This window comes from Streptomyces sp. NPDC006207 (genome assembly GCF_040613835.1).
In the GTDB taxonomy this organism is placed as follows: domain Bacteria; phylum Actinomycetota; class Actinomycetes; order Streptomycetales; family Streptomycetaceae; genus Actinacidiphila.
On record NZ_JBEXSX010000061.1, the window covers coordinates 1 to 57,077 of the forward strand.

At 72.6% G+C, this 57,077-nt stretch carries 50 protein-coding genes and 1 pseudogene; 35 read left to right on the forward strand and 16 right to left on the reverse strand.

Features of this window, described 5'->3' with window-relative positions:
• The 4 genes and pseudogenes from ABZ312_RS34975 to ABZ312_RS34990 all read left to right on the forward strand — a co-directional run.
• Nucleotides 1–148 (forward strand): annotated as a pseudogene (locus ABZ312_RS34975) (flavodoxin-dependent (E)-4-hydroxy-3-methylbut-2-enyl-diphosphate synthase); the annotation flags it as partial.
• A 132-nt stretch (nt 149–280) separates the two neighbouring features.
• Nucleotides 281–1,126, forward strand: coding sequence for a GNAT family N-acetyltransferase (locus tag ABZ312_RS34980; RefSeq protein ID WP_499514304.1), 846 nt, complete (start codon nt 281–283; stop codon nt 1,124–1,126).
• Between the two features lie 14 nt (nt 1,127–1,140).
• On the forward strand, nt 1,141–1,674 hold the full coding sequence (locus ABZ312_RS34985) for a GNAT family N-acetyltransferase (protein ID WP_499514305.1): 534 nt from the start codon (nt 1,141–1,143) through the stop codon (nt 1,672–1,674).
• A 70-nt stretch (nt 1,675–1,744) separates the two neighbouring features.
• Nucleotides 1,745–3,433, forward strand: coding sequence for a proline--tRNA ligase (locus tag ABZ312_RS34990; protein ID WP_500325779.1), 1,689 nt, complete (start codon nt 1,745–1,747; stop codon nt 3,431–3,433).
• Between the two features lie 527 nt (nt 3,434–3,960).
• On the opposite strand, the gene ABZ312_RS34995 is transcribed toward ABZ312_RS34990, so the two are convergent.
• Genes ABZ312_RS34995 through ABZ312_RS35005 form a run of 3 tightly spaced genes read right to left on the reverse strand, consistent with a single transcriptional unit; the run spans nt 3,961 to nt 5,935 of the window.
• Nucleotides 3,961–4,896, reverse strand: coding sequence for an aminoglycoside phosphotransferase family protein (locus ABZ312_RS34995; protein ID WP_500325781.1), 936 nt, complete (start codon nt 4,894–4,896; stop codon nt 3,961–3,963).
• A 23-nt stretch (nt 4,897–4,919) separates the two neighbouring features.
• The gene (locus tag ABZ312_RS35000) at nt 4,920–5,366 is read right to left on the reverse strand and encodes a ferritin-like domain-containing protein (RefSeq protein ID WP_499514308.1); all 447 of its coding nucleotides are present in this window, start codon (nt 5,364–5,366) and stop codon (nt 4,920–4,922) included.
• Between the two features lie 8 nt (nt 5,367–5,374).
• Nucleotides 5,375–5,935: a hypothetical protein gene (locus ABZ312_RS35005; protein ID WP_500325783.1), complete on the reverse strand. Its 561-nt coding sequence runs from the start codon at nt 5,933–5,935 to the stop codon at nt 5,375–5,377.
• 148 nt (nt 5,936–6,083) lie between these two features.
• Between ABZ312_RS35005 and rimP the strand changes: the two genes are divergently transcribed.
• The 9 genes from rimP (at nt 6,084) to ABZ312_RS35050 (ending at nt 18,894) form a co-directional block, all read left to right on the forward strand.
• The gene (gene rimP / locus ABZ312_RS35010; RefSeq protein WP_500325785.1) at nt 6,084–6,608 is read left to right on the forward strand and encodes a ribosome maturation factor RimP; all 525 of its coding nucleotides are present in this window, start codon (nt 6,084–6,086) and stop codon (nt 6,606–6,608) included.
• Between the two features lie 2 nt (nt 6,609–6,610).
• Nucleotides 6,611–7,597 (forward strand): transcription termination factor NusA, encoded by a 987-nt coding sequence (gene nusA, locus ABZ312_RS35015; RefSeq protein ID WP_499514311.1) that lies wholly within the window; start codon nt 6,611–6,613, stop codon nt 7,595–7,597.
• Between the two features lie 78 nt (nt 7,598–7,675).
• The gene (locus ABZ312_RS35020) at nt 7,676–7,957 is read left to right on the forward strand and encodes a YlxR family protein (RefSeq protein WP_500439482.1); all 282 of its coding nucleotides are present in this window, start codon (nt 7,676–7,678) and stop codon (nt 7,955–7,957) included.
• Between the two features lie 155 nt (nt 7,958–8,112).
• Nucleotides 8,113–11,217: a translation initiation factor IF-2 gene (infB, locus tag ABZ312_RS35025; protein WP_500325789.1), complete on the forward strand. Its 3,105-nt coding sequence runs from the start codon at nt 8,113–8,115 to the stop codon at nt 11,215–11,217.
• Nucleotides 11,218–11,361: 144 nt separating this feature from the next.
• Complete coding sequence (locus ABZ312_RS35030) at nt 11,362–11,655, forward strand: DUF503 domain-containing protein (RefSeq protein WP_018562639.1); 294 nt, start codon at nt 11,362–11,364, stop codon at nt 11,653–11,655.
• Nucleotides 11,656–11,697: 42 nt separating this feature from the next.
• The gene (gene rbfA, locus ABZ312_RS35035) at nt 11,698–12,153 is read left to right on the forward strand and encodes a 30S ribosome-binding factor RbfA (protein ID WP_500325791.1); all 456 of its coding nucleotides are present in this window, start codon (nt 11,698–11,700) and stop codon (nt 12,151–12,153) included.
• Nucleotides 12,150–13,031: a tRNA pseudouridine(55) synthase TruB gene (gene truB, locus ABZ312_RS35040; protein ID WP_500439483.1), complete on the forward strand. Its 882-nt coding sequence runs from the start codon at nt 12,150–12,152 to the stop codon at nt 13,029–13,031. Before rbfA ends, truB begins: the two co-directional genes overlap by 4 nt.
• A 942-nt stretch (nt 13,032–13,973) precedes the next feature.
• The gene (locus tag ABZ312_RS35045; protein ID WP_500360701.1) at nt 13,974–17,630 is read left to right on the forward strand and encodes a serine protease; all 3,657 of its coding nucleotides are present in this window, start codon (nt 13,974–13,976) and stop codon (nt 17,628–17,630) included.
• Nucleotides 17,631–17,937: 307 nt separating this feature from the next.
• Nucleotides 17,938–18,894, forward strand: a complete 957-nt coding sequence (locus ABZ312_RS35050) for a bifunctional riboflavin kinase/FAD synthetase (protein WP_500325796.1) — start codon at nt 17,938–17,940, stop codon at nt 18,892–18,894.
• A 76-nt stretch (nt 18,895–18,970) separates the two neighbouring features.
• Here ABZ312_RS35050 and ABZ312_RS35055 read toward each other — a convergent pair whose 3' ends face one another.
• From ABZ312_RS35055 to eccE, 3 genes are all read right to left on the reverse strand, one after another.
• Entirely contained in the window at nt 18,971–21,373 is a 2,403-nt protein-coding gene (locus tag ABZ312_RS35055) for an SCO5717 family growth-regulating ATPase (protein WP_500439485.1), read from the reverse strand.
• Between the two features lie 318 nt (nt 21,374–21,691).
• Nucleotides 21,692–22,534, reverse strand: coding sequence for a hypothetical protein (locus ABZ312_RS35060; RefSeq protein WP_500439486.1), 843 nt, complete (start codon nt 22,532–22,534; stop codon nt 21,692–21,694).
• Nucleotides 22,534–23,871: a type VII secretion protein EccE gene (gene eccE / locus ABZ312_RS35065; protein WP_500439487.1), complete on the reverse strand. Its 1,338-nt coding sequence runs from the start codon at nt 23,869–23,871 to the stop codon at nt 22,534–22,536. The genes ABZ312_RS35060 and eccE overlap by 1 nt, the downstream gene beginning before the upstream one ends.
• A 278-nt stretch (nt 23,872–24,149) precedes the next feature.
• On the opposite strand from eccE, the gene eccB reads away from it, so the two are divergent.
• The 7 genes from eccB to ABZ312_RS35100 all read left to right on the forward strand — a co-directional run bounded on the left by eccB (nt 24,150) and on the right by ABZ312_RS35100 (nt 31,308).
• Nucleotides 24,150–25,682 carry a type VII secretion protein EccB gene (eccB, locus tag ABZ312_RS35070; RefSeq protein WP_500325804.1) on the forward strand — a complete coding sequence of 511 codons (1,533 nt, stop codon included), beginning with the start codon at nt 24,150–24,152 and terminating at the stop codon, nt 25,680–25,682.
• A 229-nt stretch (nt 25,683–25,911) separates the two neighbouring features.
• Nucleotides 25,912–26,238, forward strand: a complete 327-nt coding sequence (locus ABZ312_RS35075) for a WXG100 family type VII secretion target (protein ID WP_500325805.1) — start codon at nt 25,912–25,914, stop codon at nt 26,236–26,238.
• Between the two features lie 74 nt (nt 26,239–26,312).
• Nucleotides 26,313–26,603, forward strand: coding sequence for a WXG100 family type VII secretion target (locus ABZ312_RS35080; RefSeq protein WP_499514323.1), 291 nt, complete (start codon nt 26,313–26,315; stop codon nt 26,601–26,603).
• 129 nt (nt 26,604–26,732) lie between these two features.
• The gene (mycP, locus tag ABZ312_RS35085; RefSeq protein ID WP_500439488.1) at nt 26,733–27,989 is read left to right on the forward strand and encodes a type VII secretion-associated serine protease mycosin; all 1,257 of its coding nucleotides are present in this window, start codon (nt 26,733–26,735) and stop codon (nt 27,987–27,989) included.
• Between the two features lie 22 nt (nt 27,990–28,011).
• Complete coding sequence (locus tag ABZ312_RS35090) at nt 28,012–28,335, forward strand: hypothetical protein (RefSeq protein ID WP_500325809.1); 324 nt, start codon at nt 28,012–28,014, stop codon at nt 28,333–28,335.
• A 58-nt stretch (nt 28,336–28,393) separates the two neighbouring features.
• Complete coding sequence (locus ABZ312_RS35095; RefSeq protein ID WP_500325811.1) at nt 28,394–29,851, forward strand: hypothetical protein; 1,458 nt, start codon at nt 28,394–28,396, stop codon at nt 29,849–29,851.
• Nucleotides 29,852–29,940: 89 nt separating this feature from the next.
• Nucleotides 29,941–31,308 carry a S8 family serine peptidase gene (locus tag ABZ312_RS35100; RefSeq protein ID WP_500439489.1) on the forward strand — a complete coding sequence of 456 codons (1,368 nt, stop codon included), beginning with the start codon at nt 29,941–29,943 and terminating at the stop codon, nt 31,306–31,308.
• A gap of 90 nt (nt 31,309–31,398) precedes the next feature.
• On the opposite strand, the gene ABZ312_RS35105 is transcribed toward ABZ312_RS35100, so the two are convergent.
• The 3 genes from ABZ312_RS35105 to ABZ312_RS35115 all read right to left on the reverse strand — a co-directional run bounded on the left by ABZ312_RS35105 (nt 31,399) and on the right by ABZ312_RS35115 (nt 35,319).
• Entirely contained in the window at nt 31,399–32,460 is a 1,062-nt protein-coding gene (locus tag ABZ312_RS35105) for a hypothetical protein (RefSeq protein WP_500358284.1), read from the reverse strand.
• An 85-nt stretch (nt 32,461–32,545) separates the two neighbouring features.
• The gene (locus ABZ312_RS35110) at nt 32,546–34,786 is read right to left on the reverse strand and encodes a WXG100 family type VII secretion target (RefSeq protein ID WP_500439490.1); all 2,241 of its coding nucleotides are present in this window, start codon (nt 34,784–34,786) and stop codon (nt 32,546–32,548) included.
• A gap of 95 nt (nt 34,787–34,881) precedes the next feature.
• On the reverse strand, nt 34,882–35,319 hold the full coding sequence (locus ABZ312_RS35115; RefSeq protein ID WP_500325819.1) for a hypothetical protein: 438 nt from the start codon (nt 35,317–35,319) through the stop codon (nt 34,882–34,884).
• Between the two features lie 324 nt (nt 35,320–35,643).
• On the opposite strand from ABZ312_RS35115, the gene ABZ312_RS35120 reads away from it, so the two are divergent.
• The 5 genes from ABZ312_RS35120 to ABZ312_RS35140 are packed head-to-tail and all read left to right on the forward strand — an operon-like array spanning nt 35,644 to nt 39,249.
• Nucleotides 35,644–35,994 (forward strand): WXG100 family type VII secretion target, encoded by a 351-nt coding sequence (locus ABZ312_RS35120; protein ID WP_500325820.1) that lies wholly within the window; start codon nt 35,644–35,646, stop codon nt 35,992–35,994.
• A complete protein-coding gene (locus ABZ312_RS35125; RefSeq protein WP_500358286.1) occupies nt 35,991–37,424 on the forward strand; it encodes a putative T7SS-secreted protein in 1,434 nt (477 codons plus the stop codon). Before ABZ312_RS35120 ends, ABZ312_RS35125 begins: the two co-directional genes overlap by 4 nt.
• A complete protein-coding gene (locus ABZ312_RS35130) occupies nt 37,424–38,104 on the forward strand; it encodes a hypothetical protein (RefSeq protein ID WP_500358288.1) in 681 nt (226 codons plus the stop codon). The genes ABZ312_RS35125 and ABZ312_RS35130 overlap by 1 nt, the downstream gene beginning before the upstream one ends.
• Before the next feature lie 21 nt (nt 38,105–38,125).
• Nucleotides 38,126–38,752: a hypothetical protein gene (locus ABZ312_RS35135; protein ID WP_500439491.1), complete on the forward strand. Its 627-nt coding sequence runs from the start codon at nt 38,126–38,128 to the stop codon at nt 38,750–38,752.
• Complete coding sequence (locus ABZ312_RS35140) at nt 38,749–39,249, forward strand: hypothetical protein (protein WP_500325827.1); 501 nt, start codon at nt 38,749–38,751, stop codon at nt 39,247–39,249. The genes ABZ312_RS35135 and ABZ312_RS35140 overlap by 4 nt, the downstream gene beginning before the upstream one ends.
• Here the strand turns inward: ABZ312_RS35140 and ABZ312_RS35145 are convergent.
• Together ABZ312_RS35145 and ABZ312_RS35150 are read right to left on the reverse strand one after the other, a co-directional pair.
• Complete coding sequence (locus tag ABZ312_RS35145; RefSeq protein WP_500439493.1) at nt 39,234–39,929, reverse strand: alpha/beta fold hydrolase; 696 nt, start codon at nt 39,927–39,929, stop codon at nt 39,234–39,236. The genes ABZ312_RS35140 and ABZ312_RS35145 overlap by 16 nt on opposite strands.
• 17 nt (nt 39,930–39,946) lie before the next feature.
• Entirely contained in the window at nt 39,947–40,351 is a 405-nt protein-coding gene (locus ABZ312_RS35150) for an SRPBCC domain-containing protein (RefSeq protein ID WP_500439494.1), read from the reverse strand.
• 135 nt (nt 40,352–40,486) lie between these two features.
• Here ABZ312_RS35150 and ABZ312_RS35155 point away from each other — a divergent pair, with 135 nt between their 5' ends.
• Nucleotides 40,487–40,996 (forward strand): GNAT family N-acetyltransferase, encoded by a 510-nt coding sequence (locus ABZ312_RS35155; RefSeq protein ID WP_500325833.1) that lies wholly within the window; start codon nt 40,487–40,489, stop codon nt 40,994–40,996.
• Between the two features lie 134 nt (nt 40,997–41,130).
• Here ABZ312_RS35155 and ABZ312_RS35160 read toward each other — a convergent pair whose 3' ends face one another.
• Complete coding sequence (locus ABZ312_RS35160; RefSeq protein WP_500358289.1) at nt 41,131–41,448, reverse strand: hypothetical protein; 318 nt, start codon at nt 41,446–41,448, stop codon at nt 41,131–41,133.
• Between the two features lie 46 nt (nt 41,449–41,494).
• Here ABZ312_RS35160 and ABZ312_RS35165 point away from each other — a divergent pair, with 46 nt between their 5' ends.
• Nucleotides 41,495–41,875 (forward strand): VOC family protein, encoded by a 381-nt coding sequence (locus ABZ312_RS35165; RefSeq protein WP_500325836.1) that lies wholly within the window; start codon nt 41,495–41,497, stop codon nt 41,873–41,875.
• Nucleotides 41,876–41,890: 15 nt separating this feature from the next.
• On the opposite strand, the gene ABZ312_RS35170 is transcribed toward ABZ312_RS35165, so the two are convergent.
• Complete coding sequence (locus ABZ312_RS35170; RefSeq protein ID WP_500325838.1) at nt 41,891–42,400, reverse strand: cupin domain-containing protein; 510 nt, start codon at nt 42,398–42,400, stop codon at nt 41,891–41,893.
• 235 nt (nt 42,401–42,635) lie between these two features.
• On the opposite strand from ABZ312_RS35170, the gene ABZ312_RS35175 reads away from it, so the two are divergent.
• Nucleotides 42,636–43,067 carry a hypothetical protein gene (locus tag ABZ312_RS35175; RefSeq protein ID WP_500325840.1) on the forward strand — a complete coding sequence of 144 codons (432 nt, stop codon included), beginning with the start codon at nt 42,636–42,638 and terminating at the stop codon, nt 43,065–43,067.
• Nucleotides 43,068–43,144: 77 nt separating this feature from the next.
• On the opposite strand, the gene eccCa is transcribed toward ABZ312_RS35175, so the two are convergent.
• Nucleotides 43,145–47,095, reverse strand: coding sequence for a type VII secretion protein EccCa (gene eccCa, locus ABZ312_RS35180; protein WP_500325842.1), 3,951 nt, complete (start codon nt 47,093–47,095; stop codon nt 43,145–43,147).
• Nucleotides 47,096–47,391: 296 nt separating this feature from the next.
• Here eccCa and eccD point away from each other — a divergent pair, with 296 nt between their 5' ends.
• The 6 genes from eccD to ABZ312_RS35210 all read left to right on the forward strand — a co-directional run bounded on the left by eccD (nt 47,392) and on the right by ABZ312_RS35210 (nt 54,526).
• A complete protein-coding gene (gene eccD, locus ABZ312_RS35185) occupies nt 47,392–48,861 on the forward strand; it encodes a type VII secretion integral membrane protein EccD (RefSeq protein WP_500325844.1) in 1,470 nt (489 codons plus the stop codon).
• Between the two features lie 190 nt (nt 48,862–49,051).
• The gene (rpsO, locus tag ABZ312_RS35190) at nt 49,052–49,339 is read left to right on the forward strand and encodes a 30S ribosomal protein S15 (RefSeq protein WP_361804583.1); all 288 of its coding nucleotides are present in this window, start codon (nt 49,052–49,054) and stop codon (nt 49,337–49,339) included.
• 292 nt (nt 49,340–49,631) lie between these two features.
• On the forward strand, nt 49,632–51,857 hold the full coding sequence (locus ABZ312_RS35195; protein WP_499514345.1) for a polyribonucleotide nucleotidyltransferase: 2,226 nt from the start codon (nt 49,632–49,634) through the stop codon (nt 51,855–51,857).
• The gene (locus ABZ312_RS35200; RefSeq protein ID WP_500325846.1) at nt 51,854–53,230 is read left to right on the forward strand and encodes a M16 family metallopeptidase; all 1,377 of its coding nucleotides are present in this window, start codon (nt 51,854–51,856) and stop codon (nt 53,228–53,230) included. The genes ABZ312_RS35195 and ABZ312_RS35200 overlap by 4 nt, the downstream gene beginning before the upstream one ends.
• A 50-nt stretch (nt 53,231–53,280) precedes the next feature.
• Nucleotides 53,281–54,033: a 4-hydroxy-tetrahydrodipicolinate reductase gene (gene dapB / locus ABZ312_RS35205; RefSeq protein ID WP_499514347.1), complete on the forward strand. Its 753-nt coding sequence runs from the start codon at nt 53,281–53,283 to the stop codon at nt 54,031–54,033.
• 40 nt (nt 54,034–54,073) lie between these two features.
• On the forward strand, nt 54,074–54,526 hold the full coding sequence (locus tag ABZ312_RS35210; protein WP_499514348.1) for a hypothetical protein: 453 nt from the start codon (nt 54,074–54,076) through the stop codon (nt 54,524–54,526).
• 13 nt (nt 54,527–54,539) lie between these two features.
• On the opposite strand, the gene argB is transcribed toward ABZ312_RS35210, so the two are convergent.
• Both argB and ABZ312_RS35220 read right to left on the reverse strand, forming a co-directional pair.
• The gene (argB, locus tag ABZ312_RS35215) at nt 54,540–55,418 is read right to left on the reverse strand and encodes an acetylglutamate kinase (RefSeq protein WP_500325849.1); all 879 of its coding nucleotides are present in this window, start codon (nt 55,416–55,418) and stop codon (nt 54,540–54,542) included.
• Nucleotides 55,419–55,567: 149 nt separating this feature from the next.
• The gene (locus ABZ312_RS35220; RefSeq protein ID WP_499514350.1) at nt 55,568–56,116 is read right to left on the reverse strand and encodes an SCO5741 family PH domain-containing membrane protein; all 549 of its coding nucleotides are present in this window, start codon (nt 56,114–56,116) and stop codon (nt 55,568–55,570) included.
• A gap of 167 nt (nt 56,117–56,283) precedes the next feature.
• Between ABZ312_RS35220 and thyX the strand changes: the two genes are divergently transcribed.
• Complete coding sequence (gene thyX / locus ABZ312_RS35225) at nt 56,284–57,021, forward strand: FAD-dependent thymidylate synthase (RefSeq protein ID WP_500325851.1); 738 nt, start codon at nt 56,284–56,286, stop codon at nt 57,019–57,021.
• Nucleotides 57,022–57,077: the final 56 nt, after the last annotated feature.

The window sequence follows — 57,077 nt, forward strand, 5'->3', positions numbered from 1 at the left end:
GGGGCAGATCTTCGTCAAGGGCGAGGTCATCAAGACCGTGCCGGAGTCGAAGATCGTGGAGACCCTCATCGAGGAGGCCATGAAGCTCGCCGAGCAGATGGAGGCCGACGGCATCGCCTCCGGCGAGCCCTCCGTCTCCGTCAGCTGACCCACCATCCCCTCCCGCGTCCCGGGCCCCCGCGGTCCGGGATACGGGCGGGCACGGGCGGAACACACGTTCCCGAGGTAAGGTTCGGGGACTTCCCCCGACCGCTGCGGCCCGTACGGTGAGGCGCCCCACGTGTTGACGACCACGACGACCAAGGTCATGGAGCCAGGCGAACTCGACGCCGCCCTCGCGGTGCTCGACCGTGATCCGGTGTCCAACGCGTTCGTCGCCTCCCGGGTCGCCGTCGCCGGACTCGACCCCTGGCGCCTCGGCGGCGAGATGTGGGGCTGGTACTCCGGAGGCCGCGTCGAGGCGCTCTGCTACGCCGGCGCCAACCTCGTCCCGATCTGCGCCGGCCCCGAGGCCGTGCGCGCCTTCGCCGAGCGGGCGCTGCGCGCCGGACGCCGCTGCTCCTCCATCGTCGGCCCCACCGCCCCCACCTCCGCGCTGTGGTCGCTGCTCGAACCCAGCTGGGGCCCGGCCCGCGAGGTCCGCTCCCACCAGCCGCTGATGGTCACCCGCGCGCTGCCCGCGCAGGTCGAGCCCGACCCGTACGTGCGGCGGGTCCGGCGCGACGAGATGGACGTGATCATGCCGGCCTGCGTCGCCATGTTCACCGAGGAGGTCGGCGTCTCCCCGCTCGCCGGCGACGGCGGACTGCTCTACCAGGCCCGCGTCGCCGAACTCGTCGGCGCCGGCCGCGCGTTCGCCCGCATCGAGGACGGCAGGGTCGTCTTCAAGGCGGAGATCGGCGCCGTCACCCGGCACGCCTGCCAGATCCAGGGCGTCTGGGTCGCCCCCGAGTACCGCGGCCGCCGCCTGTCCGAGACCGGCATGGCCGCCGTCCTGCACTACGCGCTGCGCGACGTGGCCCCCGTGGCCAGTCTCTACGTCAACGACTTCAACGCGCCCGCCCGGGCCGCGTACCGCCGGGTGGGCTTCACCGAGGTCGGCGCCTTCATGAGCGTCCTGTTCTAGTAGTGTCGCCGCCCATGGAGGACGTGGCGGTCGAGCCGATCGACCTGGCGGCACGGGTGGACGAGGCACTGGCCGTCCAGGCGGTCGCCTTCGGGCTGGGCGCGGAGGAGGTCGCCATCCGCCGACAGATCGTGCTGCGGCACCTGTGCTTCCCCGGCGTCCGCGCGCTCGGCGCGCTCACCCCCGACGGACGGCTCGCCGGCTTCGTGTACGGCATGCCCAACAGCCGGATCCACTGGTGGTCCACGGTCGTCGAGCCCTACCTGCGGCGCACCGGCACCGACGAGTGGCTCGACGACTCCTTCACCATCACCGAGCTGCACGTCCACCCCGGCTTCCAGGGCCGCGGCATCGGGCGCGCCCTCATCACCACCATCACCGACGGCGCCGACGAGCCCCGCAGCATCCTGTCCGCCATCGACACCGAGAGCCGGGCCCGGCGGCTCTACCGCGCCCTCGGCTACACCGATCTGGCCCGGCCCGTGCACTTCCCCAGCGCGGCCAGCCCGTACGCCGTCATGGGCGCCCGCCTGCCGCTCGTGCGATAACGCGTTTCCGGGAGCGCACCACGGCTCGATATCCTCGGCGCAACGGTACGAAACCCCCTGGAGAGCCCCCATGGTCCTGCGCATGTCCCGGCTGATGCTCAAGACGCTGCGCGACGACCCGGCCGACGCCGAGACCGCGAGCCACAAGCTGCTGGTCCGGGCCGGATACGTCCGCCGCTCATCGGCGGGGGTGTGGACCTGGCTGCCGCTCGGCAAGCGGGTGCTGGAGAACGTCGCACGCGTCGTCCGCGAGGAGATGGACGCCATCGGCGGCCAGGAGGTCCTGCTGCCCGCGCTGCTCCCGCGGGAGAACTACGAGCTCACCGGGCGCGCCGGAGAATACGGCGACCTGCTCTTCCAGCTCCGCGACCGCAAGGGCGCGGAGTACGTGCTCGGGCCCACGCACGAGGAGATCTTCACCCAGGTCGTCAAGGACCAGTGCGCGTCCTACAAGGACCTGCCGGTGATCCTCTACCAGATCCAGACCAAGTACCGCGACGAGGCCCGGCCCCGGTCCGGCGTGCTGCGCGGCCGCGAGTTCCAGATGAAGGACTCCTACTCCTTCGACACCACCGACGAGGGCCTGGCCGAGGCCTACCGGCTGCACCGCGAGGCCTACATCAAGATCTTCTCGCGGCTCGGCTTCGACTTCCGCATCGTCTCGGCCGTCTCCGGCGCGATGGGGGGCTCGGCCTCCGAGGAGTTCCTCGCCCCCGCCGCGGCCGGTGAGGACACCTTCGTGGACTGCCCCGCGTGCGACTACGCGGCCAACACCGAGGCCGTCACCACCGTGGTGCCCCCGGTCGAGGGTGCGGACCACCCGGCCGTCGAGGAGGTGGACACCCCCGACACCCCCACCATCGAGACCCTCGCGGCGCACCTGGGGGTGCCGGCCTCGGCGACCCTGAAGAACCTGCTGGTCAAGGTCGACGGCGAGATCGTCGCCGTCGGCGTCCCCGGCGACCGCGAGGTCGACCTCGGCAAGCTCGCCGAGCACCTCGCCCCCGCCGAGGTCGAACTCGTCACCGCCGAGGACTTCACCGGCCGCCCCGACCTCGTCCGCGGCTACGTCGGCCCGCAGGGCCTCACCGGCGTCCGCTACCTCGCCGACCCCCGCGTCGCCCCCGGCACCGCCTGGGTCACCGGCGCCAACAAGCCCGACACGCACGCCCGCAACGTCGTTTGCGGCCGCGACTTCGAGGTCGACGAGTACCTGGACGTCGTCACCGTCGAGCCCGGCGACCCCTGCCCGCGCTGCGGCGCCGGCCTCAAGCTGGACCGGGCCATCGAGATCGGCCACATCTTCCAGCTCGGCCGCAAGTACGCCGACGCCTTCGAGCTCGACGTCCTGGGCCAGAACGGCAAGCCGGTCCGGGTCACCATGGGCTCCTACGGCATCGGCGTCTCCCGCGCCGTCGCCGCGCTCGCCGAGCAGACCGCCGACGGGCAGGGCCTGTGCTGGCCGCGCGAGGTCGCCCCGGCGGACGTCCACATCGTGGCGGCGGGCAAGGCGCTGCAGACGGAACTGGCCCTCGAGGTCGCGGAGAAGCTGCACGCGGCCGGGGTCAGGGTCATCGTCGACGACCGCGCGGGCGTCTCGCCGGGCGTGAAGTTCACCGACGCGGAGCTGCTCGGGGTGCCGACGATCCTCGTCGTGGGGCGCGGCGCGGGGGACGGGGTCGTCGAGGTCAAGGACCGCCGCACCGGGGAGCGCGAGGAGTTGTCGGTGGCGGACGCGGTCTCCCGCGTATCCGCGTAGCGGATGCGGGGGGCCCCTCGCGGCCCGTTGTCGTGTGCGGCTCGTTTGCGCCTGCGGCGGGCGTCCCCCCGCCCGCCCTCCCGATTGCCCGGCGTGGTCAGTGACCGCCTGGCGCTGCGTGCGTTGTGGGTCGGTGCTGCGCCGGGGTACGCCCCCAGCCTTCGGCCGGGGGGACCCCCACCTCCGCGCTCGCGGCGCTGGTCTACGTCATTGGGCGCCGCGTGCTCCGCTCGTCGCCTGTGGCGGGATGCGCCCATGGGGGTCCCCCCCGGCCGAAGGCTGGGGGAGACGAGCGGCGGACCCGGGTGCCGAACGATGTGGACGTAAACCGCGAGCGCTGTGGGGGTCCCCCCGGCCGAAGGCTGGGGGAGTGCGCCGGCGCGGCCCCGACCCCACCCCAACAGAGCGCAGGCCCGCACTGACCGCGCCGGGCAATCGGGCGGGAGGGCGGGGGAGAAACCCCAACCGCAACCACGACGGCGTCGCACACGACAACCGGGCCCCAGAGAACGCACCCCCGGCAAGAACTAAAGCCAGGCCGCGAACTCCAGCAGCAGTTCCCCGCCTTGACGGTCGCCCACGGAGAACGCCCACACGCCCGCCTCGACGGCCCGGAACAGGGCCCACCCGCGGACGCGGTCCCGGTCGACCTCGAGGGAGTCGGAGAGCTTGGCGACCCTCCGCCGGGCCGCGGACTGCGACCCCGGCGTGGCGACCAGCGTCTCGAGGCGGTCGCGGACGAGCCAGGCCAGGTCGTACGCGGGTTCGCCCGCGACCGGCTTGGGGTCGATGGCCAGCCACGGCACGCGGTCCGCGGCGAGCACGTTCCCGTGGTGGTAGTCGCCGTGCAGCAGCATGGCCTCGCCCGGGGCGGCCGCGCACAGTTCGTCGCGGACCGCGAGGGCCTCGTCGACCAGGGCCCGGGCCTCCTCCGGGACGTATGGCTGCTCGCGCCGCTCCCGCAGCAGTGCCGCCAGGCGCGCCGTGTGCTCGGCGACCGGCACGAAGGGGTGCCCCTCGCCCGGGGGGACCCAGAGCCGCTGCAGGGTGGCGCACGCCTCGAGCATCGCCTTCTGCTCGGGCAGCGAGCGCAGCGACACGTCGCTGTGCAGGCGTTCCAGGAGGAGCGCCCCCGCGTCGGGGTCGGCCTGCAGCAGGCGGACCGCGCCACGGCCGTCCCAGCGGGCGAGCGCGGCGTGCTCGTGCCGGGTCTCGTCGGTGACGAGGCCGACCTTGAGGGTCGCGGGGGTGTCGTCGGCCTGCCGTACGAGGACGACCATGCTGATCTGGCCGCCGGGGGAGAGCACCCGTTCCGGCGTCAGCTCCCAGCGCGCGAGGTGGTCCGCGACGCGCTCGGGGAGGCCGGCGAGCCAGGTGCGGCCCGCCTCGCCCTCCCAGGCGCTGACCGTGCGGACCAGCCGCTCGGGCGGTTCCAGGTGCTGGGGCTGTGGTGCCGAGGCCATGCGTGGGTACGTCCCTCCTGGTGCTAAACCTTCTCCGCTGCCGTCCGCGCGCGTTCGGCCAGCCCCGGGAAGGCTACGCTCCCCCCGCGCCAGCGCACGGCGCGGACCGCCGCCTCGCGCAGCGCGTCGGCCGCCCCGCGGCGCAGATCGGCGTCGGCGGCGCGCACGAGGTCCGCGTAGACCCCGGCGACCCGGTCCTCCAGTTCCGCGGCGAGACGCACGGCCGCCTTGCCGTCCGGCACGTCGAAGGGCAGGGCGTACGCGGGTTCGGCGGCGACGGGTTCGCCGCCGAGGTCGCCGACGGTGCGGCGCAGCGAGTCGCGGCGGGCGCGGTGCGCGTCGTACGCCTGCTGGGCCTGCTCGCCGAGTTCGCCGCCGACGCGGGCGCCGACGATGCCGTAGCCGTACACGGCGGCGTGCTCGGCGGAGAGTGCGGCCTGGACGGCCTTGAGCAGCGCTTGCTGTGCCATGGGTCGGGTCAGTGCTCCTTGAGCAGCAGGACGTGCCCGGCGCCGCAGGCGGCCACCGAGGCGAGCAGGCGGGCGAGTTCGGGCGGCGCGTCCAGGAGCGCGGTCGCCCGGGCGTCCGCGAGCATGCGTTCGGCCGCCGCCAGCGCGGACAACGCGGCTGCGGCCCCTGCGGGGACGGACGGCGAGGCCGACGGCGACGGGGAGGACATCGGCGAGGACGACGACGAGGGCGCGGCGGACGGTGACGCCGCCCGTGCCGACGTGCCGAACGCCTGGGCGTGGCGGGCCACTTCGGCCCGCAGCGGCTGCAGTCGCTGCGCGAGGTCCGGGTGCGCCGCGACGGTGGCGTCGTACTGCGCGAGCAGTGCCGCGCTGTCCCGGGCGGCCCGCTTGCGCAGCGCCGCGGTCGCGTCGGCGGCCGGCGAACCCTTCGCGGACGTCCCCTCGGGCCGTGTCCCGTCGGAGCAACCGCCGAGCAGTCCGGCGGCGGCCGGCAGGACGAGGGCGGCGCGTACCGCGCGCCGGCGGGGAATGTTGCTGAGCGGCACAGTGCCCCTTCCCGTGATCACCTCACGTGAGGGTACCCGCGCGACGCCCGGGGGCCGTGACGGCGCCCTCCGCTGCGCCGAATCGTCGTTCCGGGGCCTGAACCGATAGGCTTTGGCCCGACACACGACCTTCCACCACAACAGCACACGCGGCCGAGGAGTCACCCGGATGAGCACCACCCAGAGCGAGAGGCTGCGCGGGCTGCTCGAGCCGCTCGTCGTGAAGACGGGGCTCGAACTGGAAGAGGTCAAGGTGACGGCCGCTGGAAACCGGCGGCAGCTCCAGGTGATCGTGGACTCCGACGAGGGTGCGCCGCTGGACACGCTCGCGGAGCTGAGCCGGGAGATCTCGCAGGTCCTCGACGACGCCGACGCCATGGGCGGGGCGGCGTACCTGCTGGAGGTCTCCTCGCCGGGCGTGGACCGCCCGCTCACCGAGCCGCGCCACTTCCGCCGCAACGAGGGTCGGCTGGTCAAGCTGACGACGACCGCCGGTGACGAGCTGGTCGCGCGGATCCTCGCGGTCGACGAGGACGGGCTCGACCTGGAGGTCCCGGGTGTCAAGGGACGCAAGCCCAAACCCGCCCGTGCCTCCTTCGGCGAGATCGCCAAGGCACGGGTGGAGATCGAATTCAGTCGCAAGGACCCGGCCGGTGCCGATACTGACGGCGACGAGAGCATGGAGGAGGCGTAGCCGTGGACATCGACATGAGTGCCCTGCGGGGTCTGGTGCGGGAGAAGGAGATCTCCTTCGACCTGCTGGTCGAGGCGATCGAGTCGGCGCTCCTCATCGCGTACCACCGCGAGCCGGGCAGCCGCCGCAACGCGCGCGTGCAGCTCGACCGCACGAACGGGCACGTCACCGTGTGGGCCAAGGAGGACCCGTCGGAGACCCCCGAGGGCGCCGAGCCCCGGGAGTTCGACGACACGCCCAGCGGCTTCGGCCGGATCGCCGCGACCACGGCCAAGCAGGTCATCCTGCAGCGGCTGCGGGACGCGGAGGAGGAGATCACCTTCGGCGAGTACGCCGGCCGCGAGGGCGACATCGTCACCGGTGTGGTCCAGCAGGGCAAGGACCCCAAGAACGTGCTGGTCGACATCGGCAAGCTCGAGGCGATCCTGCCCGTGCAGGAGCAGGTGCCCGGTGAGGACTACAAGCACGGCACGCGCCTTCGCTCGTACGTCGTCCGGGTGGCCAAGGGTGTGCGAGGTCCGTCCGTGACGCTCTCGCGCACCCACCCCAACCTGGTGAAGAAGCTCTTCGCGCTGGAGGTCCCGGAGATCGCGGACGGTTCCGTGGAGATCTCCGCGATCGCCCGCGAGGCCGGGCACCGTACGAAGATCGCGGTCCGTTCCGGCCGCTCCGGACTGAACGCCAAGGGCGCCTGCATCGGCCCCATGGGCGCCCGGGTGCGCGCCGTGATGGCCGAGCTGAACGGCGAGAAGATCGACATCGTCGACTGGTCGGACGACCCGGCGGAGATGGTCGCCAACGCCCTGTCACCCGCCCGGGTGAGCAAGGTGGAGATCGTCGACATGGCCGCCCGCTCCGCGCGGGTGACCGTGCCGGACTACCAGCTGTCGCTGGCGATCGGCAAGGAAGGGCAGAACGCCCGCCTGGCCGCACGGCTCACCGGCTGGCGGATCGACATCCGGCCCGACACCGAGCTCGCCGAGCAGTAGCACCGGCGGGTAACCGATGAACGACCGTGCGTCGAATAACCCGGAGGGGTGAGGTCGGCGCGGGGAGGTAGACTAAGGATGTCTGGCCGGACGCATGACCCAGCACGCCCGGAGCGAACGTGCATCGGGTGCAGGGAGCGGGCGGCCAAGCGAGATCTGCTGCGTGTGGCGGTGGTCGGGGAATTCTGTGTTCCCGATCTTCGCGGTACGCTGCCCGGTCGGGGTGCGTATGTGCATCCCGACACCGTCTGTCTCGACCTGGCGGTCCGCCGCCGGGCGTTCCCGCGGGCCTTCCGGGCCCGGGGACCGCTGGACACCGCGGACCTCCGCGGCTACGTGGAGCAGACACACCGTGAGTAGGCAGGAAGACCGTACGGGCGACCGTACGGCCAGGTACCCCGCGAGTTGGAAGTAGGTCGAGATTGCGATGAGCACTCGATGAGCACGCGATGAGTACGCCCATGAAGTAGCGACGGTCCGGCGGACGACCACCCCGGACCTCATGAAGGAGCGAAGTGGCTAAGGTCCGGGTATACGAACTCGCCAAGGAGTTCGGAGTTGAGAGCAAGGTCGTCATGGCCAAGCTCCAAGAACTTGGCGAATTCGTCCGTTCGGCGTCCTCGACGATCGAGGCGCCGGTTGTTCGCAAGCTGACCGACGCACTGCAGGGTTCCGGTGGCGGTTCCGCCTCCTCGAAGCCCTCGGCTGCCAGGCCCGCGGCGCCGCGCAAGGACGCGCCCGCAAAGCCGGCCACCCCCACTCCGGGTGCGCCGGCCCGTCCCGCTGCGCCGGCTCCCAAGCCGGCCACGGGATCAGCCCCCACTACCAAGCCCGCCGGTGGCCCCGCGCCGACGCCGGGCCCGCGCCCGACCCCGGGCCCCAAGCCGGCCCCGGCCAAGCCCGCGCCGGTCACCCCGGTGCCGCAGGCGGAGTTCTCCGCCCCGCCGGCCCCGGAGCGTCCCGCCCAGGAGCGCCCGGCCCAGGAGCGTCCGGCTCAGGGCGAGCGCCCCGCTGCCGGGCGTCCCGGTGGCCCCGGCCCGCGTCCCGGTACCCGTCCCTCCGGTCCCGGCCAGCGTGACGGCGGCCGTGGCCAGGGCGGCCCCGGTGCGCGTCCCGGTGGCCAGGCGCCGCGTCCGGGTGCCCCCCGTCCGGCCGGTCCCCGCCCGGGCAACAACCCCTTCACCTCCGGCTCCACCGGTATGCCGCGCCCGCAGGCGCCGCGTCCGGGTGGTGCCCCCGGCCAGTCCGGCCCGCGCCCCGGTGGCGCTCCGGGTGGTTCCGGTCCCCGTCCGGGTGGCGCTCCGCGCCCCGGCGGCGGTGCCGCCTCCGGCGGTCCGCGTCCGACCCCGGGCGGCATGCCCCGTCCGCAGGGCGGCGGCCCCCGTCCGAACCCCGGCATGATGCCGCAGCGTCCCGCTGCCGGCGGCGCGCCGGGTCGTCCGGGCGGTCCGGGTCGTCCCGGCGGTCCCGGCGCCCGTCCCGGCGGCGGTGCCGGTCGTCCCGGTGGCGGTGGCGGCGGCTTCGCCGGTCGTCCCGGTGGCGGTGGCGGCGGTGGCCGTCCCGGTGGTGGCGGCGGCTTCGGCGGTCCGCGTCCTGCCGGCGCCGGTGGTGGCGGTGGCGGCGGCTTCGCCGGTCGCCCCGGTGGTGGCGGCTTCGGCGGTCGTCCCGGTGGTCCGGGTGGCCGCGGTGGCACGCAGGGCGCCTTCGGCCGTGGCCCCGGTGGCCGTCCGGCCCGTGGCCGCAAGTCGAAGCGGGCGAAGCGCCAGGAGTACGAGGCCATGCAGGCCCCGTCCGTGGGCGGCGTGCTGCTGCCCCGCGGCAACGGCGACACCGTGCGCCTCTCCCGTGGTGCCTCGCTGACCGACTTCGCCGAGAAGATCGGCGCCAACCCGGCGTCGCTCGTCCAGGTGATGCTGAACCTCGGCGAGATGGTCACCGCGACCCAGTCCGTCTCCGACGACACGCTGCAGCTGCTCGCCGACGAGATGAACTACACCCTCCAGATCGTCAGCCCGGAGGAGGAGGACCGCGAGCTCCTCGAGTCCTTCGACATCGAGTTCGGCGAGAACGAGGGCGGCGAGGAAGCGCTCGTCGCTCGTCCGCCGGTCGTGACCGTCATGGGTCACGTCGACCACGGCAAGACCCGCCTCCTCGACGCGATCCGCAAGACCAACGTGGTCGCGGGCGAGGCCGGCGGCATCACCCAGCACATCGGTGCCTACCAGGTGGCCACCGAGGTCAACGGCGAGCACCGGGCCATCACCTTCATCGACACCCCGGGTCACGAGGCGTTCACCGCCATGCGTGCCCGCGGTGCCAAGTCCACCGACATCGCGATCCTCGTGGTGGCGGCGAACGACGGCGTCATGCCGCAGACGATCGAGGCGCTGAACCACGCCAAGGCGGCCGACGTGCCGATCGTGGTCGCGGTCAACAAGATCGACGTCGAGGGCGCGGACCCGACGAAGGTGCGCGGTCAGCTGACCGAGTTCGGTCTGGTGGCCGAGGAGTACGGCGGCGACACCATGTTCGTCGACATCTCCGCCAAGCAGGGCCTGAACATCGACAGCCTGCTGGAGGCCGTGGTCCTGACCGCGGACGCCGCGCTCGACCTGCGGGCCAACCCGGAGCAGGACGCGCAGGGCATCGCGATCGAGGCGCACCTCGACCGCGGCCGCGGTGCCGTGGCGACCGTCCTGGTCCAGCGCGGCACCCTGCGGGTCGGCGACACCATGGTGGTCGGCGACGCGTACGGCCGTGTCCGCGCGATGCTCGACGACAGTGGCAACACCGTCGACGAGGCGGGCCCCTCGACCCCGGTCCTGGTGCTCGGTCTGACGAACGTGCCGGGTGCCGGCGACAACTTCCTGGTGGTCGACGAGGACCGTACGGCCCGTCAGATCGCCGAGAAGCGCGCCGCCCGCGAGCGCAACGCGGCCTTCGCCAAGACCCGTCGCCGGGTCAGCCTCGAGGACCTGGACAAGGTGCTCAAGGCCGGCGAGGTCCAGCAGCTCAACCTCATCATCAAGGGCGACGCGTCCGGTTCGGTCGAGGCCCTGGAGTCCTCGCTGCTCCAGCTCGACGTCGGCGAGGACGTGGACCTGCGCATCCTCCACCGGGGTGTCGGTGCGGTCACCGAGACCGACGTCACCCTGGCGGCGGGCTCCGACGCCATCATCATCGGCTTCAACGTGCGGGCCGAGGGCCGCGCCACGTCGCTGGCCGAGCGTGAGGGCGTCGACGTCCGCTACTACTCGGTGATCTACCAGGTCATCGACGAGATCGAGGCGGCGCTCAAGGGCATGCTCAAGCCCGAGTACGAGGAGGTGGAGCTCGGCACCGCCGAGATCCGCGAGGTCTTCCGCTCCTCCAAGCTCGGCAACATCGCCGGTGTGCTCATCCGCTCCGGCGAGGTCCGACGCAACGCCAAGGCGCGCCTGCTGCGTGACGGCAAGGTCGTCGCCGAGAACCTCACCATCGAGGGTCTGCGGCGCTTCAAGGACGACGTCACCGAGATTCGTGAAGGTTTCGAGGGCGGTATCAACCTCGGCAACTACAACGACATCAAGATCGACGACGTCGTGGCGACCTACGAGCTGCGCGAGAAGCCTCGCGTCTGATCGAGGGACATCTGACCGGGGCCGGTTGGCGGAGGGAAAATTCCGTCGATCGGCCCCGGCCGTTGCCTTTACTGTGGTGATTGCTGTTCACGGTGTTCGCACCGTTCACGACGAGGCCCCACAGGTCGGCTTGACCTGATGCCCATGTATGTAGGGACGCTGTCCTTCGACCTGCTTCTCGGCGACGTCCGTTCGCTGAAGGAGAAGCGGTCCGTCATCCGGCCGATCGTGGCCGAGCTCCACCGCAAGTTCGCGGTGAGCGTCGCCGAGGTCGACCACCACGACCTCTACCGCAGGGCCGAGATCGGCGTGGCGGTCGTGTCCGGGGACCCCGGGCACATCAAGGACGTCCTCGGACGCTGCGAGCGCTGGATGGCCTCGCGCCCCGAGGTGGATCTGCTGTCGGCGCGGCAGCGGGTGCACGGGGACGACGACTGACACTCACGTTCCGAAGCGTGATGAGAAGAGAGAAGAGCACGCATGACCGACACCGCGCGGGCGCGCAAGCTGGCGGACCGCATCCGGGTCGTGGTCGCGGAGACGCTCCAGCGGCGGATCAAGGACCCGCGGCTGGGCTACGTGACGATCACGGACACCCGGGTCACCGGTGACCTCCGGGAGGCGACCGTCTTCTACACGGTCTTCGGTGACGACGAGGAGCGGGCCGCCTCGGCGGCGGCGCTGGAGAGCGCCAAGGGCGTCCTCCGCTCGGAGGTCGGACGGCAGACCGGCGTGCGCTTCACGCCCACCCTGACGTTCGTCGCCGACGCGATCCCCGAGAACGCGCGCACGATCGAGGACCTGCTCGCCAAGGCCCGCGAGGCCGACGAGGAGGTCCGCAAGACCGCCACGGACGCCACCTACGCCGGCGACGCCGACCCCTACCGCAAGCCGGCGGAGGACGAGGTCGACGACGAGGAGGACGGCGACCGATGAAGGACGGGCTTGTCATCGTCGACAAGCCGGGCGGTATGACCTCGCACGACGTCGTGGCCCGGCTGCGCAGGCTGGCCGGGACACGGCGCGTGGGGCACGCGGGCACGCTCGACCCCATGGCCACCGGCGTCCTCGTCATCGGCGTCGAGAAGGCCACCCGGCTGCTCGGGCACCTCGCGCTCACGCGCAAGGAGTACGAGGCGACCATCCGGCTCGGCCAGAGCACGGTCACCGACGACGCCGAGGGCGAGGTCACGGCCTCCGTCCCCGCGGACGGGGTCACCCGCGAGGCGATCGACGCGGGCGTCGTGCCGCTGACCGGGGACATCATGCAGGTGCCGTCCAAGGTGAGCGCCATCAAGGTCAACGGCGTCAGGTCGTACGCCCGCGTGCGCGGCGGCGAGGACTTCGAGCTGGCGGCGCGGCCGGTCACGGTGTCGTCGTTCGTCGTGCGGGACGTCCGGCACGTGCGGCACGAGGGCGGTGACGTGGTCGACGTCGACGTCACGGTCGAGTGCTCCTCCGGCACGTACATCCGGGCCCTCGCCCGCGACCTGGGTGCCGGGCTCGGCGTCGGCGGCCACCTCACCGCGCTGCGGCGCACCCGCGTCGGCCCCTACGGCGCCGGGCTCGCCCGTTCGCTGGAGCAGCTCACGGAGGCGTTCGCGGTGCTGCCCATCGCGGAGGCCGCGGCGGCGGCGTTCCCCCGGTGGGACGTGGACGCCCGGCAGGCGCGACTGCTCGGCCACGGCGTGCGGCTGGACGCGCCCCCGTCCCTGGGGGCGGTGCCCACGGCGGTGTTCGGGCCGGAGGGGGAGTTTCTGGCGCTGGTCGAAGCGCGGGAGGGGCAGGCCAAGATCCTGGCCAACCTCGCCTGACGCTGCGCTTGCGGTGCCGGGTGTCTGTGGGGCCCGGTGTTTGTGTGCGGGTCGCTTGCGCCTGCGGCGGGCATCCCCCCACCCTCCCTCCCCCAGCCTTCGGCCGGGGGGACCCCCATCCGGCGCGGTTGGTGCGGGCCTCGCGCGGTTCGTGGGTGGGCCGGGGTCGGGGCCTCCAGGGCTGGGCATTCTGGACCGCATATTTATGTGCGTGGCGGGCGGTACTTGTTGTGCCGTCTGTGCCGCACAACACATACACGTCAGCGTCCAGAACGCCCACCCTCCCCCAGCCTTCGGCCGGAGGTGCCCCCACCGACCCCGCCCCCTCCGCCGGTTCCGCGACCAACGGCCGGTGGGGGTTCAGAGAGCGGTCCGGGGTTGCCGCAAGTGCCTTTCTGAACCCCCACCGGCCGTCATGCGCCCCAACCGGCATGAGGGGGTGTGGCGGGGTGCGCCCATGGGGGTCCCCCCCCGGCCGAAGGCTGGGGGAGACGAGCGGCGGACCCGGGTGCCGAACGATGTGGACGTAAACCGCGAGCGCTGTGGGGGTCCCCCCGGCCGAAGGCTGGGGGAGTGCGCCGGCGCGGCCCCGACCCCACCCCAACAGAGCGCAGGCCCGCACTGACCGCGCCGGGCAATCGGGCGGGAGGGCGGGGGAAGAAACCTAACCGCAACCACGCACCGCGCGCACGCGGCGACACGGGCACCCCGGACGGCTTCGCGGCGCAACCGTGAAGCGCGGGCCCTCCCCCCTCGCGGCCCGCGCTGCACGATCCCCCTCCCTCCCCGTCCCTATCCACCCGGCAAGATCAATTCACTCCAACGGGCAGGCGCTCGGAGTGAAGAGAGGGAGCGCTTGGGGGCGCGTTCGACGTGGGATCTGTTGTGTCGATCAACGGACGTCTACGGTCGAAACGGGCACTGTGGCGGGGAGGTGCGCAGATGGCGGTACCGACCGCCGATGTCGACCGGGCGCTGGTGCGCGTCCGTGACCTGGCCGGACGGCCGCGGGGGACGGGGTTCCTCGTCGAGGCGCGGGACGGACGGGGGACGCTCGTGACGAGCCACGAGGCCGTGGACGGCCTCGTGCGGCTGGTGCTGCATGCGCACGGGGAGCAGACGACCCTCGTCGAGGCGCCCGCGATCACCCCGCTGCCGGAGCTGGGGCTGGCGCTCGTGGCGACGGAGGGACTGGACGTGCCGCCGCTGCCGGTGGCCGGGTTCGCGCGCACCGCGGGGCACGGGCGGGCCGTGCGGTTGCGCGGCGCGGCCTGGGTGGAGGCCACGATCGCGGGGACGGCGCCGGTGACGTACACCGCGACGGACCGCTTCCACCTCCTCGATGCGGCGTACGAGCTCGCCGGTGCACGCGGCGACGACGAACCGCTTCGTGCCGTCGCCTCGGGGGAGCCCGTGATCGACGCCGAGACCGGTGCCGTGCACGGCGTCGTCGTGACCGCGCTGCACGCGGGACGAAGGGCGGGCGGGTTCGCGGTGCCGTTGCGGGCGCCGGCGGAGGGCGGGGCGCTCGCGGACGCGCTGGCGCGCAACGCGGCGACCGTGCCCGCGTACGGGCCGCACCTCAACATCGCGGGGGCGCTGGAGCTGACCGCGAGCTCCGTCGCTTCGGCGGCCCGGCCGCGGCCCTGGCGCGAGGCCGAGGCGCGCCCGGACACGGAGGCGGAGCTGGCGGGCTTCACGGGGGAGGCGGGCGCCTGCGTGCTCGGGCTGGTCGGCGCCCCCGGCAGCGGCCGTACGACCGCACTGGAGGCGTTGGCCGCCCGGCGTGCCGCGGGCCCGGACCCGGCGCCCACGCTGTGGCTGCGCGGGGCCGAACTGCGGGCGGGCGACGCCGGGTTGAGGGACGCCGCGGCGCGGGCGCTGGCTGCCGCGGGGCGCATCGTGCACGCGGGGAGGGCGCCGGAACGCGCGCCGGCCGACGCGTCGCCCGATGCCGTCGCCCGCCTGGCGCGCGCCATGGGGCAGCGGTTGCTCGTCGTGCTGGACGCTCCCGAGGAGATGCCACCGCTGCTCGCCCATGCGCTGCCCGAGTGGTCCGCGGAGACGGCGCGGTGGCTGGGCACGACGGGGGCGCGGCTGATCGTGGCGTGCCGCCCCGAGTACTGGGAGCAGGCCGGAGCCCTCTTCCCTCCCGGCCTGCTCCACGACGCCGGCACCCCGCCGGGCGCCCGGGCGCTGCCCGCCTGCCTGCGCCTCGGCGGCCTGCCGGAGGAGCCGGCACGGCTCGCCCGGGAGCGCCACGGGCTGTCCGCCGGTGCCCTCGCCGAGCAGGACGCGGCGCATCCGCTGGCCCTGCGGCTGCTGTCGGAGGTACGGGCCGCCGGCGGTGGCCTGACGGGACGGCCCGGCCGGGCGGAGGTCTTCTCGGCCCACCTGGACCTGCTGTGCCTGCGGATCGCCCATCGGATCGCGGCAGCCACGGCCCCCGCGAGGGCAACGGAGGTACGGCGGCTGGCCGCCCGCGTCGCCGGGCAGGCGCACGAGGCGGCCCGGCGCTGCCTGGGTCCGGGCCAGGGCGAACTGGACCGGGCGTCCTTCGAGGAGCTGTTCCCGTGGCGCCCCGGGTGGGCGGCGGCGGTGCTCACGGAGGGGCTGGTGGTGCCGGCCGGTGCCGGGTACCGCTTCGCGCACGAGGAGTTCGGCGACTGGCTGCAGGGCGGCCAACTCGACCTGGACGAGGCGCTGTACGCCCTGGTCCACCGCTGGTCGGCCGGCGACCGGGACGGCTGCGCCGAGGCCCCCGTGCGCCTGCCCGCCCGGGCCGGGGCGCAACCGCGGCACAGGGCCGTGCCGCCGGTGCCGCCCGCACCGCCGCTCGCCCCGCCCTCCGAGCCGCGCTGCGTGCCCGTGCCGCGGCACCGCATCGGCCCGGTCGTACAGGCGCTGCTGCTCACCGCCCGCCGTTCGGGGCCGGACGTCCTCGGGCGCAGGCTGCGGCAACTGGTCCAGGTGCTCGACCGCGACGCCGCCGCGCCCGCGTCGCGCGGTGGCGCGACGGTGCTGCTCGACGGGGTGCCACGGCCGCGCGGGGAGGGCGACGGCGCCGGCCGGGCGGCGGCCCGGCGCGCGGACGCGGTGTGGTGGGCGGCGCACCTGCTGGGGGAGACCCTGCTCGGGGTGCCGGACGCGACGCGGTACCGGGAGGTGCTGCGGCTGCTGGCGGAGCGTGTCACCGTCCGTTCGATCGAGGCCGGGGGCTTCCACGAGGGCGCGGGGCTGGGGGAGTTCGGTCCGTGGTTCTGGCGGCGGCTGCGGCTCCCCCCGGAGGAGCGCCTGGCGCTGCTGCGGCTGCTGCTGCCCGCCGACGGCCCGCCGCGCGCCGCGGACCGCACGCGGGAGCGGTTCCTGACGGCGGCTGGCGAGGTGCTGGCCGCCACGCCGCGGCCGTCGCTGCCCGCGCTGTGCGGCTGGTTCACCGACGAACGGCTGCTGCAGTCCGCGCCCTGCGGCCCCCGGCCGACGGTCGCCACCGCGGCGCAGGCCCTCCTCCACACGCACCGGCGGCAGGCGGTGGACGACCTCACCGAGGTCCTGGCCGCCACGGACCACCCCCGTGCCAAGGAACTGCTGGCGGCCCTCGCCGAGGACGAGCCGTCCGCCGTGTGCCGTGCCGTCGACCGCTGGGCGCACGAGGACCGGCCGGAGCGGCACGCCGCCGCGGCCACCTACGGCCTGCTCGCCGCCCCGCACGCCGCACTCGCCGCCGACCGCGAGCTGCTGCGCTACGCGGCCCTGGCGATCCTGGCCCGACCCGCCGACCGCACCCTGCACGGCGCCGCGCTCGGCCTCCTGGTGCGGGACCCGGCGACCCGTTGCCTCCACCTGCGGGCCGCCCTGGACGGCTTCGCCGCCGGCGACCCGCTGCTGCCGGCCGCGGCGCTCGCCGCGGCCCTCCCCACGCACCCCGAGCAGGTGCTCGCCGCGTTCCACTCCCGGCTGCGCGAACCGGGCCCCGGCGCCGCCGAGGTACTGCGCGAACTGGCCGAGGTGTCCACCCCGGCGCTCGCCCGCCGGGCCGCCGCCCTGGTGTGGGACCACCTCGGCCACCGTCCCGAGGACGCCCGGCACGCGGCGGCCTACCTCGACCGCCGCCTGGAGCACGGACCGGCCGCCCGCGCCGTCCTCCTCCCGCTGGTCACCGGACTGCTGCGGGAGCACCCGCCGCAGGTGCGCAGGGTGCTGGCGCCCGTGCTGGCCGCACCGGGCGGCCACCTCTCCCGCCCGCTGCGCCAGGAGCTGCTGGACGTCCTCCTGGACCAGGAACGCGACCCGGCCGTGCTCGACGCCCTCCTCGGCGCGGCCGCCGACGGGTGCGCCCGGCGGCCGGCCCCGATGACCCGCGACCTGGTGCACCGGGTGGGCCTCCTGCTCTGCCGTACGCCCGAGGGCGCGGCCCTCTTCGACCGGCGGCTGGTGCAGCTGGTCAGCGGGTCGCCCGGGTTCGCCCGGCTGGTGCGCGGATGGCTGGCCGCGGACGGCCTCGACGGCGCGGGCCCAGGGGCGTGGGACGCGGTGATCGGCCCGAGCGCCCGGCGCATGTGCGACCAGCTGGCGCCGGCGGAGGCGGTGGGCCTCTGACCGGCCAGGGACCATCCGGGGGCGGCGTCACGTGCCCGCTGCGGTCCGTGCACCTCATGCCCCGGCCGGCCGTCGTGCTGCGCCGCTGCTCACCGTGCCGGCACTCCTGGACCGCGTGCCTCCGGCGCCGCGTCCCGCCACGTACCGCGTCCCTTCCGGGCGGAGGGGGTGCTCCCACCGGTCGGGCGAGGGGCGCGCCAGGTCCGCGACGGCCGCGTCACCGGGGGCGCTGCGCCGGTGGGCCCCCCGGCATGGCAGGCTTGGACCTGCACATCGAAGAATCATCGGCGGTCGAGGAGCGGTCACTGTGCAGCGCTGGCGAGGCTTGGAGGACGTCCCCGGGGACTGGGGACGCAGCGTCGTCACCATCGGCTCCTACGACGGCGTACACCGCGGGCACCAGCTGATCATCGGCAGGGCCGTGGAACGCGCCCGCGAGCTGGGCGTCGCCTCCGTCGTCGTCACCTTCGACCCGCATCCCAGCGAGGTGGTCCGCCCCGGCAGCCACCCGCCGCTGCTGGCGGCCCACCACCGCCGCGCCGAGCTGATGGCGGAGCTGGGCGTCGACGCCCTGCTGATCCTCCCGTTCACGACCGAGTTCTCGCAGCTCTCGCCGGGCGACTTCGTCCGCACCGTGCTGGTCGACGCGCTCCACGCGCGGGCCGTCGTCGAGGGCCCGAACTTCCGCTTCGGGCACAAGGCCGCCGGTGACGTGGAGTTCCTGTCCGCGATGGGGCTGAAGTACGACTACGAGGTGGACGTCGTCGACCTCTACCTGACGGGCGAGGCGGGTGGCGGGCAGCCGTTCTCCTCCACGATGACCCGCCGCCTGATCGCCGAGGGCGACGTTGCGGGCGCCGCCGAGATCCTGGGCCGGCCGCACCGGGTCGAGGGCGTGGTCGTCCGCGGCGCGCAGCGCGGCCGGGACCTCGGATACCCCACGGCGAACGTCGAGACGCTGCCGCACACCGCGATCCCCGCGGACGGGGTCTACGCAGGCTGGCTGCACGTCGAGGGCGAGGCCATGCCCGCCGCGATCTCCGTCGGCACCAACCCCACCTTCGACGGGACCGCCCGCACCGTCGAGGCGTACGCCATCGACCGCGTCGGGCTGGACCTGTACGGGCTGCACGTCGCCGTCGACTTCCTCACCTACCTGCGGGGCATGGAGAAGTTCGACACGATCGACGCGCTCCTGGAGCGGATGGCCGACGACGTCAAGCGCGCCCGGGAGCTGGTCGACGCCTACGGCGCCGCCGGGTGAACCGGCGGCCGGAGCGCCGCTGACCGACCGACACGAAGGGCCCGTCCCGCCACGATGGCGGGACGGGCCCTTCGCGTCACTGCTGCTGGGTCCAGCCGGGCGGGACCTGCCCCTGCGCCGGGGGCTGCTGCCCGGGCTGCGCCTCCTGCGGCGGCGGGGGCGGCTGCTGGGTCCAGCCCTGGGGCATGCCGCCCTGCGCGGGCGGGGGAGGCGGGGCCGGCTGCCCGTAGGGCGGCTGCTGCGGGTGGCCGTACCCCTGCTGCGGGGGCATCGGCTGCTGCGGCGGGTACGGCTGCTGCCCCTGCTGGGGCGGGTAGCCGCCCTGCTGCTGCGGCGGCATCTGCTGCTGGGGCGGGTAGACGCCCTGGGCCTGCTGGGCGCGGACGAAGTCCTCGGCGACCAGCGACGCCAGGTGGAAGTACGCCTCACGGGTCTTCGGCCGCATCATGTCGAGGTCGACCTCGGCGCCCGCGGCGAGGTGCTCGTCGAAGGGCACCACGACGACTCCGCGGCAGCGGGTCTCGAAGTGCGCGACGATGTCGTCCACCTTGATCGTCTTGCCGGTCTCGCGGACCCCGGAGATCACGGTGAGGCTGCGCTGCACGAGGTCGGCGTAACCGTGCGCGCCGAGCCAGTCGAGGGTCGTGCTGGCGCTGCTGGCACCGTCCACCGACGGGGTGGAGACGATGATCAGCTGGTCGGCCAGGTCGAGCACGCCACGCATGGCGCTGTAGAGCAGACCGGTGCCGGAGTCGGTGAGGATGACCGGGTACTGCTGCCCGAGCAGGGCCACCGCGCGCCGGTAGTCCTGGTCGTTGAAGGTGGTGGAGACGGCCGGGTCCACGTCGTTGGCGATGATCTCCAGGCCCGAGGGCGCCTGCGAGGTGAAGCGGCGGATGTCCATGTAGCTGTTGAGGTGCGGCAGCGCCTGGACCAGGTCCCGGATCGTCGCGCCGGTCTCCCGGCGCACGCGGCGGCCGAGCGTGCCGGCGTCCGGGTTGGCGTCGATGGCCAGGATCTTGTCCTGGCGCTCGGAGGCGAGCGTGGCACCCAGGGCGGTGGTGGTCGTCGTCTTGCCGACGCCGCCCTTGAGGCTGATCACCGCGATCCGGTAGCAGGACAGCACCGGCGTGCGGATCAGGTCCAGCCTGCGCTGGCGCTCCTGCTCCTCCTTCTTCGCGCCGATCTTGAAGCGCGACGCCTGGTTGTTGTTCCTGCGCGCCTTCGGCTGCTGTCGCAGCAGACGGTCCGAGGAGAGCTCCACCGCCGCGTTGTAGCCGAGCGGGGCGCCGTGCATGACCCGCTGCTGCTGCTCCTGGCCGGGACCGGGACCGCCCCACCCGGCGGCCGTGCGCGGGTCCACGGGCGGGGCGGGCTGCTGCTGCGGCAGGACCGGGGGGTGGGGCTGCACCGGCGGTTGGGGTTGGGGCTGGGGCTGGTCGTGCGGGCCGGGCCCCGGCTGCGGATAGCCGTAACCGTGCGGCGGTGCCGGCGGGTTGGCTCCGTCGGCGTACGGCGGCATCGGCTGCTGCCCCTGCTGCGGGAGCGGCCCCGGCACGGGAGCCGGGGGCTGCTGCGGGGGCGTCTGGGCGTACGGCCCGGGCCCCGGCTGCGGATATCCGTACCCCTGCTGCGGGTACGGCGGCTGCTGCGCGTGGGGGTCACCCCAGGGCGCGCCCTGGTTCGGCTGCGGGTACCCGTAACCGTGCGGCGGCGGGGCGGGCTGGGGGTAGCCGTAAGGCTGCTGCGGCGCGGGCGAGTTGGGGTCGCCCCACGGCGCACCCTGATGCGGCGGCTGCGGGTAGCCGTACCCCTGCTGCGGCGGGGGCTGCACCGGGGCAGGCTGCTGCGGTGCCTCCTGCGGGGTGGCCGGCTGGTACTCCGGCGGCAGCGGCGGCACTTGGGACTGCGGCGCCGGAGCGGGCGGCTGCGGCTGCTGCTCGGGAGCGGCCGCGGTCTCCCCCTGGGGTGCTTGCCGGGGCTGCGGCACGGGCGGCTGCTGCGGCCCCGCGTCCGGCTCCGCGGGCGCGGGCGTCACCTCGGTGGCCACCGGCGCGGGCGCCTCCACCGGCTGCGGTTCCACCGGCTGCTGTTCCTCGGGCCGGACGGGCTCGGGGTCGGCGAAGACCGCCGCCGCGGCGGCCTCGCGGGCGGCGTCGGGGACCGCCGGAGCGGGCTGCGGCTCCGCGGGGGCGGGGGGTTGCGCGGCCTGCGGAGGACGGGGGTTCTGCGGCACCTGCGGCTCCTGCGGCGACGTCGCCTCGGGCGCGGCCGCCACCGGCGGGCTCACCGCGGGAGCCGGAGCCGGGGCCGGAGCCGGGGGAGCGGGTGAGGGCGTGGGCGCGCCTCCTCCCGCCTGCTGCGTGTACCAGGACGGCGGCGCGTAGTCGATCTGGAACTCGCCCGTGAGGTCCGCGTCGGACTGATCCCCGTCCGGGACGGCCCCGCCGGTGCGGATGTCGTCCTGATCGCTGCTCACTTGTGCCTCCTGGTCAACTCAAGTACGCGCCCGGTCCGTCGGAGCGGACGCGATTCCCCCGTCTCGGAGTTCCCGCGGCACAGCTGCCGCGGCTCACCGGAAGAGCCTAATCATCCGGCCCGTGGGTAGGGCAAGCGCCGTCGGCATCACGACCGGAACGCCGACGTGATGCACCGTTCGCCGCGCACGGAGCCGCGCCGTCCACGCGTGGACACGGCTGCTGCGGATACCGGGACCCCTGTGCCCATGCCCCGTGCCGCGGCCGGGTAACCGCCGCGGCACGAGAGCGTCCGGAACGCCCCGGCGGGTGGCCCCGGGTCAGTCCACCCGCCGGGCCGGTCCCAGAAGGCCGGACTCCGCGTCCGTGGGCTGCGTCATCACGAACTGCCGGCGCTTGCGCGTGCACCACATCGTCACGTTGTCGCCGAGCGTCGGCAGCGCGGCCACGTCGGCCTCCGACAGGCCCATCACCTGGCCGATGACCTCGGCCTCCTGGGGCGAGACCCGCTGCAGCCCCACCACGTCGGCGCCGGCCAGCAACCGCGGGGCCGTCGGCCCCAGGTACGGCAGCAGGGTCATGACCGACTGCCAGGACTGCGCCGCCACCCGGCTGCGCGGCGGACGGGCGCCGCAGTCACGGACGATGACGACGGGGCTGTGCACCGAAGGACCCTGCGGGGCGATCCGCCCGACCTCGTGCACCGTCACGCACTGCTGGCCGCCGCCCGCCGCCTGCGCCATCGGCGCCCACGACTGGGGTCGGGCGGTCTCCACCGCGACCCGGGCACCGGTCGCGGCGGCGCGCAGCGACAGCACCTGCGCCAGCCACATGCTGCCGACCAGCACGACGTCGAGCCGGGCCGGGCGGCTCAGCGCCAGCACGGCGGGCTGGTTGGCGGCGTCGATCCCGATGACGACACCGTCGTCACCGATCGGCAGGGACAGCCCGGACAACTGCCCGGGCGTCAGGGTGTGCCGGTCGCGGCGCGGTCCGAGCAGCCCGAACGCGGCACGCAGCGTGCGCCGTCCGGCGCCGGCGAAGGAGGAGCCGCGCGGGTCGGCGCCCTGCGGCAGGTGCGAGGGGCGGGGCCCCCCGCCGGGGAAACCGGAGCCCGCGCCGGGGTGCTGTCCGCCGAAGGCGGGAACGGTCGGAGCCGACATCAGCGGGTACCTCCCAAGGGCAGCGTGGCCAGGATGCCGGGCACCTGCTCGCGGTCCAGCCGCACCAGGCCCAGCCGGGACGCGGTCGCGCGGCGCTCCAACTGGTGCCGGGCCTCGACCAGTTCGTTCTCGCTGCGGCCGGTCAGCCGCACGTACCCGGACAGCAGCGCCGCCCGGCTGCCGCCCGGTGCGAGGACCAGCGAGAAGGTGCTGGCCAGCGCGGGCGAGGAGGTCAGCAGGCCGACCAGGTCGGGCAGCGCGGCGGCGCCGGTGCCCAGCTGCGGCCAGCGGCTGACCCAGTAGGTCGTGTGCCAGCGGTCGTCGCACCGCCACGCCCGCGCGCTCTCGGAGGTACGGCGTGCCTGGCGGCTGCCGTCGAGGGCGGCGCCGCCCGTCGTGGCGAGGGGGTTCACGCAACTCGACGTCGCCACGGCGGCGATGATCTCGGGCTCGGTCAGCACGCGGGCCTCGAGCCCGGTGCCCACCAGCCGGCTCACCAGGTGGTCGGCGGCCCGCAGCAGGGCGCGCCGCGCCCCGGCCATGCCGCCGCCGCGCGCCTGCACCGCCTCCGGGCACAGTTCGGGGTCGAGCTTGATCGCGATCCAGGTGAGCCGCAGCCCCGGCGTCCGGCTCTGCGCCTGCAGCGGTGCGTAGGAGCGCGCGGCCAGCGCCTGCGGGGGCAGGTGCGGGGCGGGGGCGGGCTGGGTGTGCTGGACGACCTGGACCGACGCGAGCCGGATGTCGTCCACCGTCAGCAGGCCGTTCAGCAGCTCCAGGGGGAGCGAGCGGACTCCGCGGGCCGGGCGCAGCGGTTCGTCGACCGCCTGCACCTGGACGACGGCCGTCAGGAAGGTGCCGTCGCCGATCATGCCGATCTCGCGCTGCTCGCGCTCGTCGGTGTACCCGTAGGTGCGCAGCGCCGGGTCGCACTCCACGGCCGGTACGAAACCGGGGTCGGTGCCCTGCGGGACGCCGGCGGCGTTGCGCCGCTGACGGGCCTTCAGGGCGCGGGCGCTGGCCATCCACTCCGGCATCGGGCGGCCGCGCCGCCGCAGCAGGCCGAAGAGCAGCAGCGGAACGGCGATGACCGCGGCCACGACGGGCCCGACCACCTCGTGGATCAGCCAGCCGCCCAGCAGCAGTGCGAGTGCCAGCTCGATCAGCACGAGTTGCTGCACCCGCACGGGGCCTATGCTCCCGGGCCTGCGGGTCATCACCGGGGCCGCCGCCCCGGCCCGCGCCGTGGGGGAGCCGCCGTGCCCGCTCCCGGGTGGTCCGGCGTACTGCTGCGGTGGCTCGTCGCCCGGACTGCGCCGGGACCTGGTCGCGGTGGTCATCCCCCGTACAACCCTTCTGCTTCTGCTGGTACCTGTGCCGCGTGGGCGGCGCCCGGCGCCGTCCAGCGCTCGCTCGCGTCCGTCGCCCTGCCGGCGTGGGACGCTCCGGGTGCCGCTGGCGGGCCGATCGCGCTACCCCGTACCGTACGGTGCGATCGTCACACGGCATAGTAGGGGTCCCCCTCATCACAGCCGTCACCACAGCCGCCACCGCGGCGGTCAGACGGGACCGGGGAACGCCACAACAAAGCAGCGACATACGGGGAGTTGACGCAGGGATGGCGACACGTAGGGATGAGCTGAACGCCTACTCGTTCGCGCGCAGGCGCACGGTGGCCGCGTTTCTCCAGCCCTCCCCGCACGGTTCGGAGGAGGCCGCCCCGCGCCCGCTGAAGACCGTCGCCCCGAGCCTCGTCGTGGGTCTGCTGGTCGTCGTCGGCTTCGGATTCTGGGGCATATTGAAGCCCGCCGCGCCCAAGGGCTGGGACACCCCCGCCCAGAAGGTCATCGTCGGCGACGAGTCCACCACCCGTTACGTCGTGCTGAAGACCAACGGCGAGGCGCAGCTGCACCCCGTGCTCAACCTCGCCTCCGCCCGACTGCTGCTCGACCCCGAGAAGTTCGAGGTCATCAAGGTCAAGGAGTCGGTGCTCGACAACAGCGGCATGACGCTCGGCAGCACCATCGGCATCCCCTACGCCCCGGACCGGCTGCCCAGCCAGGACGACGCCGGCAAGCCCAAGACCTGGGCGCTGTGCGAGACCCCGGGCGGCGGCACGGACCGCTCGGCCCAGCGGGCGGTCCTCGTCATCAACCAGCAGAAGCCCAAGGAGGCGGCCCTGGTCGGGGGCGCGAACCAGCTCCGTGACGACGAGGCCATGTACATCGAGGTGCCCGGCGGCGACCAGTACCTGGTGACGGACCGGGGCTTCCCCTACCTGCTCGGCGGCCCCGCCGGGAAGCAGCAGCCCGAACTGGTCAACACCCTGCGCCAGGTCATCTTCGGCGCCTCCGCGCAGCCGCAGAAGGTCGACGCCGACTTCCTGTCGACCCTCAACAACGTGCCGGGCGCCGCCATCTCCTTCCCGCAGGTCGACGGCATGGGCGAGACGTCCACCGCGCCGGGCCTGAGCGCCGGGCACGCGAAGGTCGGCCTGGTGCTGAAGGCCAACGACGACCAGTACGTGGTGCAGCGGGACCGGGTCGTCCGCGTCACCGCCTTCATGGCGAAGCTGCTGCTGAACAGCCCCCAGGCGAGGTCGCTGTACGACGGATCGCCGGAGGCGGTCTCCGTCAACGTGGGCGAAGTCACCTCGGCCCAGGCGAGCGAGACCTTCATGGACGACCTCGGCTGGCCGGAGAAGGCGGTCACGCAGGCCAACACCCAGGACGAGAAGGACGGTCGCAGCGTCGCGTGCAGCGTGTACAGCGGTGTCGACGACAAGGTGACCAAGAAGCCGGCGATGACGATGTGGGCCGGGAAGAAGTTCCCCCGGGACGTGGCGCAGAGCGGTACGAACACCTACGTCTCGCCCGGTAGCGGCCTCTTCTACAAGGCGTACGACGGTACCGACAAGCGCATCGGGTCCATCTTCCTGGTCACCGACACCGGACTGCGTTACTCGGTGCCGACGACGGGCGACAGCGACAGCGGCGGCGCCGCCAAGCAGGACGACGCGGTCGGCGTCGTGCAGACCAAGCTCGGCTACGCGAAGAACTCCCCGGTGCCGGTGCCGCGGATCTGGTCGGACCTCCTCGCGAGCGGGCCGACGCTCGACGTGAACGCGGCGAAGCAGGCGCAGGGCTCCTGAACTGGTATTTCCGCGGACCTTCACGGGTATTGATTGAGCATTTGACAATCCATTGGCCAAGCCATCAACACCCGTGGCAACGTGAGGGTTTGGTGATGAAGGTCAGGATCCCGATACGGAACCGGGTACCTGTTCGCCTTGTCACTGCTATTGGCTAGAGTTGAAGACCGACCACATCTTCCGATGTGCGACGAATCCGATCTTCTACGTCTCATGGGGGACGCCAGACATGGCTGGACAGCAGTTCACCATGACCGAGGAGGAGATGGTTGCGTTCAGCAACCGCATCTCCACGGTCAACTCCTCGATCCAGGGCGAGATCCGCCGCCTCCAGACCGTGATCGACACGATCACCTCGGGGTGGAAGGGCTCCGCCGCCACGGCGTACAACAACCTGCAGTCGCAGGTGAACGAGGACGCCAACAAGATCAATCAGATCCTGGGCGACATCAAGGAAGCTGTGGACGCGAGCACCAAGAACTACTCCGCCTCCGAGGAGGAGCAGCGCGCGTCCATCCAGAGCATCTCGGCGCAGGGAAGCAACCCGTTCGGATGACCGTCCCCGCGCGGTGACCTGACGCCGCGCCGGCCGGACCAGCCATCCGAATCCAACATCTGAGGAGACATCACATGTCCGGGCAGATCCTGGTCAATTTCCAGACCATCTCCCAGGCCGCGACCGACGTGCGTACGACGGCCAACAACATCAAGCGCCAGCTGGACGACCTCGAGGCCGGCGTGAAGAAGATCGCGACCACGTGGGAGGGCTCCGCGCAGGAGGCCTACCGCACCAAGCAGACCGAGTGGGACCAGCGCGCCGCGTCCATGCACCAGACGCTGGAGGCCATCGCCCGTGCCCTCGACACGGCCGCGCAGAGCTACCAGGCCACCGAGAACAAGAACCGGCAGATCTGGGGCTGATTGCGCGCCTGGCCGCGTGACAGGTGATGAGGGCGGGCGTGTACGGCGACGTACGTGCTCGCCCTCGTCGGCGGTTTGACCACGAACCGCACATAACGGGAGGACGGAACACCAGTGGGATCGCACGCCGTGAGGCGCACCGCCGCCATCGCCGCAGCAGCGGCGCTCGCCGCCTTCGGCCTGCCGGCCGCCGGCGTCGCCTCGGCGTCGTCCGCCGGCGACGTACGCACGGTCCTCGCCGACGACGGCGACGACGGGCGCTTCCAGATCGACGACACCCAGTGCTCGTTCCCGTCCGACGTGATCAAGGGCACGCCCTGGTCGCTCCAGCGCATCGTCCTCGAGCAGCTGTGGAAGGACACCCAGGGCCTCGGGGTGGTCGTCGCCGTCATCGACACCGGCGTCGACAAGAACAACAGGCAGCTCGCCACCGCCGTCAAGTTCGGCGTGGGCAAGGACCTGATCGACCGGGACCGCAAGAACGACGGCACCAAGGACCCGGTCGGCCACGGCACCAAGGTCGCCGGCATCATCGCCGCCCGGCCCTCCAAGGACACCGGCTTCGTCGGCATCGCCCCGCGAGCGTCGATCCTCGCCATCCGCCAGAACGACAACCAGGGCGGCGGCACGGTGAGCACCATGGTCGAGGCGATCAAGTACGCCGCGAACGCCGGTGCCAAGGTCATCAACATCTCGCAGGACACCGCCACGGCGATGCCGCCCGACTCCGCACTGGAGCAGGCCGTCAGGTACGCCCAGGAACGCGACGCGCTGATCGTCGCCTCCGCCGGCAACGACGGCGCGGGGGGGCAGGAGAAGCTGACCTACCCCGCCTCCTACGACGGCGTCCTGGCGGTCGGCGCCTCCGACCGCGACAACGCCCGCGCCAACTTCTCGCAGCCCGGCTCCTTCGTGGGCATCGCCGCCCCCGGCGTCGACATGGTCTCCACCGTCCCCTTCGGCGGCCACTGCATCGACCAGGGCACCAGCTTCTCCGCGCCGTACGTCTCCGGCGTCGCGGCCCTCATCCGGGCCAAGCACCCCGACTGGACCTACCGCCAGGTCATCACCCAGATCGAGCAGACCGCGGACCGCGGCAAGCCGGGCCGCGACGACTTCGTCGGATGGGGCGTCATCGACCCCGTGGCCGCCGTCAACGACGACGCCACCACCCCGAAGGACGCCCCGACGCCGGACCCCGTCGTCAACGCCGGGGCCCACGAGAAGATCGAGGCGGCGACCGTCATCCTCGGCGAGAGCCCCCAGGAACGCACCGAGCGCTACGCCGTCTACACGGTCGGCGGCGCGATCGGCGGTGTCGCGCTGCTGGTGGGCGGTGGCGTGGTGCTGGGCGACTGGCGTCGCAAGCGAGGGATCAATACATGAGTAGGAACGGGGAAGCGACACGATGAGTGACCAGTACAAGGTCGATCTGAGTGAGCTTGAGGACACGATCACCAAGCTCAACGGCGTCATCAGTCAACTGGGCGTGGCCAACGTCTGTGCCAAGAACGACACTTACCTGCCGCCCGGCGCGCTCGGCGCCGGATTCGACGAAGCCGAGAAACTGGCGCGTGCGCACGAGGACATGAAGACGCACATCGAGTCGGTCGTCGCGTACATCCATCGTGTCATGAACGATTTCGGCAGCAAGACGAAGAAGGTGCACGGCCACTATTCGGACGCCGAATACGACGCGCAGAGCGGTATGTCCGGCTCTGGCAAGGGCTGAGGATGGGCGCAGTGAGGGCAGTGAGGAACGTCGTGCCGGTCGCCAAGGGGGTTAACCAATGACTGACACCGAAGGGGCGTACTACGAGTACAACGCCCCCACCCAGTGCTACGTCGGTGAGCACAGCACGGACTTCGCCGGCACCAAGAACATGGACCAGATGAAGGGCATGGTCGCCAACGCCGACCACGTCGAGGTCGAGTCCTGTGCCAAGGGCTGGATGCAGGTCCACGACCAGCTCGTGGTGGGGAGCGGCAGTGCCAAGTCCGTGTTCGACGCGGCCGTCGAGCACATCACCCAGCACTGGGAGGGCGCCGCGGCCGAGGGCTTCAAGGCCCAGGCGAAGGTCATCACCAAGATGATCAGCGACTGCTCGACGTACGCGCGGTACACGTCGCAGGCGATGACCAACGCGGCGTCGATCCTGAAGACGATCAAGCCGCAGGTCGACGCGATGGAGAAGCCGGGCACCCTGTCCAGCTTCGGCGACGCCCTCGGCGACGGGTTCGACCGCAGCGACGCGCAGCTTCACTCCGACCTCGGCAACGGGATGGGCACGCAGTCCGCGCTCGACAAGAACCGCGGCTCGCTGTCGGCGGGCAAGGAAGCACAGCTCGAGATGGCTGTGAAGATGGAGCAACTCGGCGCGGGTTACAACGCGCAGTCCAAGACGATGGGGACGTGGACGAGGAAGCCGCCGCCCGGCGGCGGCGTCGACGACCGCGACGACTACCCCGGAGACCCGGGCGGCGTCGCGCCCGTACCCATGCCGATCCCCTCCGAGGTCGGCAGCCCCCGTCCCAGCGACACCGGCCGCGGCAGGACGGGGGGCACCACCGGCACCCTCACGCCGTCGCGCGAGGTGAAGTCGCCCCGTGAATCGGGCATCACCGGTGGTGTGCAGAAGCCGGTGGCCAGCACCAAGCCGCAGGTGGGTACTGCGATCGACGGCATCGCCGGAGGCACCGCCGGGTCCGGCGGGTACGGCGGCGGGACCGCGGGTGTCGGCGGCGGAGTCGGCGGTGTCGGTGGCGTGGGCGCCGGTGGCTCGGCCGGTGCCGGAGCCGGTGCGGGAGTCCTGGGCGGCCTCGGTGGACGTGGCGGTACGGCGGGCGGCGCAGGTGCAGGTGGTGCCGGACGCGGTGGCGCTGCGGGCCGCGGCGGTATGCCCGGCGCCGGTGGTGCGGGCGCGGGTGCAGGCGGCAGAGGCGGCGCGACCGCCGGGCGGGGCGGCAGCCTCGCCCGCCGTGGCGGCGGCGTCGTCGGTGCCGCCAAGGGCACCGGTTCGGGCACCCGCGGTACGCCGGGCGGCTCGGGCCTGCACAGGAGCCGCGGCGCGGCGGGTGCCGGCAGTGGCGGCAACGCCGGCAGGGGCGCGAACCGCATGATGGGCCGCGGCCAGACCGATCGGACGGAAGAGGAAGAGCGCCGCGAGGGCGAGCGTCCCGACTACCTGGTCGAGGACGAGGAGACCTGGACGCCCGAGCGCAACAACGCTCCCCGGGTCATCGAGTAGTCAGTCGGTGCCCGTCAGCATGTAGAAAGTGTGGGGGTGCGGCACGACGGAGTGTCGCGCTCCCACACTGCCCTGAGAGAGGACTGGAGATGCCCTTCGCACGGACGCTGCGCACAGCAGCCGGCGCAGCTCTCGTGAGTGCACTGATCTTCGCGTCTGCGTCGCCGGCCTCGGCGGACCAGACCAGGCAGGACCAGTGGCCGCTGGAGGCCTTCGACGCGCAGTCGATCTGGAAGGTCTCGCAAGGCAAGGGAGTCACCGTCGCGGTCATCGACGCCGGGGTGAACGCCGACCACGTGGACCTCAAGGGCAACGTGATCAAGGGCAAGGACTTCGTGAACGGGGGGATGTCGGACCAGGACCCCGACGATGATCACGGAACCGGCATGGCCTCGATCATCGCTGCTCACGGCCACGGCGCCGGTGGGGCCGACGGCGTGATGGGACTCGCCCCGAAGGCCAAGATCCTGGACATCAGGGACGACGGCCGCCAAGGCGACGGCTTCGCCTCCTCGATCCGCTACGCCGTGGACCATGGCGCCTCCGTGATCAACATCTCGCAGGAATTCGCCGGTCCCATCGCCGAGGAGGCGGAGACCAAGGCGATCGCCTACGCACTGCAGAAGGACGTCCTCATTGTCGTCGGCGCCGGCAACGACGGCGGTCCGGCGGGCTACCCGGCCGGCTATCCAGGGGTCGTGGCCGTCGGCGGGGTCAAGAACAACGCCGAGATCTGGGAGAACTCGAACTACAGCGAGAAGATCCTCGTCTCTGCGCCTGCCACGTTCATCGTGTCGGCCGGTGGAAAGTCCGACACCACGTACCGATCGGGTACGGGCACGTCCGACTCGACGGCCTTCGTCTCCGCCGCGGCGGCGTTGCTCCGGGCGAAGTTCCCGGACCTGACCGCGGGGCAGATCGTCAACCGCCTGACCAAGACCGCCGGTCTCCCCCCGTCCGCAAAGGGCCTGTCCCTCCCGGACAAGCACTATGGCTACGGCTTCATCCAGCCTCTCGCAGCCCTGACCCAGGACATCCCCGCGGGGCCCGAGTTCGGCCCGCTCGAAGTGCCGGAGTCGCTGCAGGCCGGGCAGAGCGGTGACGGCCAGGGCACCACGGACAACCCCTCCGCCTCCGCCCCCAACGCCATCGGCGGCGGCATGAGCGACGACGAGCAGGCGGCCGCCGACCGCAAGCAGGTCATCGCGCTCAGCGTGATCGGCGTGGTGGGTCTGCTGGTGCTCGCGCTCGTCGTCTTCCTGATCGTGAAGCTGGCGCGCCGCAACAAGGGCAACAACGGTGGCGGCCCGGGCGGGCCCGGAACGCCCTCCGGCTGGGGCGGCAACGGCCAGCCGCAGTACGGGCAGCCGCCGCACCAGCAGCAGTATCCGGGCCAGGGCGGCAATCCGTACCAGCAGCAACCGCAGGGCCCGGGGCAGCAGTGGTCGAACCAGTAGCCGGGGCCTGAAAGCGACCTTTCCCGCAGCAAGCGCGGGGCTGCGCCGTGCCGTCCTTCTCGCTGTCCGCAGAGCGAGCAAGCGGGGCCGTCAGGAGAGCTTCGCGGGGCTGCCGCACCCGTGGCGCGCGGCCGACTGCTCGGCGAAGCGCTGCAGATCGGCCCGCTCGGAGGCGGTGAGCGGCTTCGAGGTGAAGCGCCGGTCGCTCCCGTCGACCGGCGACGCGTGGAAGTAGCCGATGCCCAGGGCCCCCGGGCAGGTGGCCGAGGTCCACACCGACGTGCCGTCGGCTCCCGAGGGCTTGTCGTGCCCCCCGTAGGCGCCGTTCATGACGGCTTGGGAGTTGTCGTTGAAGGGGCCGTACGCGGCGGCCAGCTGCAGGTGGCCCGAGAGCACGCACTCCTCCACCGGCGCTGCCTCCGCGGGTGTCTCGCGTACCTCGGTGGCGGAGGTCAGCCCCTTGCAGGTGCCCTCGGCCTCGGCGGCCGGCACGGTGGTGGCGGACGCCGCCGGGGCCGTCAGCTTGGCCGCGTCACCCGGCTCCGCCGCGCACCCGGTGCTGTCCGCCGCTCGCTGCGCAGTCCCGGTCACGGTGCGGGCCAGGGCGAGGCGCACGTCGTCGGTGACCTCGGTGCCGGACGGGGACGCGGCCGTCACGAGTATCCCGCCGCCTTCGTCGGGCGCCCAGTTCTTGCAGCCGAGCACCACGGACGCGGTCGCTCCGGCGTCCTTGGTGACCATGAAGCCCTGCCAGCCCGCGTCCAAGGGCACGGGGAGCGACTCCTGCTCGTCCTGGAACGTGTAGACGCCGAAGGCATTGAGGGCGCCCGCCGTGGTCTCGACGGATATCTCGACGCCACCGACGTCGCACCGCACGGCGAGGCCCGCGGGCTCCTTCACGTCGTCGGACACGTCGAACTGCCGGCTGCCGACGTCGAAGCCCCCGCCGAACAGGCTCATCCGGGACTTCCCGGCGAGATCCAGCACCGGGTCGACCGGCAGCATCCCGCCGCAGGCCCGGCCTGCCTTCGCGGCCGGGTACTGCAGCTGGAATCCGTAGCATCCCGCGCCCAGGGCGACGAGCGTCACCGCTGAGACGAGCAGCCTGCGCCTGCCGTTCTTCCGGAGCGAAATCCGGTCGTTCCACTTCATGTGCCGTAATCCCTGTCCGCGATGCCTGGGCCGACCGTGTCGGCGGTGTCCGTCGTGGTGGCCGGGCCCCTCCGGGGCCCGGTGGTCAGCCCTGCCCGGTTCCCCTCTTGTCCTGCCCGTAGCCGTCCAGGTTGCTGTCGGCGGAGTGGAAGCCCACCTCGACCTCGTTGGCCAGGATGTTCTGGTAGTCGGCGACGTGGCCCTGTCCCTGGGCCTGCGCGGAGTTCCGGTAGGCGTCCTGGAGGACCGCGGTGGTGGAGTACTTCGCGTCCTCCCAGTCGGTGCCGCTGGAATACACCGCGTTGCCCATGGTGTCCCGTTCGGAACCGCTGACGATCTGGTTGATCAGGTCCCCGGTGACGGTGGTCGCCACGCCGCCGACGCCCGCGCCGACGGCAGGTGTGGCGATGAAGGACGTGCCGACACCGATGCCGGTGCCCACGATCCCGGACGCGTAGCTGCCGGCTCTCCCCATGGCGTCGTTGTAGGCCTTGTCGGCCTCCACGGCGTCGCCGATGTCCGACTCGCGCCGGCCGATCGCGATGCTCCCCTGGACCTCGCCGGAGGACCTGGCGATCTCCCGCAGCGCGGTGTCCGTGGACCCGTCGAACGCTTCGGGGTGCTGCAGGTGGTAGTCGATGAGGTTGGAGGTGTACGCGCTCTCGGCGAGGTTGACCGCCGCGTAGCCGTCCGGGTCCTTTCCGACGGTCATGAGGAAGCGGGAGGTGTCCTGCTCGTTCAGGTGCGCCGCGGTGCCCTCGATCGGGTAGAACTGGTCCCGGTTCCCCGAGCGGTCGTTCGTCAGGGACTGGTGGATGTCCGGCATGTACTCGCCCGCCATCCGGCCGAGGCTGTCCTGCATCCCGTCGTGGGCGAGCTCGGAGTCCTGGGAGACGGAGTGGACGACCTCCTCCATCAGGCGGGCCTGGGCCGCGTTGTGCGCCGGGGTGTCCGCCGAGGGGCTGGCGTCGTACGGGTGCCCCGTGGTCGCGGACTCCAGGGCGTGCCCCAGGTTGTCGTAGCCGCTGGGGTTCTTCGAGTCGCCGGTGAAGCCCGCGCCTTCCGGCCAGTGGCGGTCCTTCATCAGGTAGTCGAGGTGGTCGACCTTTTCGCCGTTGACCTCCGACTCGGAGGAGAGGAACGCGGTGGAGGCCGCCGGGTTGTGGCCCAGGGCGTCCATGAAGCCCGTCATGGGGTCGAGCGCGCCGATGTTCGCCGGTCCCAGGGAACGGGTCATGTTGCCGGTCCAGTAGGCGTCCGGGTTCTGGCCGCCGTTGGTGCCGTTCGTCTCGGCGGTGATGAGGTCGTTTCCGTAGGCCTGGAGGAAGTCCTTGTCCCACTTCCCGTGGCTCATCAGGCTGCTGGTCAGCTGGTAGCCGCTGAGGCCGTAGGGGGTCTCGGTGGGGTTGGCGTTGAAATCGCGGCGGCCGGCCTCGAGCAGGTCGTCCTGGAACTTGGTGATGGCCGGGTCTGGGTGGCCGGCGCGGTCGTCGGAGGTGGTGGCCGTCCCGATGGTGGTGCCCAGGTTCTTCTGGATGTCCTTGAGCCGGGCGAGCTCGCTCTTGGACAGGTGCGTCCCCGCGGGCGGGGTGACGATCTCGTTGTACTTGGCGAGCATGTTCTCGCCGCCGGTCTTCACCGCGAACTCCCGGGAGAACTCGGGGTCGTTCTTGTTCGCCGAGAGCAGCAGGTCGAGCTTGGTGAGCTCGGCGTCGGACAGCCGCCCCTTCTTCGTCATCAGCGCGGCCGCCTGGTCGGCCTCGACGGCGTCGAGGCTGGTGTAGACGCTGGTGTTGAACGACCGGCTGTCGCCGTTGGCGTCGCGCTCCAGGGCGGCGCTCGCGGCCTCGTCGGCGGCGGTCGCCAGTTCGAGCACGCGCGTCAGGCGTGAGGAGAGCGAGTCCAGCTTGTCCTTGCGCTCGGCGGCGAAGCCCGGGGAGGCGGAGGCGGTCGGGCTGTCCCAGCGGGAGTCGACGTCCTTGATCGCCCCGTCCTCGGAGACGTGGAAGCTGTCGGCCCGGGCTTCGTCGAGGAGGGTGTGGAGCTGCTTCTGGTACGCGGCGAACTCGGTGTGGGCGTCCTTGAGCAGCTTGGCGACGCGGCCGGCCTCGGTGGCGGCGTTCTCGTACTCCGTGCGGGCCTTGCCCATGGTGGCGAAGGCCGCGGTCGCGGCGTCGCCCTCCCAGTGGCCTTTGAGGTGGTTGATCACGCGCTGCTCGAACTCGCGCTGGAGGGCCTCGTACTTGGCGGGCAGCGCGCCCCACGAGGCGGCGGCGTCGGACAGCGGCCCGAGGTCGGCCTTGTCGAGGTAGGGGATGGACACCATGTGTGCGTCAGCTCCTGTCCGTCCCTGCGGACGGGTATGGGTGTGCGTTGCGGCCGTGCCACGTGGCCCGGGCGTCCCGGGCCGGAGGGCGGGCCCTAACCGAAGGGGGTGTGGAGCGAGGCCTGGCGGGCCTGCTCCTCCTGCTCGGTGCGGGTGTAGTGGCCGGTGCTGGTGTGGAGCTTGTCGCTGATGTCCTGCAGCATGCTCTTGAGGTTGAGGACCTGGTCGCCCCAGCGGACGTCCATGCTCATGAGGGAGCCCGCGGTGGCCCAGGAGCCCCCGTCGGGCGGACCCGGAGCGGTGTGCTTGTTGAGGCCCGTGACGGCCCCGAGGGTGTCCTCGTCGGCCTGGTTGTCGACGTTCTCGGTGTCACCGCGCAGTTCGACCAGCGCGTTGGCGGCCTCGTCCAGGCGCTGGGTGTCGACCTTCGTCGTCCCGGCGGACGTACCGCCGCCTCCCGGATCCGCGGGAACGGAGTTCAGCCGCATCCGCGTGGCTCCGCCGCCCTGTGAACCGTCGAAGGGAGTGCTCATCCCTTTGTCCCATCCCCGTTGACTGCGATCCCGGCACGTCCGCCGTGCGTGCGGTCCCCTGACTCCGGAACCGCGCCATCGCCTAAGCGAGGACATGCCAATTGCACCCGAACATACCGGATCACGTCCGGGGCGCACCGGGCGCCCTGCATCCCGTGAGGAACCCGCGCACACCGTGCCCGCGTCGGGGCACGTAGAGATCCTGCGGGGAGCACCCGGGAGGGGGTGAAGCGGCACGTGGGGGAGCGGTAGCCTCGGTGGGTCGGCTGAAACCACCGCCCCTGGTGCTGAAGCACGGCGGGCGGTCCACGCGGGGGACACACATTGGGTGACCACTTCAAGGTCGAGGTCCAGGACCTCGACCGGCTGCTGAAGCAGTTGCACGACAGTCAGGACGACATGCGCAAGGCGCTCAACGCGCTGAAGGACGTGGGTCCGAAGAGCACCGGCAGCGAGGCGCTGGACAACGCCTGCGACGAGTTCCACGACAGCTGGGACAACGCCATCGGGAAGATCGCGGACGGCACGCAGCAGATCGAGGAGAAGCTCAAGGCCACCAAGGACAACTACGAGGCCACGGAGCAGGCGATCCGCGACGCCATGACGCAGGGCGCGGCGCCGAAGCCCACGCCCTCCCCGTCCCCCGAGGCGCGGCCCACGGCAGGTGCGCGATGACGGCGGTGGAATACCCCTCCATAGGCTTCGACCCGGCACCGGGGAAGCTGGAGAGCGTCGAGGACCTCACCTCCAAGCTCTCGCGGGCCGCGACGGGCCTGGACAACGCCTACACGACGCTCACCGGGATCACCAAGGGCGGCAAGACCTGGGAGGGCGAGGCCGCGAGCGCCTTCGCCGAGAAGGTCGGCGACCTGCCGCGCTACGTGGGCGACAGCCGGGACGCACTGCGCGAGGCCTCGCTCCAGCTGTCGTCGTGGCGCTCGAAGCTGGCGGAGTACCAGCACAAGGCCCGGGAGTACGAGGCGCAGGCCAAGGCCGCCAAGGAGCGGGAGAAGACCGGGCAGGGCACCTACGACCGCGCGACGGCCGCCTACAACCAGGCGGCCGCGGACCCGGCGCTGCGCCTGGCGGGCCAGTACTACGCGACGCAGAGCGAACTCGCCGACGCCCAGGCGAAGATCGACGCGGCGTCGAACCGGCTGAACCAGGCGGGCAAGGACCTCGACTCCGCGGGGAAGCAGCTGGAGAAGGCGCAGCAGGAGCTCGAGGACATCATCAAGCGGGCCGAGGAGCTGCTGGAGCACCACCAGTCCGACGCCCGGGGCATCGCGGACCGGCTGCGCAAGGCCAACGACAAGGCGCCCGACACGGGGTTCTTCGAAGGACTGGCGGACGCGTTCACCAAGCTGGGGCACAGCATCCAGAACTGGTGCGTCGAGCACGCCGACCTGCTCAAGCAGATCGGTGACTGGCTCAGCATCGCCTCGACGGTGATGGGCGTCCTCTCCCTGCTCACCCTCTGGTGCCCGCCGCTCTCCGGTGCCTTCGCGCTCGCGGGCGGCGCGCTGTCGCTGGGTGCCCTGGCCACGCACGGGGCGGCGAAACTGGGCGGCGCGGACGTCAGCGCGATGGACCTGATCGGTGACGGTCTGGGCGTCATCCCCATCGGCAAGCTGGGGAAGGTCGCGATGAAGGGCGTCAAGATCCCGATGAAGCTCTACAAGGTGAACGGCAGGACCATCGCCTCCATCGAGCACGTGACCAAGATCCGGGCGCTGAAGAACGCCGGCTACACGGTCGAGAAGCTGGAGGGCAAGGTCGGCCTGCTGCGGCGGGAGGCACTGCCGGGCAGCAAGATGGTCAGCGCCGAGGGCTTCGGCAACCGCATGAAGATGGCCTGGGACAACCACGTCCTGGACACCGTCGGATCCTCCGCCAAGGAGAAGGCGCTGAGCTGGGCGGTGGAGAAGTTCGCCCCGCAGAGCGTCAAGAACTCCCTCGGCGCGGCCATCCGGGCCGACGGCACGCTCGACCCCATGTCGTGGTGGGCCAAGGGACCGCAGGTCGCGCAGCAGGCTCCCGGTATCGTGACCGGCGTCTACAACATGTTCAACAATTCGGACACGCCTGCGGCCGGGAGGCTTTGATGAGCACGTCGCTCCACGAGGCGCCGGGCGTGCTCGTCGAGTTCGAGTCCCCGGACGTCTTCCACGAGATCCCGCTGCACCTGCCGCCCGACGCCCTGGACGCGCAGGTGGCCGAACTGGCCGCGCGCATCTGGCCGGGCGGCACCGACTTCCAGCGGGAGGCCACCGCCGCGGTGTACCGCGAGGTCGCCGGGTCGCTGGACGCCGACGGGGTCCTGCACGCGGCCCTCGGCCTGTTCGCCACCGAGGACGACCGGATCAGCACGGCCAACCTGCTCGTGCGCATCGAGGAGGTCGAGCCGGGCGACCCGGGGATCGCGGCGGCGGCGCTGCACGAGATGCTCTCGCTGGAGCCGCACCGGGACGTCCACCAGGTGGACCTGGAGTGCGGTCCCGCCGTGGTGTCGTTCCACGCGACGGAGGTCGACGGCGAACAGATCGCGGCCCCCTTCGCGTTCCTGCACATCGAGCTCTACGTGCCGTCGCCGTTCGGCGGCTACCTCGTCGTCTTCTCGCTCAGCACCCCGAGCCTGGCGGACCTGCCCGTGTACGTCTCGCTGATGTCCGAGATCGGGGGGAGCGTGCACTTCGCACGCGACCGCGGCACTTCCGGCGGCGCCCCCGCAGGCCCACCGGAGCAGCCCGGCGCGGGTGGCGACGTCCGCTCCGTCTTCGGGTGACACAGGACAGGACATGATCCGATGAGTGTCGTTTCGTTCCAGGTACGGCCGCCCTCCGAACAGGAGCGCCGGCAGGCCGGCTTCAAGCTGCAGAAGGTCATCCGTCCCCGGCGGGGCGGCGAGACCGTGTACGTCGGGCACGGTGCTCCCGCCGGCGGCTCCGGGGCCGACGCGAAGCCGCGGTTCGCGATGTACCGGGACCTGGCCGGACGGGAGACGCTCGGCTACGTCGTCCGGCCGGTGGGCGGGCAGTCGTCCGGCGGGCGGCTGTCGGTGCTCGGGCCGGGCGGCGAGGAACTGGGCGAGCTGGGGACCCCGGCGAAGCGGGCGCGGTGGCGGTCGCGCTGGGAGATCAGGCTGCCGGGCGGCCGGGTGCTCGCCGGGCACGGCGGGACGACGACCTCGTGGGTGGTGTTCGTGCTGCTGTCGCCGCTGTGGCTCGTCCTCAACCTGTTCTGGGCGGTCGGCGGCACCGGTGACTCCGCCTGGTCGCTGCCCGTCCGGACGGCCTGGCGGCAGGGGGCCGGTTCGCCGGCGTCGCTGAAGTACTACGGGATGTCCGAGCGGTACAAGGTGCGGACGGACCGGCTGGACGTACGGGTGGCGTACGCGCAGGCCGTGGTCCACCGCTCGCACGGCACCGCGTGACCGCCCCGCCCCTCCTCGCCGCCCCGCGCAGGAACAGGCCCGGGCTGCTCGCGCAGTTCGTCCTGCAGTGGCTCTGGCTGCCGCTGTGGGCCGTCGGCGCGCTCGCCCTGGGCCTGTTCGTCGCGATCGCGTCCGCGGGGGCCAATCCGCCGCTCGCGTGGCTCAACCCGTGGCGCGGCGCCCTCACCTGGCCCCGGTTCCGGCTCGAGTGGGCCGCCGACCCCGCCCGGTGGGACGCGTACGCGACCGAGCGGATCCGCGCCCGGATCGCCGCCGCCGAGAGCCGGCCGGCGGCCCACCGGGCGCGGGACGCCGACGGCGGGGCCGTGCTCGCCGTCACCGTCCCCGCCCGGCTCTTCCGTGGTGCGGGCCCGGACCGCGCCTCCGCCGTCGCCGCCGCGCAGGGCTGGACGGCGGAGGTACGCGGCACGGGGCGGGACCAGTGGAGCCCCGGCGCCCTGCACCTTCGCCGGTCGCTGCCTCAGCCAGGCAGATAGCCCACCAGAAGGTCAGCCAGTCCGCCCGGGTCGGCGAGCGCCACCAGGTGCCCACCCGGCAGGACGTCCGGTTCGACGCCGAGCCGTTCCCGGGCCACCCGCTGCTGGAAGGCGGCGGGGAACAGCCGGTCGTCGCGGCCCACGACGACGCGGGTGGGCACCTGCGGCCAGGCGGGCAGCGGGAAGGGCACGCCGAACGGGGTGTCCGACTGCCGGTTCCCCTGGGCGAGGGCCTCGTCCGCCACGGGCCGCGGAAGGTCGTGGAAGAAGGTGACCAGGGGGTCGAACTCCCCGTCCACCGGACGTCCCTCGGCGAGGTCGAGGGCGCGCCGGGCCTCCGGCTGGCCGGTGGCGGCCCACCAGTCCCCGGCGGTCTCGCCGGGGACCGGGACCATCGCGTTGACCAGGACGAGCAGGACGAGCCGGTCCCCCAGTCGTTCGCAGGCCAGGGGCGCGCTGAAGCCGGCCATCGACTGGGCGACCAGCACCACCGGCGCACGGTCGCCCGCGGCGGCGACGGCCGCGTCGGCGTACTCCTGCAGGCCCGCGGAGTCGTCCGCGGTGGGCAGGTCCACCGCGACCGCGGCGTGGCCGCGGCGGCGCAGCTCCGGCACGAGCAGGTGCCAGTACCAGGTGCCGCCGCCCGCCCCGGGGACCAGGACGAAGGTCGTCTCCGTCACGTCCGTCCGCCCTCCCTTCAGGACTTCGTCAGGACGGAGGTGAAGCTGTCCAGGATGTGGTTGGCCCCGGCCTCGGCCGTGGCGCAGTGCTCCTCGGGGACCCCGGGCTGGTGGTAGACGACCTCGGTCCTGTCCCCGCGGTCGGTGAAGGTGGCGTCCATGACGACCTCGGGTGCGCCGGGGACGTCCATCGTCCACACCAGGCGCTTGTGCACCTCCACCTCGCGGTACACCCCGCTCAGCGGCATCTCGCCCTGCGGCGTGGTGATGGTGGCGCGCCAGGCGCCGCCCGGGCGGATGTCGCTGGCGACGGTGGGCAGCGGGGCGCCGAACCACTGGGCGAAGTACTCCGGCTCGGTCCACACCTTCCACACCTTGGCGAGCGGGGCGTCGAAGACCCGGGTAATGGTGATGTCGTTCATGATGCTGCCTTCCTGGTCGGGCCGGGCCACTGCGGAACGGCTCCGGGAGGTAGGACCGGCCGGGCCGGCGGAACTCATCGGTGGCGGTGTCCGACCCGTGTGGTGTGATCGGCAGGAGCGACGAGGGAGCGGAACATGGCAGCGCAGGTACGGATCGAGCCGTGGGCGGAGGGTGACCTCGACCTGCTGCGCCGGGCGAACGCGCCGGGGATGATGCGCCACCTCGGCGGCCCCGAGACCGAGGAGCAACTGCTCGTCCGGCACGAGCGGTACCTGGCGAGCGGCGGCGAGGGCGGTGGCGGGATGTTCAGCATCGTGCTGCTGCCCGAGAGGGTCCCGGCCGGGAGCATCGGCTACTGGGAGAAGTCCTGGCGCGGCGGGACGGTGTACGAGACCGGCTGGGGCGTCCTGCCCGAGTTCCAGGGGCGCGGGGTCGCCGCGGCCGCCGGGGCGGCCGTCATCGCCCGGGCGGCGGCCGAGAAGGGCCCGCGCTTCCTGCACGCCTTCCCCAAGGTCGACAACCACCCCTCGAACGCGATCTGCCGCAAGCTCGGCTTCACGCTGGTGGAGGAGTGCGACTTCGAGTACCCGCCGGGGCACCCCATCCGCTGCAACGACTGGCGCCTGGAGCTGTACGTCCCGTGACGCCGGCCGCGGTCACCACAGGTCGCCGTCGCGCCCGTCGCAGATGAGCGGGCAGGACAGGTCGAGCGGGGCGGGCCCGGGCAGCACGAGCACGCAACCGTCGTCCCCGGGGGTGCGGACGACACCGTCCGGCGTCAGTGCCGCGGTGGGGCCGCGCCAGGGCCGCCAGCCGCGCGCGGCGCAGAAGGCGCCGGCTCCGTCGGCGGCGGCCGGCGCCCCAGGCCGTGGGCGCCGCGCACCAGCCGTTCCAGGGCGTCCAGCAGCGCGGCGGCGTGCCCGGCGAGGCCGCTGTCCTCCCACACCACCGCGTGCATGCCGCCGAGGGCGTGCTCCCCGTCGGAGCCGGACAGGTCGCCCTCGAAGGCGGTGTCCGGCAGCGAGCGCGCCGCGCCGAGCACGGCGGCGTCCAGGTCGGCGGTGCGGGCGACGGGTGACGCGGGCCATGTCCCCATCCGGGCAGGCCCGTCCGGGTCCGGCGCCGGCTGCCACAATCGACGCATGCTGACCCTCGGGACGATCGTGCTCGGAGTGACGGACGTGCGGCGCGCCGCGGCCTTCTGGGGCGCCGCCCTCGGCTACGTGCCCCGCGACGGCGAGGTGCGGGCGGAGGACGACTGGGCGGTGCTGGTGCCCGCCGCGGGAGCGGCGGGACCCGGGATCGCGCTCGGCACCAGCGACACCCCGGTCCAGGAGCACCCCCGGGTCCACCTGGACCTGTACGCGGACGACGCCGCCGGACAGGCTGCGGAGGTGGAGCGACTGGTCGCCCTGGGCGCCGGGCGGGTCGACTGGGACCTCTACCCCCCGGACCCGGACTTCGTCGTGCTGGCCGACCCCGAGGGCAACCGGTTCTGCGTCATCGACAAGAGCGTCGGCTGACCGCCGCCCCCTATGTCACAGCGGTTCCGGCCCGACCTGCGGCGGGTCCACGAAGAAGCTGTCGTGGCGGAGCAGGAACTCCCGGAACGCCGTGCCCCCGCGCTGCGCCATCTCACCGGCCCGCTCGAAGTACTCCTCCCGGGGCGCGCCGGGCGCGAAGAGCAGCAGCATCGACGCGGGTTCGTCGGAGTCGTTCTGGAAGGCGTGCAGTCCTCCCGGCGGCACGTGGAGGAAGTCCCCGGGACGGGCGGTGATCCAGCGCTCCCCGTCGAAGAGCTGCACCGCCCCGGAGAGGACGAAGAAGGACTCGGAGATCGAGCGGTGGAAGTGGGTGCTGGGGCCGGGGGAGCCCGGGCCCATGTCGATCCGGTACAGGCCGAAGCCGCCGTCCGTCGACGTGTGCGTGGCGAGGTAGTGGGTGCGGTTGCCCGACGGCGCGACCACGTCCGCGGCGGTGTCGGCGGAGCGGAACAGTGCGCTGATCTCGCCCTGTTCTCCGAGGTAACGGGGCTCGGGGTAGGACATGATCGCTCGTCGCCTCCTTCGGCATCGTTCAGACAGACCGTGCCACATCTGATCGAGGAACTCCGATCAGCGCTCCGGGAAGGACGTCCGAAAGGTTGACGAAGCGTGTCGGTGCCGCTCGGCCCGCGCACCCGCGACGGTGCCCGCGACCGCTGACCGTGGTTGCGGCGTCCCCCTGGTGGCACGATGGCATGAGCACACCCGTCACCACACTCTCGACCGGGGGAACGGACCGATGAGCAAGGAGATCAGCGACGCGGACCTGATGGACGTCGCGGACGACCCCGCACAGGCCCGCCGACTGCACAAGGCGCTCAGGACGCTCGCCGACAACCCCACCGTGGACGGCACGCTCAAGGAGACGGCGCGGGAGGTGCTCTCCGGTCGCCTCGGCATGCGCGAGGCACTGGCCTCCAGCGCCTACCTCGGTGCGATCGGCGACCGCCTGGCCGAGCTGAAGCGGGCCGACGAACGGCTGACGCCCGAGGAGCGGGCCGCGCAGGAGGAGCGCGCCCGGCGCTGGTTCGAGCAGCAGGCCGAGGAGGAAGCCGGGGAAGCCGGGGACGACCGGGAGGACGAGGCGTCCGGCGGCCACCGCCCGGCCGCCGTCCGGCGCGACCCCCGGGACGTCCCGCCCGCCTACCGGCCACCGGCCCCGCGGGACTGAACGCGGACACGCGAGCGGGGGCGGGCCGTCCGGCCCGCCCCCACTCGCGTGTCCCGGCGCCGCGCGCCGGAACGGGCTCAGCTCTCCGGCAGGAAGCCGGTCTGGATGAGCTGGTTGCCGCGGCGCCGCGTGATGAACTGCGCACGGCCCGGGGGCAGCCTGGACGCCTTGACGTTGCCGAAGACCGGCCCCTCGCCCGGGTCGCCGGAGAGCAGCACACCGGTCGCGCCCAGCTCCTTGACGCGGGTCAGGAACGGCTCGAAGGACGACCGAGACGCCCCCGAGGTGCTGCGCGACAGCACGATGCGCAGACCCAGGTCACGGGCGAACGGCAGGTACTCCATCAGCACCTGCATCGGGTTGCCCATCGAGGTGGCGACCAGGTCGTAGTCGTCCACGAAGACCCAGGCGTCCGGCTCGCTGTACCAGCTGCGGTTGCGCAGTTGCTCGGGCGTGACGTCCTGGCCGGGCATCCGGCGGCTCATGGAACCGGCCAGCGACTCCATGACCTCCTGCAGCTGCGGACCGGAGGCGCAGTACTTGTACACATGGCTCTCCGGGACCTGGCCGAGCAGCGCCCGGCGGAAGTCGGAGACCACGAACAGCGCCTTGCCGGACTCGTAGCGCTCGCTGACCTGCTTGGCGATCAGCCGCAGCAGCGAGGACTTGCCGGACTCGCTCTCGCCGTAGATGACGAACAGCGGGTCGGTCTCGAAGTCCACGAACACCGGCGACAGGGTGAGTTCGTCCACGCCGATCGCGATGCCGCGGTCGGAGAAGTCGCCGCCCTTGGGCAGCTCGGTCGACGGCAGCATCGTCGGCAGCATCCGCACCTTCGGCGCGGTGGGACCCGACCAGTTGGCGTTGACCGTGGCCACGAACTGCGCCATGCCCTCGGAGAGGTCCTCCACGTTCGAGGAGGCGTCGACGCGGGGCAGCGCCGCCAGGTAGTCCAGCTTCTCCGGGGACAGACCGCGGCCCGGCTTGCCGACCGGCACGTTCTCGGCGCGCCTGCGGTCGAACTCGGACTCCATCGGGTCGCCGAGCCGCAGCTCCAGCCGGCTGAGGACCTGGTCGCGCAGTGCGGGCCGGATCTCGGTGTAGCGGGTGGCGGTGATGACCAGGTGGATGCCGAAGCCCAGACCGCGGGTGGCGATGTCGTTGATGACCGGGTCGAGCATCTCGTAGTCGGTCTTGAAGGTGCTCCAGCCGTCGATGACGAGGAACACGTCGCCCCAGGGCTGGTCGGGGAAGTGCCCCGAGGCCCGGCGGGAGCGGAAGGTGTTCATCGAGTCGATGACGTTGGTGCGGAAGAACTCCTCGCGGGCGTTGAGGATGCCGTGCACCTCGGCCACCGTACGGCGGACCTTCTCCGCGTCAAGGCGCGAGGCCACCCCGCCGACGTGCGCCAGCCCGTCCAGGGCGAGCATGCCGCCGCCGCCGAAGTCCAGTGCGTAGAACTGCACTTCCTTCGGGGTGTGCGTGAGCGCGAACGACGCGATCAGGGTGCGCACCAGCGTCGACTTGCCGGACTGCGGGCCGCCGACGACCAGCGCGTGACCGCCGGAGCTCGACAGGTCCGCGTACATGACGTCACGGCGCTGCTCGAAGGGCTTGTCGACCAGGCCGACCGGCACCTGGAGCTTGCCGGTGGCGGTGTAGCCGTCCGCGTGCAGACCCCGCTCGGCGCTCACCGTCAGCGGCGGCAGCACCTGGTCGACGCTGAACGGCTCGTCCAGCGGCGGCAGCCACACCTGGTGGGCGGGCGGCCCCTGGCCCTCCAGCCGGCCGACGATGACGTCGAGCACGGTGTCGGCCAGCGCGTCGTCCACCTGCCCGGCGCGCGGTTGCGGCTCCGGCTCGGTGACGATGCGCACGGGCACGGGCGAGGCGGTGAACAGCACGGGGGAGCGGTCGATGCGTGCCCCGCTGGCCGTCCGCGTGCCCGGCGCCCGGTAGGTGCCGGACACGTACGCGGCCTTGAACTGCACCATCGTGTCGGTGCCGTACTTCAGGATGCCCGCGCCGGGGACGTTGGGCAGGTGGTACGCGTCGGGCACGCCGATCGCGGTGCGCGACTCGGCGGCGGAGAAGGTCCGCAGACCGATGCGGTACGACAGGAAGGTGTCCAGGCCGCGCAGCTTGCCCTCCTCCAGGCGCTGCGAGGCCAGCAGCATGTGCACACCCAGCGAACGGCCGATGCGGCCGATCTGGATGAACATCTCGATGAAGTCCGGCTTGGCGGCGAGCAGCTCGGAGAACTCGTCGATGATCAGGATCAGCGAGGGCAGCGGGTCGAGCGCCGCGCCCGCCGCGCGGGCCTTCTCGTAGTCCGTGATGTTGGCGTAGTTGCCGGACTGCCGCAGCAGTTCCTGGCGGCGGGTCAGCTCACCGGTGATGGAGTCGCGCATGCGGTCCACCAGGGTGAGCTCGTCGGCCAGGTTGGTGATGACCGCCGACACGTGCGGCATCGTGCCCATGCCGGTGAAGGTCGCGCCGCCCTTGAAGTCGGCGAGCACGAAGTTGAGGGTCTCCGAGGAGTGCGTCACGGCCAGTCCCAGTACCAGCGTGCGCAGCAGCTCGGACTTGCCGGAACCGGTGGCGCCGACGCACAGGCCGTGCGGGCCCATGCCCTCCTGCGATGCCTCCTTGACGTCCAGCATGACCGGCTCGCCGGTCTCGCCCAGGCCGATCGGCACCCGCAGCCGCTCATGGAGGGTCCGCGGCCGCCAGGTCCGCGCGACGTCCACCGACGAGGCGTCGCCGATCCCCATCAGGTCGGTGAAGTCCAGGTTCGCCAGCAGCGGTTCGTCGGCGTCGGCGGCGCCCAGCCGCAGCGGCGCGAGCTGCCGCGCCAGCGACTCGGCCTGTACGGGGGACAGCACGTCGGGGACGCCGGTGAAGGTGCCGGCCCCGGCCTCCAGGTACAGCTGGTCGCGCCACACCTGGATGGACAGCGAGCCACGCGCCTCGTCCAGCTCGCCGGGGACGACCTCCAGGATCGTGACGCCCTGCAGGCCCTCGGCGGAGGCGATCACGGAGTCCGCCGGCACGCCGCCGCCGTCCAGCACGATCACCACGTGCGGCTGGTCCAGCACCGTCTGGCCCTCGCGGTTGAAGCGCGGCCTGCCGTCCAGCTCGTCCGCCAGCAGCTCCTCGACCTCACCCAGGTCGCCGCATATCAGACGGCGCGAGCCCGCGCCGTCGTGCTCCTTGTGCTGTGCGTGCGGCAGCCACTTGACCCACTCCCACTCCGACTGCGCGCCGGGCGCCGCCACGACGGCGACGACCAGGTCCTCCGGCGAGTGCAGGGAGCACAGCTGGCCCACGATGGAGCGGGTCTGCCCGTAGACGGTGTCGGGGTCACCGGAGACCGTCACGTGGTAGAAGGAGCGCAGGCCGACGGCCAGCGGCAGGTTGTCCAGCGAACCGTGCGCCGCGATGAACTGCTGCATCGAGTGCGCGGTCAGCGGTTCCAGCTCGTCCACCGGGGCGGTCTCCGGCGCCACCAGCGGAGTCGACAGCTGCTGGGGCCCCAGGCCCACCCGCACCTGCGCGAAGTCGGGGTCGGTGAGCCGGCGTTCCCACACCCGCGAGCCCTCGGCGACCAGCGCCCACAGCTGTTCGGGCGCGGGGTGCAGGTAATACTGTGCGTCGCGCTGCTTGCGGGCGGTCTTGCGCACCCCGCGGCGTATCTGCGCCAGGTACTTCAGGTAGTCCCGGCGGGCCTCCGCCATCTGCCCCGACGGTCCCTTGCGGGAGCGCACGATCTGGGCCACCACCATCGCCACGGTGGAGCCCATCATGAGCACGCCCATGACCTTCATGAATCCGCCGGAGGTCCCCGACCCCGTCGGCAGGAAGAAGAACGCCGCCGACGAACCCATGCCGAGCATCGGCAGCAGGTTCATCAACAGGCCCTGGTCCTCGCCGCGTGGCAGTTCGGGCGGGGCTTCGAGCCGTACCTCCTCATTCGGCACCTCCGGCGGGTAAACCCGCGGCGGGCGCTTGATGACGACCACGCTCACCGATGCACCAGTCCTTCACGCGAATCGCAGTTTCGGGCCGCCCCCGTGGCGACGGTCCCCCGTATGACACGTCCCGGTCGCGCTCCGCCCCCGCACGGGGCGGGCATTGGACCACAGGCAGGTGGCGATCCTACTGGGCATGACAGTCACAGGGCACTGGGACGGGTGAGGGACAAGGGACTTGGGGTACCCGGTAGGGTGACGGATCGCGAAGCGCGGAACGGGGGTCCGACCCTGGACGGCCGCGTGGACCCGACCTCTACCCATCCATCACCGGACGAGGGGGACCACTCCAGGTGAGCACGATCTCAGCGACGGGATTCTGCAGAGTCACGGTGGCGGCGCCGAACAGCCGGATCGATGTGGCACTTCCGGAGGACGTACCGCTCTCCGACATCCATCCCGAGATACTGCGCCTGTCGGGCCAGACGCCCGACGAAGCCGCCCCCACCGGTTACAACTTGGTCCGCCGTGACGGGCGTGTCCTCGACGACACCCTGTCCCTGGCCGAACAGCGCGTCCACGACGGCGAGTTGCTGCTGCTGCGTCCGTTCGCGGACTCGCTGCCGCCCGCCGTGTTCGACGACGTCGTCGATGCCGTCGCCGCCGCGGTCCAGACCGACCGCCGCAGCTGGAACGACGGCCTCATGCGCGGCGTGGGCCTGACCGCGGGCGTCATCCTGCTCGCCCTCATGGCCTTCGTGCTCTGGTTCTCCGAGCCGGTCAAGCACGACATGCACGGCCTGCCCGGCATCCTCGCCGGCGCCGCGGGCCTGGTGCTGGTGGCGCTCGCCTCGGTGCGCGCCCGCGTGTACGACGACCGGCACTCCGCCGTCGCCCTCGGCCTCGCCTCCCTGCCGCTGCTGCTCGTCGCCGGCTCCGGGGTCATGGGCGTCGGCAAGACCGAGGGACCCGGCCGGCTGCACTTCCTCATCGGCTGCGTCGTGGTGCTCATCGCCGCCGTGCTCCTCGTGCTGATGCTGCCGCAGGGCGACGCGCCGTTCGTCGCGGCCTCCTTCACGGCCGGCGTCGGCACCGTGGCCACCTTCGTGGCGATCCTCACGGACGCCGCGCCGCGCGAGGCGGCCGCCGTCACCGCCGTCGTCATGATCGCCGTCATCGGCTTCCTGCCCGGCTGGTCCGCCCGCTTCGCCCGGCTGCCCATCGGTTTCCGCTCGCCCGACCAGGTCCAGGCCCGGCACCGCGGCGACGGCGACCGGCAGGGCGAGGAGGAGCCGGTCGACTTCGACCGGATCACCAACCAGGCCCGTCGCGGCCACGAGCTGCTGCTGGGGCTGGTCGGCGGCTGCGCGGCCGCGATCGTCGGCTCCGCCGGCGTCGTGCTCGGCTTCTCCGACAGCGCCTGGGCGCAGCTGCTCGCCCTCGCGATGGGCCTGGCGACACTGATGCGCGCCCGGCTGTTCCGCTACACCTCGCAGGTCGTGACGCTGATGGTGGCCGGTGTGATCACCATCGGGCTGCTGATCATCGGTCTCGCCCTCAACCTGCCGACCGACGTCCTCACCGACCTGCTGCGCGGCAACCACTCCTCGCTCGACATCCGCACCGTGTGGCTGTCCGCCGCGGTGGCCCTGGGCGCCACCCTCCTGGTCGCGATCGCCCTCATCGTCCCGAGCAAGGGCGTCACCCCCTTCTGGGGCCGGATGCTCGACCTCGCCGAGGCGACCGTGCTGCTCTCGCTGATCCCGCTCGCCCTCGCGGTCCTCGACCTGTACGCCGAGGCCCGCGGCATGACCAGCGGCTGAGCCGGGACGCCCGCGAGCCGCCCGCAGCACCGCCACCCCGGCCCCGGACATCGCACCGGGCCCGGGGTGGTACTCTGTGTAACCGATGCGTCCGCCCATGCGCGGCGCGTCATGCCTTCCGAGTCATCGCAGCTTCTCCTGTGACGCAGACCAGGGGCGCTCGGAGGCACCGACACCACAAGGAGACCGTATGTCGCTCGACGTCGCGACGAAGAAGCAGATCATCGCCGAGTTCGGCACCAAGGAGGGCGACACCGGCTCCCCCGAGGTCCAGGTCGCGCTGCTCTCGCGCCGCATCTCGGACCTGACCGAGCACCTCAAGACCCACAAGCACGACCACCACTCCCGTCGTGGTCTGCTGATCCTGGTCGGCCAGCGCCGCCGCCTGCTGCAGTACCTGGCCAAGAAGGACATCCAGCGCTTCCGTGCGCTCGTCGAGCGCCTCGGCATCCGCCGTGGCGCGGCCGGCGCCCGCTGAGACGCCGTAAAGGGAGCGGTTCCCGTCCGGGAGCCGCTCCCTTGGCGTACGTACGGGACCGCGCTGGGCGCGAGACCGGGACCGAAGCTTTGTAGTCTGGTCCCATACACAACGCCATAGAGCATGCGGAGGGAGCGTCCTCCTAAACGCCACCAGAGCCGGTCCTCGGTAGTGGCCCCCGGGCAGCACGTACGTCCCGGTGGCTTCGATCGAAGACCGGCCCGGCGGGACGCCCCTCCACCGACGGCTCCCGGGAAGACGCCCGGGGGCACGAAAGAGGAGAATCCCCATAGTGGAGAACGAGACCCACTACGCCGAAGCCGTGATCGACAACGGCAGCTTCGGCACCCGTACGATCCGCTTCGAGACGGGCCGCCTGGCCCGTCAGGCCGCCGGCTCCGCCGTGGCCTACCTGGACGACGACACCATGGTGCTGTCGGCCACCACCGCCTCGAAGCACCCGAAGGACCAGCTCGACTTCTTCCCGCTGACGGTGGACGTCGAGGAGCGCATGTACGCGGCCGGGCGGATCCCCGGCTCCTTCTTCCGCCGTGAGGGCCGTCCCTCCGAGGACGCGATCCTCACCTGCCGCCTGATCGACCGCCCGCTGCGCCCGTCCTTCAAGAAGGGCCTGCGCAACGAGATCCAGGTCGTGGCGACGATCATGGCACTCAACCCCGACCACCTCTACGACGTGGTTGCCATCAACGCCGCCTCCTGCTCCACGCAGCTGGCCGGCCTGCCGTTCTCCGGCCCGGTCGGCGGCGTCCGCGTCGCGCTGATCCGCGGCCAGTGGGTCGCCTTCCCGACCCACAGCGAGCTGGAGGACGCCGTCTTCGACATGGTCGTGGCCGGCCGCACCCTCGAGGACGGCGACGTCGCGATCATGATGGTCGAGGCCGAGGCCACCACCAAGACGATCAAGCTCGTCGAGGACGGCGCCGAGGCGCCGACCGAGGAGGTCGTCGCGGCGGGCCTGGAGGCCTCCAAGCCCTTCATCAAGGTGCTGTGCAAGGCGCAGGCCGACCTCGCCGCCAAGGCCGCCAAGGAGACCGCCGAGTTCCCGATCTTCCTGGACTACCAGGACGACGTGTTCGAGGCGCTCGAGGCCGCCGTCTCCGACGAGCTCAAGCAGGCGCTGACCATCGCCGGCAAGCAGGCCCGCGAGGCCGAGCTGGACCGCGTCAAGGGTCTCGCCGCCGAGAAGCTGCTCCCGCAGTTCGAGGGCCGCGAGAAGGAGATCTCCGCCGCCTACCGCTCGCTGACCAAGAAGCTGGTCCGCGAGCGCGTCATCAAGGACAAGGTCCGCATCGACGGCCGCGGTGTCACCGACATCCGCACCCTGGCCGCCGAGGTCGAGGCCATCCCGCGGGTGCACGGCTCGGCCCTGTTCGAGCGCGGTGAGACGCAGATCCTGGGCGTCACCACCCTCAACATGCTCCGCATGGAGCAGCAGCTGGACACGCTCGCGCCCGAGACGCGCAAGCGCTACATGCACAACTACAACTTCCCGCCGTACTCCGTCGGCGAGACCGGCCGCGTGGGCTCCCCCAAGCGCCGTGAGATCGGCCACGGCGCGCTGGCCGAGCGGGCGATCCTCCCGGTCCTGCCGGCCCGCGAGGACTTCCCGTACGCCATCCGCCAGGTCTCCGAGGCGCTCGGCTCCAACGGCTCCACCTCGATGGGCTCGGTCTGCGCCTCCACCATGTCGCTGCTGAACGCCGGTGTGCCGCTGAAGGCCCCCGTCGCCGGCATCGCCATGGGCCTGATCTCCCAGGAGATCGACGGCGAGACCCACTACGTCACCCTCACCGACATCCTCGGTGCGGAGGACGCCTTCGGCGACATGGACTTCAAGGTCGCCGGCACCAAGCAGTTCGTCACGGCGCTGCAGCTGGACACCAAGCTCGACGGCATCCCGGCGTCGGTCCTGGCCGCGGCCCTCAAGCAGGCCCGCGACGCCCGTCTGCACATCCTCGACGTGATGATGGAGGCGATCGACACCCCGGACGAGATGTCGCCGAACGCCCCGCGCATCATCACCGTCAAGATCCCGGTGGACAAGATCGGTGAGGTCATCGGCCCCAAGGGCAAGATGATCAACCAGATCCAGGAGGACACCGGCGCCGAGATCACCATCGAGGACGACGGCACCATCTACATCGGTGCCGCCGACGGCCCGTCCGCCGAGGCCGCCCGCGCCACGATCAACGGCATCGCCAACCCGACGATGCCCGAGGTCGGCGAGCGCTACCTGGGCACGGTCGTGAAGACCACCACCTTCGGTGCCTTCGTCTCCCTGCTCCCGGGCAAGGACGGCCTGCTGCACATCTCGCAGATCCGCAAGCTGGCCGGCGGCAAGCGCGTCGAGAACGTCGAGGACGTCCTCGCCGTGGGCTCCAAGGTCCAGGTCGAGATCGCCGAGATCGACCAGCGCGGCAAGCTGTCGCTGATCCCGGTCATCGAGGGCGAAGAGACCGCGGCCGACGACAAGGCCGAGGACGCGTCCGAGAAGTGACCACCGGCTCCACACGCGTGACGGCCCGCCCCTCCACCAAGGGGCGGGCCGTCCGCACGCAGACCCTCCTGCCCGGCGCCGACGGCATCGGTACGGTCCGGCGCAGCGTCCTCCCCGGGGGACTGCGCGTCGTCACCGAGACCCTGCCGACCGTGCGCTCCGCGACCTTCGGCATCTGGGTCGGCGTCGGTTCCCGCGACGAGACCCCGGCACTCAACGGCGCCACGCACTACCTGGAGCACCTGCTCTTCAAGGGCACCGCGCGGCGCAGCGCACTCGAGATCTCCTCGGCCATCGACGCCGTCGGCGGCGAGATGAACGCCTTCACGGCCAAGGAGTACACGTGCTACTACGCGCGTGTCCTCGACACCGACCTGCCGCTCGCCATCGACGTGGTCAGCGACATGCTGACCGGCTCCCTGATCCGCCAGGAGGACATCGACGCCGAGCGCGGTGTGGTCCTGGAGGAGATCGCGATGACCGAGGACGACCCCGGTGACCAGGTCCACGACCTGTTCGCCACCGCCATGCTGGGCGACTCCCCGCTGGGCCGCCCCGTCCTCGGCACGGTCGACACCATCAACGCCCTCACCCGCGACCAGGTCGCCCGCTTCTACCGGAAGCACTACGACCCGACCCGGCTGGTCGTCGCCGCCGCGGGCAACATCGACCACGCCACCGTCGTCCGCCAGGTGCGCAAGGCCTTCGAGGACGCGGGCGCCCTCCGTGACGCGGACGCCGTTCCCCGCCCGCCGCGCGACGGCGCCCGCACGATCCGCGGCCAGGGCCGGGTGGAGCTGCTGGAGCGCCGCACCGAGCAGGCCCACGTCGTGCTCGGCATGCCGGGGCTGTCCCGGCACGACGACCGGCGCTGGGCGCTGGGCGTGCTCAACACGGCGCTCGGCGGCGGGATGAGCTCCCGGCTGTTCCAGGAGGTCCGCGAGAAGCGCGGCCTCGCCTACAGCGTCTACTCGTACACCTCGTCCTTCGCGGACTGCGGCCTGTTCGGTGTGTACGCCGGCTGCCAGCCGCGCCGCGTCCACGAGGTCCTGAAGATCTGCCGCGAGGAGCTCGACCAGGTCGCCGAGCACGGGCTGAGCGACGAGGAACTGCACCGCGCCATCGGTCAGTTCTCCGGCTCGACCGTGCTCAGCCTGGAGGACACCGGCGCGCTCATGAACCGGATCGGCAAGAGCGAGCTCTGCTGGGGCGAGCAGATGTCGGTGGACGCCACGCTGGAGAGGATCGCCGCGGTCACCCCCGACGAGGTGCGTGCGGTCGCCCGCGACGTCCTGGGACAGCGTCCCTCGCTGGCCGTCATAGGCCCGCTGAAGGACCGGCAGGCCGCCCGCCTGCACGAGTCCGTCGTCTGAGCCTGAGCCGTACCGACCGTCTCGAACGTCTGGACCGGAGGACTGGAACGATGAGCAAGATCCGTGTGGGTGTGATCGGGGCCCGCGGCCGGATGGGCGCCGAGGCGGTCAAGGCCGTCGAGGCCGCGGACGACCTGGAGCTCGTGGCGGCGATCGGCCGCGAGGACAAGCTGGAGACCCTGGCCGAGAACGAGGCCCAGGTCGCGGTGGAACTGACCACCCCGGGCTCGGTCATGGGCAACCTCGACTTCTGCCTGCGGCACGGCATCCACGCCGTCGTCGGCACCACCGGCTGGACCGACGAGCGCCTGGACACCCTGCGCGGCTGGCTCGGTGCCACGCCGGGCACCGGTGTGCTCATCGCCCCGAACTTCGGCATCGGGGCGGTCCTGGCCATGCGCTTCGCCCGCCAGGCGGCCCGCTTCTTCGAGTCCGCGGAGATCGTCGAACTCCACCACCCGGACAAGGTCGACGCCCCCAGCGGCACCGCCGTGCGCACCGCGCAGCTCATCGCCGACGCCCGCCGCGAGGCCGGCCTCGGCGCGCAGCCGGACGCCACCGCCACCGCCCTGGACGGCGCGCGCGGCGCCGACGTCGAGGGCGTGCCCGTGCACGCGGTGCGGCTGCGCGGTCTCGTCGCCCACCAGGAGGTGCTCTTCGGCGACGCCGGAGAGGTCCTCACCATCCGTCACGACTCCATGAACCGCGGCTCCTTCATGCCGGGCGTGCTGCTCGGTGTGCGCAGGGTCGTCTCCACGCCGGGACTCACCTTCGGCCTGGAGCACTTCATGGACCTCGACTGACCGACCGAGAGACGACCAACCGAGAGCCGGTTCGCCCACCATGCGCGCAAAGATCACCTACTTCGTCCTCGCGGCCGTGCTGGTCGTGTACTTCGTGCTGGCCGGCGCCCGCGGCGTCTGGCTGATCCAGGACGGCCGCCCGGTCACGGTGGTCCTCGGCGTGGCCGTGCTCGTGCTGCCGCTGGTCGGCGTCTGGTTCCTGGTCCGTACGACGCAGTTCGCACGCAACGCGGACCGGCTGGCCCGCGAACTGGAGGCCGAGGGCGGCCTGCCGGAGGACGAGCTGGTGCGCACCCCGAGCGGGCGCGTCGACCGCGCCTCCGCCGACGCGGTCTTCGCCCGGCGCAAGGCCGAGACGGAGGCCGCGCCGGAGGACTGGCGGACGTGGTTCCGGCTCGCGGTCGCCTACCACGACGCCCGCGACACCCCGCGGGCGCGCAAGGCCATGCAGCGGGCGATCGCCCTGCGCGGGAAGGCGCCGCAGACCCCCTGAAAGGGGCCCGGCCTCAGCCCGGCAGGACGGTCGTCCCGGCCTCGCCGGGGGCGCCGGTCAGCGCGCGCAGCAGGGCGTGCGGGGCGCGCCCGTCCAGCACCCGTGCGGTACCGACACCGGCGCGGACCGCGCGCAGGCAGCTCTCCATCTTCGGCACCATGCCGCCCCCCAGGGACGGCAGCATCCGTTCCAGTTCGGTGGCGGTCAGCCGGTCCAGCACCCGCTCCCGGCACGGCCAGTCCGCGTACAGCCCGGGCACGTCCGTCAGCACCACCAGGGCCTCCGCGCCCAGCGCGGCGGCGAGCGCGCCGGCGGCCGCGTCCGCGTTGACGTTGTAGACCTCGCCGTCCGTGCCGCGGCCGAGCGGCGAGACCACCGGGATGTGCCCGTGGTCCAGCAGCATGTCCACGGCGGCCGTGTTGACCTCCGTGACGTCCCCGACCAGGCCGATGTCCATCAGCTCCCCGCCGACCTCGGCGTACCGGCGCACCGCGGTGAGCGTGTGCGCGTCCTCGCCGGTGAGCCCGACGGCGTACGGGCCGTGCTCGTTGAACAGCCGCACCAGCTCCCGCTGCACCTTGCCGGCGAGCACCATCCGCACGACGTCCAGCGTCTCCGGCGTGGTGACGCGCTGACCGCCCAGGAAGTGCGCGGGTACGCCGAGCCGGTCCAGCTGCGCGCTGATCTGCGGACCGCCCCCGTGCACCACCACGGCCCGCACCCCGGTCCGCCGCAGCCGCACCACGTCCTCGGCGAAGGTGCGCAGCAACGTCCCGTCGGTCATGGCGTGCCCGCCGAACTTCACGACGACGGTGCGGCCCCGCAGCGGTTCCAGCGCGGGCAGCGGCGCGGGATGGGTGAGGAGCGTGTCGGGATGCGGCGGTGCGAGCAAGAGTCGCTCCAGGTCCTCGGCGGGCCGGGTCGGCCGGACGCTAACAGCCGCAGGCAAACCCCCGATGACGCCCGGCTGTCGCCTCTACGCCGTCTCCCGCCACCGTGTGCCTCCCGGACCGGGGCGTGGCGTGGTTCCCCGCTGAGCCCTCAGCGGCTCAGCTCGGAGGCCCAGCCCTCTATGGCGTCGGCCGCCTGGTCGAAGGCCTCCGTACGGCCGAGGAAGTCCGCGTTGTGGTCGGTGAGCAGCGGTCGCAACCGCTGGCCGTCCGCCCGCGTGACGACCAGGGCCTGGCCCTGGACGGTCCGGGGCAGCCCCAGCCACTTCACCGGCTGCTGGGCCGTACGGACGGCCCCGACGCGGTTCCAGGGCAGCGTCGTGGTGTAGAAGAGCCCCACCTGCCGCAGCCCGCGCGTGCTCACCCAGAACCCCACGCGCAGCAGACGCAGCGCGCAGACGATGGCCAGCACGGCGGCGACGACCGTAGCGGCGACCCCGGGCCCGTTGCCCGCGAGCCCCATGATCACTCCCGCGATGAGCAGGTACGAGGCGAGCACCAGCAGCATCGCCGCCGCGGCGACCCGCCAGGGCCCCGGGCGGTAGGGACGGATCCACCCGTCCTGGACCCGGTGCGGAAGGGCGGCGTCCGCGGCGTACTCGTCGTGGCCGCTGTCGGCGGCGAGGAAGGGCAGAGACACATCGGTGAGGCTAGCGGGCCCCGCCGGGACCGGCCAGCAGTGGTCCGCCGGTCGTCTGCCTTGCTCCGCTTTGCGGGGGGTGGGGCCGGTGTCGACGGGTGTCGGGCGATGTCGGAGCGGGCGCATAGGCTGGGCGCCGCCCCAAGCTCCATGAGGAAGGACGCCCGGTGACCGACATCCCCGCCGACGATTCCGTGCAGTTCCGCGACGACGTGACCGTCGAGCTCGTCAAGCACAGCGCCGCCGACTCCGACGTGCTGTGGGCCGCCCGGGTCTCCACGGCCGGCGAGCAGTCCCTGGCGGAGCTGACGAAGGACCCCGAGCGCTCCAAGGGCCTGATCAACTACCTCATGCGGGACCGCCACGGCAGCCCCTTCGAGCACAACTCCATGACCTTCTTCATCAGCGCCCCGATCTTCGTCTTCCGCGAGTTCATGCGCCACCGCGTCGGATGGTCGTACAACGAGGAGTCCGGCCGGTACCGCGAGCTGCAGCCGGTCTTCTACGTGCCGTCCACGGAGCGCAAGCTGGTGCAGCAGGGCCGCCCCGGGAAGTACGAGTTCGTGCACGGGTCCCCGGAGCAGCACCAGGCCGTCGTGGACGCCATGGAGGCCTCCTACCGGCATTCCTACGAGGCCTACCAGAAGATGCTGGCGGCCGGCGTCGCCCGCGAGGTCGCCCGCGCCACCCTGCCCGTCGGCCTGTTCTCGTCGATGTACGCCACCTGCAACGCCCGCTCGCTGATGCACTTCCTCGGCCTGCGCACCCAGCACGAGCTCGCCACGGTCCCGTCCTTCCCGCAGCGGGAGATCGAGATGGTCGGGGAGCGGATGGAAGCCGAATGGACGAAGCTCATGCCGCTCACCCACGCCGCCTTCAACGCCAACGGCCGGGTCGCTCCGTAGCAGGTCACCACTCATCCGGAATCTTCCGATTGCCGGGTTTCGTGCTGTTCGTCTAG

Coding starts and splice junctions, on each gene's coding strand:
- ABZ312_RS34985 (WP_499514305.1), top strand. CDS start 1,141: ATGGAGGACGTGGCGGTCGAGCCGATCGACCTGGCGGCACGGGTGGAC.
- ABZ312_RS34990 (WP_500325779.1), top strand. CDS start 1,745: ATGGTCCTGCGCATGTCCCGGCTGATGCTCAAGACGCTGCGCGACGAC.
- ABZ312_RS34995 (WP_500325781.1), bottom strand. CDS start 4,896: ATGGCCTCGGCACCACAGCCCCAGCACCTGGAACCGCCCGAGCGGCTG.
- ABZ312_RS35000 (WP_499514308.1), bottom strand. CDS start 5,366: ATGGCACAGCAAGCGCTGCTCAAGGCCGTCCAGGCCGCACTCTCCGCC.
- rimP (WP_500325785.1), top strand. CDS start 6,084: ATGAGCACCACCCAGAGCGAGAGGCTGCGCGGGCTGCTCGAGCCGCTC.
- ABZ312_RS35020 (WP_500439482.1), top strand. CDS start 7,676: ATGTCTGGCCGGACGCATGACCCAGCACGCCCGGAGCGAACGTGCATC.
- ABZ312_RS35030 (WP_018562639.1), top strand. CDS start 11,362: ATGTATGTAGGGACGCTGTCCTTCGACCTGCTTCTCGGCGACGTCCGT.
- rbfA (WP_500325791.1), top strand. CDS start 11,698: ATGACCGACACCGCGCGGGCGCGCAAGCTGGCGGACCGCATCCGGGTC.
- truB (WP_500439483.1), top strand. CDS start 12,150: ATGAAGGACGGGCTTGTCATCGTCGACAAGCCGGGCGGTATGACCTCG.
- ABZ312_RS35045 (WP_500360701.1), top strand. CDS start 13,974: ATGGCGGTACCGACCGCCGATGTCGACCGGGCGCTGGTGCGCGTCCGT.
- ABZ312_RS35060 (WP_500439486.1), bottom strand. CDS start 22,534: ATGTCGGCTCCGACCGTTCCCGCCTTCGGCGGACAGCACCCCGGCGCG.
- eccE (WP_500439487.1), bottom strand. CDS start 23,871: ATGACCACCGCGACCAGGTCCCGGCGCAGTCCGGGCGACGAGCCACCG.
- eccB (WP_500325804.1), top strand. CDS start 24,150: ATGGCGACACGTAGGGATGAGCTGAACGCCTACTCGTTCGCGCGCAGG.
- ABZ312_RS35075 (WP_500325805.1), top strand. CDS start 25,912: ATGGCTGGACAGCAGTTCACCATGACCGAGGAGGAGATGGTTGCGTTC.
- ABZ312_RS35080 (WP_499514323.1), top strand. CDS start 26,313: ATGTCCGGGCAGATCCTGGTCAATTTCCAGACCATCTCCCAGGCCGCG.
- ABZ312_RS35090 (WP_500325809.1), top strand. CDS start 28,012: ATGAGTGACCAGTACAAGGTCGATCTGAGTGAGCTTGAGGACACGATC.
- ABZ312_RS35095 (WP_500325811.1), top strand. CDS start 28,394: ATGACTGACACCGAAGGGGCGTACTACGAGTACAACGCCCCCACCCAG.
- ABZ312_RS35100 (WP_500439489.1), top strand. CDS start 29,941: ATGCCCTTCGCACGGACGCTGCGCACAGCAGCCGGCGCAGCTCTCGTG.
- ABZ312_RS35105 (WP_500358284.1), bottom strand. CDS start 32,460: ATGAAGTGGAACGACCGGATTTCGCTCCGGAAGAACGGCAGGCGCAGG.
- ABZ312_RS35110 (WP_500439490.1), bottom strand. CDS start 34,786: ATGGTGTCCATCCCCTACCTCGACAAGGCCGACCTCGGGCCGCTGTCC.
- ABZ312_RS35115 (WP_500325819.1), bottom strand. CDS start 35,319: ATGAGCACTCCCTTCGACGGTTCACAGGGCGGCGGAGCCACGCGGATG.
- ABZ312_RS35125 (WP_500358286.1), top strand. CDS start 35,991: ATGACGGCGGTGGAATACCCCTCCATAGGCTTCGACCCGGCACCGGGG.
- ABZ312_RS35130 (WP_500358288.1), top strand. CDS start 37,424: ATGAGCACGTCGCTCCACGAGGCGCCGGGCGTGCTCGTCGAGTTCGAG.
- ABZ312_RS35135 (WP_500439491.1), top strand. CDS start 38,126: ATGAGTGTCGTTTCGTTCCAGGTACGGCCGCCCTCCGAACAGGAGCGC.
- ABZ312_RS35150 (WP_500439494.1), bottom strand. CDS start 40,351: ATGAACGACATCACCATTACCCGGGTCTTCGACGCCCCGCTCGCCAAG.
- ABZ312_RS35155 (WP_500325833.1), top strand. CDS start 40,487: ATGGCAGCGCAGGTACGGATCGAGCCGTGGGCGGAGGGTGACCTCGAC.
- ABZ312_RS35160 (WP_500358289.1), bottom strand. CDS start 41,448: ATGGGGACATGGCCCGCGTCACCCGTCGCCCGCACCGCCGACCTGGAC.
- ABZ312_RS35165 (WP_500325836.1), top strand. CDS start 41,495: ATGCTGACCCTCGGGACGATCGTGCTCGGAGTGACGGACGTGCGGCGC.
- ABZ312_RS35170 (WP_500325838.1), bottom strand. CDS start 42,400: ATGTCCTACCCCGAGCCCCGTTACCTCGGAGAACAGGGCGAGATCAGC.
- ABZ312_RS35175 (WP_500325840.1), top strand. CDS start 42,636: ATGAGCAAGGAGATCAGCGACGCGGACCTGATGGACGTCGCGGACGAC.
- rpsO (WP_361804583.1), top strand. CDS start 49,052: ATGTCGCTCGACGTCGCGACGAAGAAGCAGATCATCGCCGAGTTCGGC.
- dapB (WP_499514347.1), top strand. CDS start 53,281: ATGAGCAAGATCCGTGTGGGTGTGATCGGGGCCCGCGGCCGGATGGGC.
- ABZ312_RS35210 (WP_499514348.1), top strand. CDS start 54,074: ATGCGCGCAAAGATCACCTACTTCGTCCTCGCGGCCGTGCTGGTCGTG.